This is a genomic window from Nocardia sp. NPDC101769 (assembly GCF_044766925.1).
Classification (GTDB): Bacteria; Actinomycetota; Actinomycetes; order Mycobacteriales; family Mycobacteriaceae; genus Nocardia.
The window spans coordinates 1-57,671 of record NZ_JBIWMX010000035.1 but is presented as its reverse complement, the minus strand read 5'-3'; the positions used below and the strand labels follow the sequence as shown (position 1 = coordinate 57,671).

At 66.7% G+C, this 57,671-nt stretch carries 47 protein-coding genes (1 of these 47 running past the window's edge); 6 read left to right on the top strand and 41 right to left on the bottom strand.

All coding sequences use genetic code 11. From position 1 onward, the window contains the following. The 12 genes from eccE to eccA all read right to left on the bottom strand — a co-directional run. Positions 1–911 carry the 5' portion of a type VII secretion protein EccE gene (gene eccE, locus ACIRRA_RS37610; protein ID WP_402778446.1) on the bottom strand. The gene continues 802 nt to the left of window position 1, outside the view, so only the first 911 of its 1,713 coding nucleotides appear in the window; it begins with the start codon at positions 909–911; its stop codon lies beyond the left edge, outside the window. After that, positions 908–2,242, bottom strand: a complete 1,335-nt coding sequence (mycP, locus tag ACIRRA_RS37605; protein ID WP_402778443.1) for a type VII secretion-associated serine protease mycosin — start codon at positions 2,240–2,242, stop codon at positions 908–910. Before mycP ends, eccE begins: the two co-directional genes overlap by 4 nt. 23 nt (positions 2,243–2,265) lie before the next feature. Next, positions 2,266–3,789: a type VII secretion integral membrane protein EccD gene (gene eccD / locus ACIRRA_RS37600; RefSeq protein ID WP_402778439.1), complete on the bottom strand. Its 1,524-nt coding sequence runs from the start codon at positions 3,787–3,789 to the stop codon at positions 2,266–2,268. Then, complete coding sequence (locus ACIRRA_RS37595; protein WP_402778437.1) at positions 3,786–4,958, bottom strand: MinD/ParA family protein; 1,173 nt, start codon at positions 4,956–4,958, stop codon at positions 3,786–3,788. The genes eccD and ACIRRA_RS37595 overlap by 4 nt, the downstream gene beginning before the upstream one ends. A 704-nt stretch (positions 4,959–5,662) precedes the next feature. Continuing rightward, positions 5,663–6,490, bottom strand: coding sequence for an ESX secretion-associated protein EspG (locus tag ACIRRA_RS37590; protein WP_402778434.1), 828 nt, complete (start codon positions 6,488–6,490; stop codon positions 5,663–5,665). Between the two features lie 53 nt (positions 6,491–6,543). After that, positions 6,544–6,837 (bottom strand): WXG100 family type VII secretion target, encoded by a 294-nt coding sequence (locus ACIRRA_RS37585; protein WP_402778431.1) that lies wholly within the window; start codon positions 6,835–6,837, stop codon positions 6,544–6,546. 20 nt (positions 6,838–6,857) lie between these two features. Beyond that, positions 6,858–7,196, bottom strand: a complete 339-nt coding sequence (locus ACIRRA_RS37580) for a WXG100 family type VII secretion target (RefSeq protein WP_402778429.1) — start codon at positions 7,194–7,196, stop codon at positions 6,858–6,860. 72 nt (positions 7,197–7,268) lie between these two features. Next, positions 7,269–8,654, bottom strand: coding sequence for a PPE domain-containing protein (locus ACIRRA_RS37575; RefSeq protein WP_402778426.1), 1,386 nt, complete (start codon positions 8,652–8,654; stop codon positions 7,269–7,271). Positions 8,655–8,698: 44 nt separating this feature from the next. Next, positions 8,699–9,013: a hypothetical protein gene (locus ACIRRA_RS37570; RefSeq protein ID WP_402778423.1), complete on the bottom strand. Its 315-nt coding sequence runs from the start codon at positions 9,011–9,013 to the stop codon at positions 8,699–8,701. A 125-nt stretch (positions 9,014–9,138) separates the two neighbouring features. After that, positions 9,139–13,134, bottom strand: coding sequence for a type VII secretion protein EccCa (gene eccCa / locus ACIRRA_RS37565; RefSeq protein WP_402778420.1), 3,996 nt, complete (start codon positions 13,132–13,134; stop codon positions 9,139–9,141). Continuing rightward, on the bottom strand, positions 13,131–14,687 hold the full coding sequence (gene eccB, locus ACIRRA_RS37560; protein ID WP_402778418.1) for a type VII secretion protein EccB: 1,557 nt from the start codon (positions 14,685–14,687) through the stop codon (positions 13,131–13,133). Before eccB ends, eccCa begins: the two co-directional genes overlap by 4 nt. A gap of 26 nt (positions 14,688–14,713) precedes the next feature. Further along, positions 14,714–16,474, bottom strand: coding sequence for a type VII secretion AAA-ATPase EccA (gene eccA, locus ACIRRA_RS37555; protein WP_402778415.1), 1,761 nt, complete (start codon positions 16,472–16,474; stop codon positions 14,714–14,716). A 151-nt stretch (positions 16,475–16,625) separates the two neighbouring features. On the opposite strand from eccA, the gene ACIRRA_RS37550 reads away from it, so the two are divergent. Next, positions 16,626–17,114 (top strand): hypothetical protein, encoded by a 489-nt coding sequence (locus ACIRRA_RS37550; RefSeq protein WP_402778412.1) that lies wholly within the window; start codon positions 16,626–16,628, stop codon positions 17,112–17,114. Between the two features lie 218 nt (positions 17,115–17,332). Here ACIRRA_RS37550 and ACIRRA_RS37545 read toward each other — a convergent pair whose 3' ends face one another. Further along, a complete protein-coding gene (locus ACIRRA_RS37545) occupies positions 17,333–17,878 on the bottom strand; it encodes a hypothetical protein (RefSeq protein ID WP_402778409.1) in 546 nt (181 codons plus the stop codon). A gap of 391 nt (positions 17,879–18,269) precedes the next feature. On the opposite strand from ACIRRA_RS37545, the gene ACIRRA_RS37540 reads away from it, so the two are divergent. Beyond that, a complete protein-coding gene (locus tag ACIRRA_RS37540; protein WP_402778406.1) occupies positions 18,270–18,596 on the top strand; it encodes a hypothetical protein in 327 nt (108 codons plus the stop codon). Here the strand turns inward: ACIRRA_RS37540 and ACIRRA_RS37535 are convergent. Next, positions 18,575–18,835 (bottom strand): hypothetical protein, encoded by a 261-nt coding sequence (locus tag ACIRRA_RS37535; RefSeq protein ID WP_402778403.1) that lies wholly within the window; start codon positions 18,833–18,835, stop codon positions 18,575–18,577. The genes ACIRRA_RS37540 and ACIRRA_RS37535 overlap by 22 nt on opposite strands. Before the next feature lie 171 nt (positions 18,836–19,006). Then, positions 19,007–19,930, bottom strand: coding sequence for a C40 family peptidase (locus tag ACIRRA_RS37530; protein WP_402778400.1), 924 nt, complete (start codon positions 19,928–19,930; stop codon positions 19,007–19,009). Between the two features lie 277 nt (positions 19,931–20,207). Between ACIRRA_RS37530 and ACIRRA_RS37525 the strand changes: the two genes are divergently transcribed. Continuing rightward, positions 20,208–21,032, top strand: a complete 825-nt coding sequence (locus tag ACIRRA_RS37525) for a hypothetical protein (protein ID WP_402778398.1) — start codon at positions 20,208–20,210, stop codon at positions 21,030–21,032. A 219-nt stretch (positions 21,033–21,251) separates the two neighbouring features. Here the strand turns inward: ACIRRA_RS37525 and ACIRRA_RS37520 are convergent, their stop codons facing one another. From ACIRRA_RS37520 to ACIRRA_RS37470, 11 genes are all read right to left on the bottom strand, one after another. After that, a complete protein-coding gene (locus tag ACIRRA_RS37520; RefSeq protein ID WP_402778395.1) occupies positions 21,252–23,141 on the bottom strand; it encodes a type VII secretion target in 1,890 nt (629 codons plus the stop codon). A gap of 134 nt (positions 23,142–23,275) precedes the next feature. Further along, positions 23,276–25,885, bottom strand: a complete 2,610-nt coding sequence (locus ACIRRA_RS37515; RefSeq protein WP_402778392.1) for a hypothetical protein — start codon at positions 25,883–25,885, stop codon at positions 23,276–23,278. Then, positions 25,875–26,216 (bottom strand): hypothetical protein, encoded by a 342-nt coding sequence (locus ACIRRA_RS37510; protein WP_402778389.1) that lies wholly within the window; start codon positions 26,214–26,216, stop codon positions 25,875–25,877. The genes ACIRRA_RS37515 and ACIRRA_RS37510 overlap by 11 nt, the downstream gene beginning before the upstream one ends. Positions 26,217–26,232: 16 nt before the next feature. Continuing rightward, positions 26,233–26,574 carry a hypothetical protein gene (locus ACIRRA_RS37505; RefSeq protein ID WP_402778386.1) on the bottom strand — a complete coding sequence of 114 codons (342 nt, stop codon included), beginning with the start codon at positions 26,572–26,574 and terminating at the stop codon, positions 26,233–26,235. A 13-nt stretch (positions 26,575–26,587) separates the two neighbouring features. Next, on the bottom strand, positions 26,588–27,301 hold the full coding sequence (locus ACIRRA_RS37500; protein WP_402778384.1) for a hypothetical protein: 714 nt from the start codon (positions 27,299–27,301) through the stop codon (positions 26,588–26,590). Next, on the bottom strand, positions 27,298–27,639 hold the full coding sequence (locus ACIRRA_RS37495; RefSeq protein ID WP_402778381.1) for a hypothetical protein: 342 nt from the start codon (positions 27,637–27,639) through the stop codon (positions 27,298–27,300). Before ACIRRA_RS37495 ends, ACIRRA_RS37500 begins: the two co-directional genes overlap by 4 nt. Next, on the bottom strand, positions 27,636–29,165 hold the full coding sequence (locus ACIRRA_RS37490; protein WP_402778379.1) for a hypothetical protein: 1,530 nt from the start codon (positions 29,163–29,165) through the stop codon (positions 27,636–27,638). Before ACIRRA_RS37490 ends, ACIRRA_RS37495 begins: the two co-directional genes overlap by 4 nt. Before the next feature lie 25 nt (positions 29,166–29,190). Beyond that, on the bottom strand, positions 29,191–30,867 hold the full coding sequence (locus ACIRRA_RS37485) for a hypothetical protein (RefSeq protein ID WP_402778376.1): 1,677 nt from the start codon (positions 30,865–30,867) through the stop codon (positions 29,191–29,193). Positions 30,868–31,571: 704 nt separating this feature from the next. Further along, positions 31,572–33,323: an HEXXH motif domain-containing protein gene (locus tag ACIRRA_RS37480; protein ID WP_402778373.1), complete on the bottom strand. Its 1,752-nt coding sequence runs from the start codon at positions 33,321–33,323 to the stop codon at positions 31,572–31,574. Between the two features lie 38 nt (positions 33,324–33,361). Further along, positions 33,362–34,588 carry an FxsB family cyclophane-forming radical SAM/SPASM peptide maturase gene (locus tag ACIRRA_RS37475; RefSeq protein ID WP_402778370.1) on the bottom strand — a complete coding sequence of 409 codons (1,227 nt, stop codon included), beginning with the start codon at positions 34,586–34,588 and terminating at the stop codon, positions 33,362–33,364. Positions 34,589–34,841: 253 nt separating this feature from the next. Next, a complete protein-coding gene (locus tag ACIRRA_RS37470; RefSeq protein WP_402778368.1) occupies positions 34,842–35,624 on the bottom strand; it encodes an NlpC/P60 family protein in 783 nt (260 codons plus the stop codon). Between ACIRRA_RS37470 and ACIRRA_RS37465 the strand changes: the two genes are divergently transcribed. Next, complete coding sequence (locus ACIRRA_RS37465) at positions 35,611–36,375, top strand: hypothetical protein (RefSeq protein WP_402778366.1); 765 nt, start codon at positions 35,611–35,613, stop codon at positions 36,373–36,375. The genes ACIRRA_RS37470 and ACIRRA_RS37465 overlap by 14 nt on opposite strands. Here the strand turns inward: ACIRRA_RS37465 and ACIRRA_RS37460 are convergent. The 9 genes from ACIRRA_RS37460 to ACIRRA_RS37420 all read right to left on the bottom strand — a co-directional run bounded on the left by ACIRRA_RS37460 (position 36,347) and on the right by ACIRRA_RS37420 (position 46,830). After that, positions 36,347–37,228 (bottom strand): hypothetical protein, encoded by an 882-nt coding sequence (locus ACIRRA_RS37460; protein WP_402778364.1) that lies wholly within the window; start codon positions 37,226–37,228, stop codon positions 36,347–36,349. The two genes, ACIRRA_RS37465 and ACIRRA_RS37460, sit on opposite strands and share 29 nt — an antisense overlap. 46 nt (positions 37,229–37,274) lie before the next feature. Next, positions 37,275–39,743: a hypothetical protein gene (locus ACIRRA_RS37455; RefSeq protein WP_402778362.1), complete on the bottom strand. Its 2,469-nt coding sequence runs from the start codon at positions 39,741–39,743 to the stop codon at positions 37,275–37,277. Between the two features lie 2 nt (positions 39,744–39,745). Next, positions 39,746–42,268, bottom strand: coding sequence for an ATP-binding protein (locus ACIRRA_RS37450; protein WP_402778360.1), 2,523 nt, complete (start codon positions 42,266–42,268; stop codon positions 39,746–39,748). Beyond that, positions 42,268–42,708 carry a hypothetical protein gene (locus ACIRRA_RS37445; protein WP_402778357.1) on the bottom strand — a complete coding sequence of 147 codons (441 nt, stop codon included), beginning with the start codon at positions 42,706–42,708 and terminating at the stop codon, positions 42,268–42,270. The genes ACIRRA_RS37450 and ACIRRA_RS37445 overlap by 1 nt, the downstream gene beginning before the upstream one ends. A 47-nt stretch (positions 42,709–42,755) precedes the next feature. Next, positions 42,756–43,022 (bottom strand): hypothetical protein, encoded by a 267-nt coding sequence (locus tag ACIRRA_RS37440; RefSeq protein ID WP_402778355.1) that lies wholly within the window; start codon positions 43,020–43,022, stop codon positions 42,756–42,758. A gap of 18 nt (positions 43,023–43,040) precedes the next feature. Next, positions 43,041–43,991, bottom strand: coding sequence for a conjugal transfer protein (locus ACIRRA_RS37435; RefSeq protein ID WP_402778352.1), 951 nt, complete (start codon positions 43,989–43,991; stop codon positions 43,041–43,043). 119 nt (positions 43,992–44,110) lie between these two features. Further along, positions 44,111–45,247: a GAF domain-containing protein gene (locus tag ACIRRA_RS37430; protein ID WP_402778349.1), complete on the bottom strand. Its 1,137-nt coding sequence runs from the start codon at positions 45,245–45,247 to the stop codon at positions 44,111–44,113. 185 nt (positions 45,248–45,432) lie between these two features. After that, a complete protein-coding gene (locus ACIRRA_RS37425) occupies positions 45,433–46,326 on the bottom strand; it encodes an ROK family protein (RefSeq protein ID WP_402778346.1) in 894 nt (297 codons plus the stop codon). A gap of 51 nt (positions 46,327–46,377) precedes the next feature. Then, a complete protein-coding gene (locus ACIRRA_RS37420) occupies positions 46,378–46,830 on the bottom strand; it encodes a hypothetical protein (RefSeq protein ID WP_402778343.1) in 453 nt (150 codons plus the stop codon). Positions 46,831–47,028: 198 nt separating this feature from the next. Between ACIRRA_RS37420 and ACIRRA_RS37415 the strand changes: the two genes are divergently transcribed. Together ACIRRA_RS37415 and ACIRRA_RS37410 are read left to right on the top strand one after the other, a co-directional pair. Next, positions 47,029–47,796: a MerR family transcriptional regulator gene (locus ACIRRA_RS37415; protein ID WP_402778341.1), complete on the top strand. Its 768-nt coding sequence runs from the start codon at positions 47,029–47,031 to the stop codon at positions 47,794–47,796. A gap of 112 nt (positions 47,797–47,908) precedes the next feature. Continuing rightward, on the top strand, positions 47,909–49,063 hold the full coding sequence (locus tag ACIRRA_RS37410) for an FAD-dependent oxidoreductase (protein ID WP_402778338.1): 1,155 nt from the start codon (positions 47,909–47,911) through the stop codon (positions 49,061–49,063). Between the two features lie 7 nt (positions 49,064–49,070). Here ACIRRA_RS37410 and ACIRRA_RS37405 read toward each other — a convergent pair whose 3' ends face one another. The 6 genes from ACIRRA_RS37405 to ACIRRA_RS37380 all read right to left on the bottom strand — a co-directional run bounded on the left by ACIRRA_RS37405 (position 49,071) and on the right by ACIRRA_RS37380 (position 57,441). Continuing rightward, complete coding sequence (locus ACIRRA_RS37405) at positions 49,071–50,048, bottom strand: replication protein RepA (protein WP_402778335.1); 978 nt, start codon at positions 50,046–50,048, stop codon at positions 49,071–49,073. 51 nt (positions 50,049–50,099) lie between these two features. Further along, the gene (locus ACIRRA_RS37400; RefSeq protein ID WP_402778332.1) at positions 50,100–51,014 is read right to left on the bottom strand and encodes a replication protein RepA; all 915 of its coding nucleotides are present in this window, start codon (positions 51,012–51,014) and stop codon (positions 50,100–50,102) included. A 1,388-nt stretch (positions 51,015–52,402) separates the two neighbouring features. Continuing rightward, on the bottom strand, positions 52,403–53,080 hold the full coding sequence (locus ACIRRA_RS37395; protein ID WP_402778329.1) for a hypothetical protein: 678 nt from the start codon (positions 53,078–53,080) through the stop codon (positions 52,403–52,405). Further along, a complete protein-coding gene (locus ACIRRA_RS37390) occupies positions 53,081–53,968 on the bottom strand; it encodes a ParA family protein (protein WP_402778559.1) in 888 nt (295 codons plus the stop codon). A gap of 248 nt (positions 53,969–54,216) precedes the next feature. After that, positions 54,217–55,179 (bottom strand): hypothetical protein, encoded by a 963-nt coding sequence (locus tag ACIRRA_RS37385; protein ID WP_402778326.1) that lies wholly within the window; start codon positions 55,177–55,179, stop codon positions 54,217–54,219. 2,088 nt (positions 55,180–57,267) lie between these two features. Then, positions 57,268–57,441 (bottom strand): hypothetical protein, encoded by a 174-nt coding sequence (locus tag ACIRRA_RS37380; RefSeq protein WP_402778323.1) that lies wholly within the window; start codon positions 57,439–57,441, stop codon positions 57,268–57,270. Positions 57,442–57,671 lie beyond the last annotated feature (230 nt).

Sequence of the window (57,671 nt, the reverse complement as noted above, 5' to 3'; positions counted from 1 at the left end):
GACAAGGAGATCACCACGGTCGTCCGGCCTCGATCCCAGCTCCAGCAGTCGTCGAGTCCGCCGGCGCCCAGTCGGCTCCAATCGACGGCGAAACTACTGACACCGCGACCGGGATTGGTCGATTCGAGTCGAGTCCAGGTTTCCCGCAGATCCGACAATTCGACTCCGGCGTGCAGCATCCGCAGGGCGTCGCGCATCGCGGCGGCGGGCAGCACGTGGGCGGCGACACCGTATGCCCGCAGCCGGGTGGCGATCCGGTACGCCGCGGCGGCCAGGGCGCGTGGGGCCGCTGCCGCACAGCTCCCGCGCCGGGTCAGCCGAGCCAGATTGTGTTCCTGGTCCATTCGCACGACGAGCCAGGTCAACCTGTCCCCCACGACCGGTTGGGAGCCGATGAGCTGGTCGTAGAGCATGCTGTAGCCGCTGGACGCGCGGGCCCGCCGGCCGGTGGTGACGATGTCGATGTCGAATTCGATGCCGTACTGCTCGAGCATCGGCAGCAGCGCGTTCACCGCGACCTTGTCTTCGGTGTACACCGTCCGATCGGCAATGACGGTGGGCAGGTCCAGATCCGGGGCGAGCTGGATCATCGCGACCAGGATCGGATCGCCGAATTGGATGCCACAGATTCCGTTGGTGGTTTCGAAGTCACGGATGTCGGTGGGCGCGTTGAGTTCCCGGGCTCGGGACCCCCTGCCCACGCGGTATCGACCCCAGTCGAGGCACCATCGCACCGGCGTTCGCTCACCGACCCGCACGACCACCATCGCGACCGAGAACGACGCGGTCAACGCGATACCCCACCAGGGAATCCGCCCGAGCATCACGGCCGCGAGCGGAGCACCGCCCAGCACCAGAACCGCGAACGGTCCACGATCGATGCCGCCGAGCCGGATCTGCGGCCCGCTCACCGTTTCCTCCGAATCACGTGGTGCCCAAAGATAATTCCCGATCCGATCAGCGTGGATATCAGCAGGACGGCCGCCGCGGCAGCACCCGGTTTCCCATCCGCGGGGCGCGGCGGTGCGGGCAGCGCCAGGGGTATCGCACCGTAGGGGCCGGTCGGTGACTGTGGGGGTGTACGAAAGCTCAAGGCCGCCAACGGATCCACCAGGCCGGTGCCGACGATATTGTTCACACCGCGTGCGGGCGCGTGAGCGGAGGCCTGCAAGCGTGCGGCGATCTGGGCCGGTGACTCGTTGGGGAATCGGGAACGCAACAGCGCGGCGGTCCCGCTGACATACGCGGCCGCGAACGACGCGCCGCCGACGGGGACCAGTTTGTCGGACGCTCCGACCCCGTTGACGAGACCTCCACCGCCCGGGCCCACCGATTCGATGCCCGTGCCCGGCGCGGCGATCGACACCCACGGCCCGGCCAGGGATTCACTCATCGGATCCCCGGCGACGGTGGTGAAGCCGACCGTCAGCACATCGTTGGCGAAGCATCCCGGCGCGGCGAGCGTCTTGACCCCGTCCCAGTTGCGTGGGTCGTTGGGCCGCCCGGGGTCGATGTCGGGGTTCTGGTCGCATCCCGCTCCCGAGGAGGCGCCGGCACCGGCGACGATGAGCGCGCCCTTGACGTGAACGGCATAGCCGATCGCCGCCGCCAACGGCGACTGATCGACACCGAGACCGACCGGCAGGCACAGGGGCAGCGCCACCGTGATCACGTCGGCGCCGAGGTTGGCGGCGTGCGTGATAGCGCGCGCGAGTCTTCTGAGGTCGACGGCGGCCTGCGCCGCGGCATCGAGGTTCAACACGCCGTCGGCGCTGAAAGCCCCGGATCGGTAACGGACGGAGATGATCCGCGCGTCGGGCGCGACGCCCAGGAATCCGTCGCCGGTAGCGGCGGTCGCACCGATGATTCCCGCGATCAACGTCCCGTGCGCATCACAATCGGACAAGCCGTCACCACCCGATTGCAGATAGTCACCGCCACCGACCAGATTCGGCAGCCGCGAATTGGGGCTGACACCGGTATCGAGCACCGCGACCGTGACGCCCGCGCCGCGGGTGAGCGCGCGCGCTCTCGGCAGGTCCAGGGCGTGGTCGGCCGGCGGGCTCTGGGAGACGTCGGTGTCGGGCAGGACACCGACGCCGAGGCAGCCCTTGTCCTGCTTCATCGGAAACTCGGGCCCGGGCGCGTCGTCCGGCGGCGGCGCACCGACCACCGCGACCGGGGGCTGCACGGCCGCGGCCGGACCCCCCGCCAGCACGGCCGCGAGGATGGCCGTCAGCATTGCCACACCGTGGCGGGCACCCATCAGATCCCCCGGACCGCGGTGTAGATGCCCATGATCCAGCAGGCGAGAACCGGTACCGCGAGGATGAGCGCGTATTCGATCAGGTCGATGATCCTGCGCACCACCGGAGACAGCCGCACTCCGGGCAGCCGGGTGCCGGCGAAACATCCGGCCACCGCGACCCCGGTGCCGAGCAGCACGACGACCGCTCGCGCCGGGGCGGTGGCGTAGGCGGCGGTCAGCACGAACCCGACGCCGATCTGGACGACGACCGCGCCGACGACCAGCATGATCGCCTGAACTCGATCGGGGTACCAGCGTGGCCGCATCAGCAGCAGGCCGGAAACCGCTGCGGCCAGCACGATTTCGCGTACCCCGCCTGGGCTCGCGGAGGTGGCGGCGATGATCGAGCAGGCCAGGACGACCACGGTCGCGATGATCAGCCCGCGCAAGGTGGTCACCGCGAGACGGGCGCGCGCTTCGATGCCGGTGCGGTAACGGCGGCGTTGGGCTTCCTCGTCCTCGGATTCGTCGTTGCCGGCCGATTCGGCGTCGAAGATGTCGGTCAGGGTGGCCTGTTCGACCGCACGCCCGGGATCGGGCAGGTCCGGCGGACGGATACGGGCGGCCACGACGGCCAGCCGCGGCGCCGCGGACAGCAGGATCAGCCCGATGAGAACGCCGCCACCCGCCGCCTGACGTACGGAGAGGTCGAAATAGGTCATCGCGCCGGCGGTGACCGCGCAGACCAGGCTCGAGACCGCAGCCGCGACCAGGACGGTCGTCCCGCCCCGGATCGAGCGCAGTAACGAGCCGGCCGCGACGGCGGTGAGCGCGGAGCCGGCGGCGATGTTCGCGGGCGTGAAGAATCCGGGTTCGCCGTACGGCCGCGGAACGATCATCGCGGCCGCGGCGAATATCAGGGGCAGCGCGGACAGGGCCAGCCCGACACAGGTTGGGGCCGAACAGTTTCGGCGAGGCGCGAGGATGGCCGCGAGCCAGCTGCTCGCCGCGAGGACGAGCGCGGGCGCGGTGCACCACACCGGCGACGCGGTGCGGGTCCACGACCACACCAGCATCGCCGCGATGGCCGTGGTGGCGCCGCCGAACGCGGCCAGACTCGTCAATGTCGCGGTCCGCGCATCGAATTCCGTGAATTCCCGCTCGTTGGTCAGCGCGAGCGCGTCGGTGATGTCCTCGACGACCGGTTCGAACAGCTCCGAGGATTCGACGGTGGTGAGCATGAGCAGCGCGCCGTCGGTGATCTCGTGGTCGGCGAGGGTGCGCCAGCGCGGGATCGGGGTCTGACCCGGGCGCGCCAGCGTCCACTGCCCCGTCCGCGGCGTGAAATCGACCGTCTCGTCGTCGATCACGCCGGCCAGCACGGCGAGCAGATCCTCGATGAAGGTCTCGATACTGAATTTCGTCGGCACCACGACATCCACCTGGTAGGTGGCGATCATGATCGCGACCCGGGCAAGCGCGACCTCCGCCGAGGGCCCGGCCCCGGCGGCGCTCGGCGCCGGGGCGAATGCTGTGCTCACGGCCGACCACCTCGATCGGCGTGGGCGATGCCACCGGTCATGTGACTCGGAAAGCAATCGGCGAGCGTGGCGGCGAGTTCCTCGAAGGCCAAGACGGTCTCCTTCTCGAGCAGGCGAAGATCGATCTCGCCGCCCTCGGCGAGATGGTCGTCGTACGGGATCACCACGGAAGGACGGTGCGCGGCGGCGAAGAGTTCCTCGATCCGTTCGATCGCGACCGTCGGTTTCATCGGGTACTGGTGGGTGATGGCGATGATCGACTCGGCCGCCAGGCGGTGCATACCGTGCGAATCGAGCCACTCGAGGGTGGCCACGGCACCGGTGACGCCCCGGACCGTGGCCGGAGTCGCCAGCACGATCGCGTGGCTGGTCTGCAGGACGCCTGCGGTGGCGGAGTCGAGAAGGCCGGTGCCGCAGTCGATCAGCATCAGGTTGAAGTGCCGCCGCAGTACATCCGCGGCGGCGAGATACTCACGCCCCGACAGCGACTCGATGGCAGTCGAGGACCACGGCGACGCCACCACCGCCAGGTCCGCATTATTGATCGTGGTGAAGGATTGGACCGCGGCGAACGAGTCGAGACCGCGGGCTTGGACCAGATCGCGCAACGTCAGACCGTACTGATGCCGCCCGGTACGACCGGACAGGTCACCGAAATCCGGGTTCGCGTCCACCGCGGCGACCCGATCCGGGCGGAAGGCCGCGAAGATCGAACCCAGCCCGGCGACGGTGGTCGTGCGGCCCACGCCGCCCTTCACATTGACCACCGCGATCTGATAGGCGCTCGTGAGCTGACGGCGGATCCGGGCACGCCGTTGCTCGGTCCGCTGTTCGTCCGGCGACAGACCGAGATTGAACCCCACCTTGTTCAGGGCTCCGCGCATGCCGGTGGTCGAACGCAGATGCGCCGAACGATTCGGGGTGAGCTGGCCGAGCAGTTCGGCCGGGGTCAGCGCGATCGACAGGCCCGCCGCGTGATCCGGGACGGCCGGAGCCAGGTCGCCCGACGTGGGGGCGGCCGGGCCGGATTGTTGATTCGGTTGCCGGACAATGAGATCGGTGCGGGCCCCCGGTACGGGCGGCGGCCCGTATCCGGCCTGCGGCCGCGGGCGCGGCGGGAGGTAGACATTGGCCGGTCCTGCCGGATCGGCCCCGGGGTAGGCGGCCACCGGCCGAGCCTGGTGTCCGAGCGCCGCGGGGCCGGGCGGAGCGGGCGGAGCGGGCGTGACCGACGGTGCGATCGAGTTCTCCTGCCGCCCAACGGGTGCCGTGAACGACGGAGCAGGCGAAGGAGCGGGCGGCGGAGCGGGATTGTCCTGCCGCACAGGTGGAGACATGAACGGTGAGGCGGGCTGCGGTACCGGGTTCTCCGGCCGCCCGACATGACCCGCGGACGGCGCGACGGGACCTTCCGGCGAACCGAACGGACCCGCGAACAGCGGGGCGGAGGCAGCCGGGCGAGGCTGCGGGGCAGGCGACGGATCCGGGCTCTGCGCGCGGCCGGGCGGCACTCGGTCCGCGAGAGGGCCTGGTGTAGGCGGGGTTTCGGGCTCCGGCGGCGACACTTGTTCCGACGGAGCGGGAGGTTGCGGCGACGGAGGCGCGGACTCCGGGGACTTCGGCGGCGGCGCGGACTCCGGCGGCTTCGGCGGCGCGGCGGGCTCTTCGACCGGCGCCGGCTCCGGCGGCGGCCGGTGGGCGCGACCGGTCACGGTATCGCGCCAGCTCCTGGCGGAGGCGTCGCTCTCGGCCGAGGGTTCGACGAAGAACACGTCGTAGCCGCCTCGTGGCCGCACCGACCCGGCCGTATCACCGTTGGTGCTCGGTGCTCGGTTCATCTCCCTCATCCTTCTCGAAAATCCGTGAGGCGCACTCACTCCCGGCTGTGGTCGAACCAGCTGCCGCCGGGCAGCAGATCGACCAGGGCGCGGACCGCCGCGGTGAGGTTGGCCGTGTCACCGGGCAGCACGCTCAACCGGGCCTGTCCGTCGAGCGCCCGCTGTGGCACCACGACGATGCGCCCGGACTGGGTGTCCAGCACCCGCACGTACAGCTCCGGCAGCGGGACATCGCCGTGGTGGTGTTCGAGCATGTACACCTCGGCGCGCCGCACCACGGTGCCGAACGCCGCGCCGAGCACGCCCGCGCTGCGCGGCGACGCACCCAATTCGATCAGGGCCGAACGTCTTTCGACCGGATCGACCGGGACTGTGTCGAACCGATCCGCGTCCACCCGCAACGGGTCGAAACGCGCCCCGGGCAGCGATCCCAGGACGGTGAGCAGTGCATCCGTCACGGCATCCAGCCGTTTGTCCTGGGGAAAGATCGGCTGGATGACGACGTGGTCGTCGTAGCGCAGCGCGAGCACGTGGGTCGCGCCGCTGCGGACGAGGGAGAAGCGCAGCATGCCCCGGGGGGCGCTGTGCAACTCCGTCTCCGCGACGTATGCCACCAGTTCCACGTCCGGCCGGTACAGGCACCGCAACCAGTGCTCGACCGCCGGGTGGACCAGGCCGTCCTCGATGATGCCCGCCCGGGTGAGCTGTTCGAAGACCACCGCGCGGACACGGTCGAGGTCCTCGGGGCGGAACACGTTGGGCATCAGAGCGAGTACGTCGGGGTAGGAGTCGATGCCGGCCATATCCTGCAGGAGTAGCGCGGCATCGACGTTCAAGTCGATCGCGGTGGGATCGTTGTTCAATATTTCACCGGATAGTTGCCGCTACAGCCTCGTCAAATTTCGACCGAAAACGACTAGAACGTAGCAGCCGACGCGGCGTCCTGGTGGAGTAGGGCTTTTGCCGCATTGTCGATGGTGTTGTTCAAAGTGGCCAGTTCACCCTGAAGGTTGGTCGAGTCGGTATCGAATTTATTCATTCGGGTGGTGTATCCCGACGAAGTATCGCCTTCGAATCCGGAGCCCAAGAGTTTATTCTTGAGATCTTGCAGCGCGGTGGAGGTGTGCTGCATACGCCCAACAACCGCATGGACCTCACCGACTGCTGCCTCTAGTTTGCCTTTATCTACAAAGATATGCTTGCCGGACATTTCCATATTCCTTTCTGAATTCAGATCGCGGAGAGGTCGACCTTGGAAGGCGCCAGTTTGTCGACGCCGCCGTGGCGCCTGAGTTCATCCAGGCCCGTCTGATCGACCGCACCGATCTTGTAACCGGCCTGGTCCAGGTGATCGATGATCTGCTCGAGATCCTTGGCTGTGTTTTTCGCGGTTTCGATGGTCTGCGCCAACGCCTGGACGGCGGCGTCACCCGCTTCTCCCTGGAAACTTGACATGAAGTCGGTCTGCGCCGTTTCGAGCTGACTGATCTCGGCAATCAGCGCCGTGTGATCCTCACCCGAACTCTTGGCGATAGCCCTCATTTGTTCGGGTGTAGCCAACAAAGCCATCTGCGAATCCTTTCCTATCGAGTCGACAGTTTCGTCCCGGCCGATTCTCCGGGTACGTATTCATCAGACCTGTCATTCGGTCGTCGAATGCAGGTCCTGGTCCAGCAGGCCGAACGCGAGCACTTTCTCCGATTCGGATATGGGTTCGGCGTCGGCGGCCTCGTATTCGATGAGATACGGGAGGTCGGCCGCGGGCGCCTCGATACCGTCGCCGGCCACGAAGGTCGCCGAGCGCTTCCGCTGGTCCTTACGCTCGCGCCGACGCTGCGCTTCGGGCGCGCTCGCCCCTCGCGGCGGCTGCCGCGGCGAGACCGGTTGCGGGGCAGGGCTTTCCGTCGCGGCGCCGAAAGTCTGTGCGGTGGCGGGTCGCCACGCAGTGGGCAGCCGGACCCCGGACGAAACCACGGATCCGGTACCCCCGGTCATGGCGGGAGTCACGGTGCTGCCGGGACCGACGCCCAGCAGACCGGCCAGGGTCGGCGAGTACGGGGAGGCGCCGTAGAGGCCCTGATCGTCCGGCCCGGCGGTGCCGTCGCCGAAGTTCGGGAGCGAGTCGGAAGGCGAATCCGGGGCCTGCCACTCCGAACTCGGCTGCTGAGGATCGGGCAGCCCGGATCCCGGATCCACGCCGCCAGGTTGGCCACCTCCGGGCTGACCACCGCCGGGCTGACCGCCGCCAGGTTGGCCACCTCCGGGCTGACCACCGCCGGGCTGACCGCCGCCAGGTTGGCCACCTCCGGGCTGACCACCACCGGGCTGACCGCCACTCGGCTGTCCGGAGATCGGAGAGGAACCACCGGGACCGGACACCGGACTGCCACCGGTACCGACGGGGCTGGTGCCGCCACCGCGGCTGCGGTGGCCACCTGTGCCCGGCAACCCGAGCGGATCACCGAATCCGATCGGCGAAACCCCGGCTTCCATAAGGGCGGTAGGTGTCTTGGCGATGAGCGGCGGCACGGTGGAGACCGGCAGCGTGTTCAACGCCAGGCCCGCGGCCCCTGCGTAAGTGGTCATCACCCCTGCCGCTTCGGCCCACAGAGCTTTGTGCGCCGCCTCGCCAGCGCCAATCGACATCGTGCCCGTGGCCTCGGCCATCCTGATCAGGCCGGCTGCCAACATCACTTGCGCCATGGCCATCTCCGCGGCCGCGGCCGCGGCCTGCACCTGCCCGATCACCGTCGCGGTGCGCATGGCGTTATCGGCCTGACCGTGCAGCCAGTCCGAAAAAAGGCTGAGCGCCTGGCACGCGGCATCTCCGGCGGGTCCGTTCCAGCACACCCTCGTCGAGGCGGTGTTGGCATAGGACGCCGTGGCTGCGGTGTAGAGCCCGGTCGCGAACACGGTGTATGCCCCGGCAGAGACTCCCAGTAAGTCCGAGGTCCGTGCCTGGAGCACCCGCCGGGCATTCTCCTCCGGCGGCAGCGAGGTGAAGGAGGCAAAGAAAAGAGGCCACATGGGCGTAACTCCGACCGCTCGGACGGCGAAACCGAATCAGGGAATCAGACGTTGACGCCCGCCGCCTGGACCGCGGCCGCACCGGTGGAATCGGTCATTTCGTAGCTGCGGCTCGCGACGATCATTGCTTCCGAGCCCTGACCCCAGTTCGTGTGCGCCGTCTCGGTGTGACCGAAGATGGTGTCGCCCTGAATTTTCAGCATCGTACATATGGTCTGGTGGACGAGGTCGCCGCCCACGACGTGCACCGGGGCGGCGGGCGCCTTTGTCGCGGCGGTAATCTGCCACAGTGCGTTCTGGTAGTTGGCCTGCTGGGCGCTCAGAAACCTGAGTTGGTCGGGAACGACACGGAAAGACATGGATCGTCTCCTCACGACGTATTTGTCGGCTCGATTCGAGCGACGTTGCGCGTAACGCTATTTCATTCCCAATAATGGGAAGGCTCGAGTGGTTTCGACTCCCCGGGGACCGGGTAGGACGGACGTCATTGCTGGTCCGGGCCCACCGATGCTTGCACCAGATCACGCCTGGAATGCAGTGGCTCGACCAGATATCCGCGCCCCACCGGCTGTTTCGTGGCCTTCATGTCGCCGATGAGGGTGCCGTCCAATCTGGAGCCGTCCATGATGAACCCGGGTGAGTTCACGTTCTTGATCTGGCCCAGCACATTGTCGTAGAGCGCCGTGTCGGCTTGCGCGATATTGCGGGCGGCGATGATGTGCAGGCCGGTGTCGCGGGCATCGACGATGAGGCTCTTGAGCGGATCCAACGGATTGCCTTGCCCACGTTGCGCGACCATGTGGTAGTCGTCGATGACCACGAAGATCTCCGGGCCGTTCCACCAGGAGCGCTCCCGCAGCTGCTGGGTCGTCACCTGGTCGGGCGCGCGCCGGGTGCTCATGGTCTGCGCGAATGCGGGCAGTTCCGCGAGCAGGTCCCGCTCACTGGTCAGGTATCCCAGCAGCAATTCCGCGGGCAGCGCGTCCATGTGCTGGCGGCGGTAGTCGATGAGCAGCACGCGGGCCTGGGCGGGTGTGAAGCGCCGCCGGATGGATTCCAGCAGGCCCCCGATGACCGTGGACTTTCCGCATCCGGAGGAGCCCAGCACGATCAGATGGTTCGAGACGCCGAAATCGACGGTGGCGGGAGCCAGATCGGACTCGCGGATACCGAACGGCAGCACCAGGCGTTCGGCGAGGGTGGCCGGTGGCCGCCCCAGCGCGGCCACCTCGTCGTGGGTGACCCGGGCGGGCAGCAGCCGCACCGCGGGCGCCTGCCGGCCCGCATATCGACCGCGCAACGCCTCGATCGCGGCATTCGTCCCGGCCGCAACCGATTCGGCGTCGCCCACGCCGTCGATGCGCGGCAGCGCGGTCAGCATGTGCAGGGCTTCGGCCGACATACAGCGGCCGGGTCGGTTGGGGGGGATGGCGGCGACCATCTGCCGGTGTCCGGAGAACACCGTGTCGGTGAGGTCACCGAGGCGCATCTCGAGGCGGGTCTGGATCTGGTCCTTGATCGCGGGCCGCACGGCCATCCAGCGCGAACTGCTGATGATCAGGTGGATGCCATAGCCGAGGCCCTGCAGCGCAAGGGCTTCCACGGTCGGATGGTAGTCGTCGTAGTAGGGGCCGCTCGTGGCGAATCCGATGTCCCAACCGTCGACCACCAGGAAGACGTCGCCATGGCGGTCTCCGTGCGCGTCGAGCTGGGCGGATTCATGGGGCACCGAACGGCGGCGACGGAACTCCCGCATCGAGTCGATCCCCAGTTCGGCGAACATCGCCTGACGCCGGGCCAGCAGGGCGTTGAGCAGGGCGAAGGTGCGTCGGACCCGATCAACGTCGCGGGCGGCCGCGACCGAGCCGACGTGCGGCAGGGTTCGCAATCCGGACAGACCGCCGGCGAAGTCGAGGCAATAGAACTGCGCCTGCTCCGGCGTATGGGTCAGCGCCGTCGCCATGACCAGGGTCTGCAGCGCCGTCGACTTGCCCGACTGCGGACCGCCGACGATGGCCATGTGCCCGCCCGCACCCGCCAGATCCACCGACCACACGTCCTGGCGTTGCAGGCGCGGCTGGTCGATGACCGCCATCGGGATGCGCAGGGTGCCCGGTTGCACCGCACGCACCAGCACGTCGAGGGTCTGTGGAACATTCAAGGGCGGCAACCACATTCGATGGGCCTGCCGACCGTGACCGGCCAGCTGCTGCAGCACGGTCTCCATGATCGTCACCGGTTCGGTCTCGGGCGTGACGGGCGCGGCGATCTCCGGTTCGGGCGCGGGGCGTCGTTGATCCTGGATGGCGGCCGCAGTGAATGCCCGCGGCGGCCGATAGCCGCCGCCGCGTCGGGCGCGTTGCGCGCCGGCGGCGCCGGCCTGGGCCGGTGCGGCGTAGTTCGCGCCGACGTAGGCGGCCTGGAATCGTTGCAGGTCTCCGGCGCCGACCCGCAGGTAGCCCGCGCCGGGCTTCTTGGGCAGGTGGTAGGCGTCGGCGGTGCCGATGGCATCGCGGGAATCGCTGGTCTGGTTGGTGCGCAAGGCGATTCGATACGACAGGTGCGCCTCGAGCTCGCCCATGCGGCTGGCGGGCACCTTCTGCGAGGCCAGCAGCAGGTGGATGCGCAGCGAGCGGCCCAGGCGGCCGATGGCGGCGAACAGTTTCGCGAAATTGGGATGCTGTTCGAGCAGTTCGGCGAATTCGTCGAGGATGACCAGCAGGGTGGGCAGCGGGTCGAGCTGGGCGCCCTGCTCCCGGGCTCGCTCGTAATCGGCGACGCTGGCGAAGTTTCCCGCGTCACGCAGAACCCTCTGGCGGCGTGTCATTTCGCCGTTGATCACGTCCTCCATACGGGTGACGAGATCGGCTTCCTCCTCCATATTGGTGACGACGGCGGTGACGTGGGAGAGGCGGTCGAAGCCGAGGAAGGTCGCGCCACCCTTGAAGTCGACGAGCAGCAGGTTCAGCACGTCCGGTGAGTGCGTTGTCACCGCCGAGAGGACCAGGGTGCGAAGGAATTCCGACTTGCCCGAACCGGTGGCGCCGATGCACATGCCGTGCGGGCCCATACCGTCCTCGGCGGATTCCTTGATGTCGAGGTGCACGACCGCACCGACCGGGTCGTAGCCGAAGGGAATATTGAGCCGGGAGCGGTCGACGTCACGCCTGGCGACCCAGGTGCGGGCGGTGCGGATGTCGCCGGGATCGGTGATACCGACCAGGTCCTCCCACGAGGTGCCACCCGCCTGTTCGGCGGCGACCACCTCGACGACGGTCGAGAGCCGGTAGGGCGAGATCGCGCGCGCCAGGGCGGTCATGCTGGGTACGGGCAGGGCATCGGCGTCGCCCACCTGGCGCTTGCCGCGCGCGGTCAGTTCGTACAGCGAACGGTCGGCGCCGACCGTGAACCGCAGGGCGCGCGCCAGCGGCGCTTCGGTGGCGCCCAGCCGCAGCCAGGTGCAGCCGTCGATGCCGGAGATGTCACGGTCGTTGACCGGGCCGCCGACGGCGACGATCAGCAGGAAATGCTTGCGGTCCATCGAGGGTTGGCTATTGGCCGAGAACGGGCCCCGGTTCAGTCCCGCCAGGACCTTCATCCGGAGCTCGGCGACACTGCGATACACCATTCGGCTCGAGCCGATCGCGTCGGTCTCGGAGGGGTGCTGCGCGTGGGGCAGCCATTTCAGCCACCCCCATTCGGGAGCATCGGGATCGGGCAGGACCGCGGCCACGCCGACCTGGTCCGGGCCGTGTAGCACAACGACTTCCGCGACCATGGCCCGCGCCAAGGCGGCGACGGCGGCGGTGTCGCCGTCCAATCCGACCTCGGGGGTGGAGAGCAGATTGATCGCGACGGGCATGCCGCCGACCGTCGAGTAGGCCTTGGCGAAGCGGGTCACCTCGACCACGCCGACCGGGTCGAGGTCGGCCAGCGGCGCCGCCTCCGGGACGATCACCCGCACCTGGTTGGCGATCCGGCCCAGACCCACCCGCACCCGCAGGAACTGCTGGCTGGCGACCTGTACCTCCCACATGCGCGGACCGCCGACCAATCGCGCGATCCCGGCCGGTCCGGGATGGGTGTACTGCAGGTAGCCATGCAGCTCAGCCTCGGAGGTGAGGACCGCTCTGCGATGCTCGGCGATGCTGCGCAGGTAGTCCTTGCGTTCCTCGTTGAGTGCGGCGGCACCGCCCTGCCCGCCGCCGAGTGTGCCACCGGCCAGGCCGAACACCGAGACGAGCATCATCAGGGGGAAGAACAGCGAGGTCGGTGAGAGGTTGCCGCCACCGCGGAAGGTCATGACCATCATGCCGACCATCCCGGCCACCATGACGACCGGCATGATCATCCGGATCCGGGACGGCGGAACAGGTTTGGGCAGCTCGGTCGGCGGCTGCAGCCGTAGCTCGGTGACCGCCGGCGCCTTCGGGCCCCGAATCGTTCTGGCGGGCCGCACGAACCGGCGGGTACTGGTCACGGTTGTCCTCCCGGCATCGCCGCGGCCGCCTTGTCCGAGGCGATGCCGTCGTGCTGGATTCGCGCGTCCTTTTGCGACAGGGTGGGTCCGACCGCGAAGAGCGAGACGATGCTCCACGGCGCGGTGATCGGATCGTGCAGCGCCAGCGCGGTCAAGGTGGGGTCCATCCTGTTGCCGTTGAGTTCTGCGTCGATGCCGTAGCGGATGCCACTGTCGGATATCCAGAACAGGGCCTCACGCAGGGGCGAGGCCGGTTCGGATCCGGTCACCCGGATGAAACGGCCGGTGTCCCGCGGCATGTACGCGGCATCGGCGGTGGTTCCGTGCGATCCGGCGGCTGTGACCAATGGAACGGAGCGGTTGAGTTCCTCGGTGGTGAGCGGCAATTGGCGTCCGATGAGTAGTTCGGTGGCCGCGGTCGAGTCGGTCTCGGCGCGGGACCAGTGATAGCAGGTGACCGAATCCCGTTGTGGGTCGAGGAGACGCACTTCCGCGGTCGGATAGTCCGCGGTACCGGGCCAGCCGCCGGCCCGCAGATTGGCCGCGATGACATCGGGTCCGACCGGGGTCGTCGAGATCGCGCCGTGCGAGTTCGCGTTGCGGAACATCGCCGCCAGGACCGGGGTGATCTGCACGAAGCCGGACTGCGACACCAGGTAGTACAGCGTGCTGCGGTCGACAGCCGTTGTGGTCAGGACCGCACCGACCGGAACAGTCGAACCCGAAGCGAGAGTGATTGTTTGGCCGGATCCCGGTACATCGGGTACGCGCAGCGGCGGCGCTTCGGGGATCGCGCCGAGCAGCCCCTTGGACGCGGGTGCCACCGGAGCGGTCGCATCGATGCCGAGGGCGAGAGCGACGGCCGAGTCGGCGAGATCGATGGCCGACCGCACGACGGTGTGGTCGTGGCCGGTGTACACGAGCCAGGTGGTGATTCCCTCACGGAACAGCCGGGCCTCACCGACGGCCAGCAGCCGCGTGGTGTCGCCATCGGAACTCAGCGGGCTCCCGATGACGATCGTCCGCACCGGTGACCGGCTGATCGTCGGCAGTCCGGTGGCCGGGTCGACCGTGGCCCCCGCACCCACGCTGGTGCTGTCGCAGACCGCCCAGCTCGAGGAGCGATTTCCGGTTTCGGCGATGCTCCCGGGCGCGCCCGGGATGCCGACGATCGGGCCCCGCGGGTACTTGGCGAGCTCGCTCCCGGAAACTTGCACCGGGTTCTCGGCCGCACCGACGATCAAGCGGGCCGAGGTCAGGTTCAAGGCCGGATACAGCCGGTCACCCACATGCACGAAGAGCGCGCCGCTCTCGCGATCGGCGATGACGTGGGCATTGCCGACCTGCCGGGCCGGCTTGAAGAAGGCCAGGACAGCCGACCCCGCGACGACCACGCAGGCCAGCGCGATGCCGACCGACAGCGCGGTGACCCGGCCGCGCTGGGGGTCGTCGATCATCGACACGTCGCGCCGGACCAAAGCGTGTTCGATGCGGCGAAACAGAAAGCGCCAGCCGGAGATCTGGTACTTGGTCACCACGCGGAAGCGCGCCACCGTGTTCGTTCCTTCCGTGGCGGGCGTCAGACCGTCGCGGTCGGCGCCAATCCTTCGAGGGCCGCGGTGATGTCGTCCACGGAGATGGTCATCAGTTCTTCATCGGACATGAGCGCGACATCGACGTGCTCCCGGGTGAACCGGTAGTCGCGTTCGGATTCCGCGGATTCGACCACATTGCGCACGAAACGGCCGTTACCCGCCAGGTCGATGAGGCTGCGACCGTTGCGCGTCGCCTGCGACAGGTGCTCGCATCGGTGCCGCAGGGCCTCCCGCGCTTCCGGCGCAAGGATCGAATCCTTGTTGTGCGCAATATGATCGGCGATCTGCACCAGTTCGTCGGGGTCATAGCTCGAGAACCGGATGCGTTTGGTGAATCGCGAGGCAAGACCGTCATTGGAGGCCAGGAAGCGGTCGATCTGGTCCTCGTATCCGGCGATGACGACGACGAGCTTGTCGCGGTCGTTCTCCATGCGGGCGAGCAGGGTGTCGACGGCCTCCTTGCCGAAGGCATCGCCGCCGGACAGGCCCTCCTGGATGAGGGTGTACGCCTCATCGATGAACAGCACACCACCGAGCGCGGAATCGATCAGCGCGTTCGTCTTGGGTGCGGTGTGGCCCAGATGTGTGCCGACCATGTCGTTGCGGGACGCCTCGATCACCTCGGCATTCTCGACAACTCCCAGACCGGCGAAGATTTTCGCGATGACCCGCGCGACGGTGGTCTTACCGGTGCCGGGCGGGCCGGAGAAGATCAGGTGGTGGGAGCGGGAGTCGACGGTGAGCCCGCGCTCGACGCGGACCTGGTCCATGAGCACACCGGATTTGAGCCGGTCGACCTGCTCCTTGACCGAGTCCATCCCGATCTGCGCCCGCAGCAGATCCGAGGCCTCGGACACCAGCGTCTCGCGTTCGGAACGGGCCGCGGTCGCCGCCAGCTCGGCCGGGTCGTCGCCGGACTTGGGATCCCAGCGATCGGTGCGGGTTTCGATCATCGCGGCACTGGTGATCTGGAGGCGGTAGGCCTTGTCCGCGACGGCTCGCTGCCACTGCGGGCGCTGCGACCACAGCGAGGAACCCTGCAGTCCCTTCAGGATTCGATCGGCCGCATCGTGATCGCCGTTGTGGCGCAACACCATCCCGAGCAGAAAATGTGCGTCGGCCCAGATGAACGACAGGCTCCCGGAGGTGCTGTCCTCCACGATGCGCTGGGCGCGCGGCAGCGCCTCACCGAACCGGCCGAGCTGCGCCATCGCCTGCGCGGTCATGAGTTCGGCCGCGATGTCGAGCAGTCCGTCCTCGATCAGCGGGTTCGCCGCGCGGGCCGCGATGACGTCGAGCCATCGCTGGGTTCTGAAGTATATGGACAGACTGGTGAACTGCGCGACGCTGTCATGCGGGAGCTGGTCGAGGATGATCATGGCCTCGTCCCATTCGCCACCGTCGGCGTATTGGCACGCCTGGGCGATGGCGATCTGATCGCGGTCGGCCAAGGCGATCCGCAGGCCGTAGACGCCGATCTCGATCTGGCACCACAGAGATCGGTCGGACAGACCCGCGCGCTGCTGGTCCCGGTAGAGATTGTGGACGGATCGATATGCGCCGTAGATGACTTCACCGGTGACTTCACCGGCCATGGCCCGCCCCAGCCAAGCATCACATGCGTCGGGGTCGAGGTCGGTTGCCGCCCGGAACGCGGCCAGCGCATGTCCGTCGTTGCGTGCACCGCCTCCGACGATTCCGAGACTTTGAACTCCGGTGTAGAACGCGTCCTCGGCCGCTGACAACTCGGGCTTTCCTTCCGCCGATCCGGTCTGCACGAAGGTTAGACACGTCAGCGGCAAGCAACCTTCCCACGAGCGGGAAGAATCTTCGCCACATACGCAGGTTGAATGCCTCAGGCCACCACTCCATCACCGAATCCGGACGGCGAAAAGCATGGCGATTCCATCGCAGATCGAGCGCTTTCACGCGACCACGACCGCGCTCTCCTCGATTGCCGGGCCACTGACCACCGAATCGATCGAGTTCGCGTGTTCGGTCCGGCTGCGCGAGGTCGGCTGCCTCACTCCGGGCACGCGAGAGTTCCAGGGCTATCCGCAGGAGGGGCCGTTTTCCATTGTGTCGCTGCGGATTCCGCACGGAGACCTCGACAGGGCACCGTCGCTGATCCTGACTCCGCGCGCGAGTGTGCGCATCTATCAGTCGGATCTGGAGCAAGGCACCCGATTCTCCCGCGAGTTGATCGAGATCGATCCGCGGATGCCGCCCGAGGGCACCGTGTCGTTTCGCGAGCGACGCGGTGACTGGACGCTCGTCCATGAATTCACCGCGCAGTCGAGGCTGCTGCGGAAACTGATCATGCGAGGCGAAGGCCGGACCGGCGCGGTCAGGCAGTCTCCCACGGTTGGGAACAGCTCGCGCTGAGCGCGACGGAATTATTTGCCATTATCTAACGAGCCGTTATATAGCGGCCAATACGGTGGAAGGCACGGCTCCCTCATCCCGTGTCTTCGATCGTGTGGTCGGATCCCTGAGCTCCGGATCCGGCCACATCCGGAGTTCGCCTCGACCACACTTATTACGGCGGCTTCGACAGCGGTCGGCGGCTAGGGACAGCCGCCGACCGCACTCCGGTTCGGCGATTACGCTCCGACTGGCGCCGAGGTCGGCGATCCCTCCCAAAATCGCTGCGCCGCGGGTACATCCAACACCGCGACGATCCGTCCCGCGACCATCGGATCACCACCTGCGAGTTGAATCGATCGCTGGCCGAACGCGCCGCTCAACACGTCGGCCCGGGCGCGGATATGCCATCCGAACGGCATCACGTGGACATCGTCGTTACCGCGCGAGAGCTGAGCATTGATATCGGTGAGCAGATCGAGGGCATCGGCGAGATCGGTGAGTAGGTCGGCGTCCTGGGATTCGCGTTCACTCAGGGAGGGTGGGCGCAGGTAGCCGTCGATGACGATCATCGCGGCGTCGCTATGGGTCGCGATGCGCCGAATCGCTCTCGCCACCGCGCTTCCCAGCACCCGATCACCGTGCTCCATCTCGATCGTCGCGACGAGACAGTCGGAGAAGCGATAGGTCGACCCGAGCTGGACGGCGCCCAGGCCGACGGCGCACGGACTCGGCCTGGTGACGGTGTAATCGAAGCTGCGGCAACGGCTGGTGGTGATCCGCATGAAAGTCGAACTTCCTTCCGAATATTGACTCATCCCGAACTCGACGTGCGGCAATCCTGCCGGTTTGTCGTCGTGCTGTCAGGTGGGCCCGATTCTCCGAGCCGTCCATCCCGACCTCGTCATCCGACGATGCACACTCACGCGGGGCTCTGCCGCGATGAGCATTCCAGTGAGGCTAGGGGATGGCGCCAGCAAATTCTGCTGCAAATTGGCGCCAACAAGCTGCAAATTGGTGCCAATAAGAGGACAGTTGACGACACCCGGTGGCGTCCGCGCGCCAATGGGGTCAGCGCTGGCTGGAGCAACTATTCCGCCAACTCAGCTTCCCAAAGATGGGGATTCCTGATCGTCGCCACGCCCTCGCGGACGCTTCAATGGACGCGAGGAGAGAGTGAGCGCGGAAATGGGACCGACAACCGTAACGCCGACCCTGGTCGCGGTCTATGAGCTCGATGGCCGCGACGCGTGGCAGCGGGTGGCCGAGTTCCGGCTGTCGGAAACCGGGACGGTCGAATTGACTGTGACCGAAGACCCCGGATGCCCGTTGGCCCTGCACTGGTACCGGGAAGGGATAGAGACCCCGGCGGTATTACCTCCCGTCACGATTTCGGATGGCCCCGCGTTCATGCGCGCACTTTTACGCCCCTACCGAATGAACTATTGCCGCCTGGTGGACGAGAGCGCCGCGGAGACACCTCACCACAGCGCGAACGCGTAGAGCGTGAGCACGACAGCGACGCTGCCGAGCGTCCCGCCGATGGCCTCGATCGCGAGGTAGCGGCCCGAGTACGCCCCTTGCAGCCACAGTGCCCAGATCGGGGCGAAAGTCCGCAATACAGTGAACAGCAAGGCCAGCAAGAACGCACCGAGCAGGCCGTCGAGTGGCAGGAGCGGATGAATCCACGCGAACCCGATGGTTATCGCATAGATCTCGATCTGGGTACCGAGGAGCTTCATCCCGAGACCTCGGCGACCACCGTCGGACAGCTTCCCATCGCTCCCGCTCGGGGTTCCGCGATTCCTCGAGACCCAAGGGATCCCGTACAAGATGGCCACTGCGACGGTGTGGACGATTCCCGCGGCAGCGCCCCCCACCACGATCGGTACGACCATCATGATCATGCTCGATCACAGCACCCGCACGACGACGGCGTTGCGCGGCATGCGCGACCATTTGACCGTCGAACCCGAGTTGGGTGCTTCGATGACCATGCCGTTGCCGGCGGCCAGCTGCACGTGTTCGGGACCGTGCCTGCCGAACGAGCTGGCCGGAAAGACCAGGTCGCCAGGGCGCACGTCGTGCACGGGAACCCGTGAGCCGCTGTAGATCTGCTCGTAGGTGGTGCGCGGCAATACCACCCGGCCGTCGGAGGCCTGCGCGATCGCGTACTGGGTCAGCCCTGAACAGTCGAATCCACCGCTGCTGGGCCCACCGATTCCGCCGCCGCCCCAGACGTACGGTGTGCCGAGCCACCCGGTGGCGGCCCGCACGGCATTGCCGCCCGAGGTCGCGTCCGACAGCACCGTGGGGCGGCGGCGTGACCGGAGGCGAGAGCGGGGGCGCCGCGCCGCGGTTCGTGAGGTCATGATCATCTTCGGCAGCGACGGGGGAGCTATTCGTGCCGCCAGCGCGCGGGCGGCGACGGTGTCCGCGTCGACCTGCTTGGCGGCGTTCGTTATTGCGATCTGCGCCGCGTCGAGTAACGCCGGGCCGCCGAAGCGAGTGTCGCCCACCGCGGCGATCGCTTGTACCCGAGACTGCAGATCGGCGATCTGATTGGTCAGCCGGTTGCGCCCCTCGAGCGTATTGTCACCGGACTGGGTGACGGCCTGCTGGACGATTTCCTCGCGTCTGGCATGGGTGTCGGCGATCAGCAACGGGATCGCGTGGGCGTCGGTGTATCCGACCGACGTAGCTCCCGTGAATGCACCCGAGTCGGCGATGGTTTTCGACGCAGGAATCGACTGCGAGCCCTCCGGCCGGCCCGATCCGTAGAGGCCGAGTAGCGCACCGAGCACGTCGTGTAGATCTCCGGTGAGAGCGGTCGTCATTCGCACCACCCGTTGTCGAACATCGTTGATCGCCTCCAAGAGCAGCAGTTGCTTTGTGGCTCAGCCAATGTGGAACCCCCCTGCATCGCCGGCCGGCTGCGCTCGCTTCGACTATGCCCGAAGATCCCCGGTGTGGCTTCCCAGCTGCGGGAACCTCGGACAATGAAGCTCAATCGAGTAGGAGGCGGTACCGGCAGACATGGCGAATCACCAGAACCAACCTGTTCGGCCGCCCGGAAACCAGATTCCGGAATTGCCGTGCCCCAGTGGGGCATCGGTGGGGTTGAAGACATTTATCTCGACGGCGGCCGTCGAGATACAGACGGCGGTGGATTTACTCGGCATCGGTACGACCGAACCGCCGCCGACCGTCGATTCACCCTCGACCGATATGATCATCGCCGATTTCGGTGAAGGTGAGACGAGCGCGGATTATCAACAGGTCCTCAAGTTGCTGCAAGATCGCCAGGCGGCGCTGACCCAACTGGATGACACCGTGTTGCAAGTGTCGAATACCGTAGCGGCGGCGAATAATCAAACATTTGCGACGATCATGCGGAGCGTTGGCCGGCTGGCCGACAACCTGAAAACAGCGTGCGCCACATTGGGTTCACAAACGTTGAAGCCCGCGCAGGAAAGCCCCCTCATACTCGAGGTCTCCGATACCGTCGACGCCGTGTACGCGCAGGTCGCTCAGGCCGCCGAGCAGAACCGGCAGATGGCCGGTGGCGGGCAGGGCGGCGGATCGACCGGTACCGGTTCCAGCGGTGGCTCCGGAACCGGGGCGAACTCGGGGTCGGGCGGCGACGGAATGATGAGCGGCCTGATGCAGATGCTGACAATGCTGCCGATGATGGGCATCTCGATGCTGCCGTCGCTGCTCGAAATGCTGAGACAAAACCAGCAGAACACGGACAACCAGAACGCCAAGAATCCGAACGGCCAGCCCCCCACACCGGCGCCCACGCCCCAACCCGACCCGAACACTCCCGCGGCCACCGCACCCAATCCCGCCGGACCCGCACCCGCGAGCACCGATCCGAACGCGCCCCAGCCGAACAGCCCCCAGCCGAACAGCCCGCAGGCGAACGTCCCCGCTTGACGATCACGGCCCGGCAGCCGAAACATGCTGTGGCGCACGGGGTCCGGTCCGTCACCGGGATCCCCGTCCCACACCTGCGCTGTCGGCCGCCGGGTGCGCATCGCCGGGCTCCGGCGCGGATTCCGCCGGAGTTGGCATCGGCGGTCAACGACTTGTCGGTCCCTCGATGGCGTGGGATCGTCCACGATCCCACGCCATCGTCTCTTTACCCCCGGTCGTTCACTGTCCATCCGTCGGTACGGGCGCTGCCGGTGCATCGGACGGGCCGACGATGGCACCGCGGGGCGGGCCGGTGGGGGTGGGCGGGGTCGTCGCGCCGTCGGTGTGAACGACTGCCCGCTCGGCCGGAGTCCGGACGGAACTGGTCGGAATAGCGAGGTAGCGGGGGTGGGACATGATCTGTTCACTGGCGTACAACGCGTCTCGCAGCGTTTGCCGGGTCGGTTCGTCTGCCAGCAGCAGTGCGAGTTCGGTGCAGCGACGCTCGAACACCATGGTGCGCAGTACTTCCGCCTCGTCGTCGATGCGCAGCCTGCCGAGTTCGACCCGCCCGGCGTCGACGCGCCTGGACAGCATAGCGGCGGCCAGCAGGTCGTCGGCGTCGCGGAGGTCTTGCCACAGTTGCGCGGGCACCGGGTGCCCGGCCTCGATGGCGTCGAGCACCCGGCCGCGCAGGGTGCGGGCGCTCAGGGCCTCGGGCGGCGTGGCGAGGGCCCGGCCGACACCGGCGTGTGCGGCGGTCGCCAGCTCGACGCGGCGTCGGCGGATCGCCGAATCGGGCACGGCGGCACTGTCTTCCAGGGCGGTGGCCGATCCGGAGAGGGCGAGTCGGTCGAGGGTGTCGGGCGTCGGGTTGCGCAGGTCGACGTCGTAGACGGGTGCCACCATGTCCTCGACGACCACATCGGGGAACGCGCCGCGCAGGCTCGCGTCGATGGGTGCGGACGAGACGAGCGCCGACAGCCCGGTGTCGGACTTCGACCCCCACGCGAGCGCGAATTCGGCGAGGATCCGGGCGGGGTCGGCGACGCCCTCCCACGGGGATCCACCGTCGGCGGCGAGCATGTCGTCCCAGGCCCACGGTGTCGACACCTCGCGCGGAAGGTAGATGCCCGCGGGCAGCCAGCCGCGGCCCTCGTTGGAGGTGATGAACACCCGGGTCCCGGCCGGCCCGCGCATGACCGACACCGCCCAGGCCAGTCCGACGGCGGGCGAATCCGCGGCGGCCAGTACCGCCCCCAGCAGTGTGCGGGCCAGGACCAGGTCCTCGTTGGTCGTTTCGTTCACGACGAAGGCGGGCGCGGCGGCCTTGTCCTTGGCCGCGGCGACGGCCGCGGCGAACGGAGTGAGCAGCGGGGCGGATGCCGCGTCGTCACCGTCGGCCGTCGGAGCATCCGCGGACTGGTTCGACGAGGGATCGCCTGCCGAAGGCAGGACCGGTCCCATCGTGGACGGGTCGGAGGACGCGTCGACCGGGCCGGCGAACGGCGCGCCGGTCACAGTGCTGCCGCCGACGGGTGAGCCGGAGCCGGGCTCGGACCCCTGTTCCATCGATGCGGCTGAGAGGTCGGGCGTGACGGCCGACGTCGAGGATCCGGGTCCGTGGCCTCCGGCGGGTGCTCCGGAGTCGGAAGGCGCGGTGGGGTGTGAGCCGACCGGGTGCTGGGCATCGACGGGTGCGGTGGGGTGTGAGCCGACCGGGGGTTGTCCCTCGACCGGGGTAACGGGACCCGAGACAGGCCCGGCCGGGAGGGAGGGGCCGCCCGTCGGGATGGGGACGTGGGTCGGTGAGCCGTTGCCGGACCCGACCCCTCGGATCGCCGCCGCGCCGGCGCCGCTGACGTCATCCAATTTTTTCGCGGCAGTGCGCAGGTTGTCGGCCAGTTTCTGATGATGGTCCGCGAGCGCTTGCCCGGCCGTGTAACGGGCGTCGTAGTAATTGTGCAGGGAATCGTGGACCTTGTAGGCGATGTTGCCGTACGTGGCGAGGAACGTGTCGAGCCAGTCGTGCGGCTTCTGCGACCAGTCGGAGATCTCTTTCTTACGCGCTTCGTGGTGCAGCGCGAGCTGCTCCATCGCAGCGAGGTCATAGCTGACGTTGTCTGCCATGCGGTCCTCGATCTCCTTCCATCACCAACTGGTCGATTGTCGCGGCATCGGGTGCCGGTGAGCTCAGCCGAATTCCCACCGGCGGGAAGCATGTGCCCGCGACGACGGTCACAGTCGTTCCGCCGCCTCGAATATCAGGTCCCGGGCGGTGCGGTGGTCACCCGGCGCCGATCGGGCCCGTCCTCGCCCGCGGTGGGACCCGATCGGTCGAAGAAGGGGTGGTCGGCGAGATGCGCGTGGACGTAGACCGCGTCTCGCAGGCACGAACGATCGGGCGCCCGCGCGAGCAGGAGCACCAGCTCGTTGCCGAGCCGTTGAAAAGACAAGGCGCGCAGCGCGGTCAGCTCATCGATCCGATCGTTGCGCAGTCCGCCCAGGGGAATACGAGCGACGTCGACGCGCTGCGCCACGACCGTGGCCGCGAGGAGGTCGTCGATATCGCGGAGTTGGGTCCACAGATCGTCGGGCACCGCTCGGCGACTTCGTACGGCGGTCAGGATGCGGTCCCGAAGTGCGCTGGCCCCCATGGGGTCACCGGCCGCGGCCGTCACACCCGCCAGGCGGCCCTGCACGTCGTGGGCGAGGTCGAGACATCGATCGCCGATCTCGGCCGTGTCGATCCCGGCGACCCGCTCCAGCAGCCGCCGGGAGGCGGTCGTCTCCAGCCGATCGATCAAACCCGGCCCGGGCGCGGACAGGACCAGTTCGGGTGCGGCGCCGACCTGCCCCTCGCACGAAACGTCGCCCAGCGCGGCGCGCAATCGCGGGTCGATCGGGGACGAGGAAGCGATCGCCGAGAGTCGCGTGCCCGATGTCGATCCCCAGGCGAGCCCGAATTCGGCCAGGGTGCGCGCGGGATCGGAAAAACCCTCCCAGGGGGCTTCGCGCGAGATCTTCCAGCTCCACGGTGTGGAGAGCTCGCGGGGTAGAAAGAGCCCGGACGGGAGCCAGCCGCGGCCCTCGTTCGAGGTGAGGAAGACACTGACCCCGGCGGGTTGCCGCATGACCGAGACCGCCCATGCGGGCGCGATCGGCGACAGATCGACCGCCGCCAGGATGCTGCGCAGCAAGGTCCGCGCGAGTACCAGATCGCCGTCCACCGGCTCCCCGAGAACGAAGCGGGGGCCGGCGGCGGCCGCGATCGCGGTTCCGACGGCATCGCGCACCGATTCCGCCGCGCCGTCATCGGTTTCGTCGGGGGTAGCGGCCGCGGTGTGGGTGCCGCGCGGTTGATTGCGCTGCTCGGTGTGCGGGGCCGGCAGCGTCGAGCCGATACCGCCGCCGGCCGAACCGGACTGACCGGTCTGCGCAGTCGATGCGGTGACCCGGGGAATCGTCCCCGGACCCCGCGCATCGGTCGATGACGGCGACGGCGACTGCGCGGCCGGAATTGATTGCGACGCAACGACTTGTGCACCTGCGGGCGCCGCCGCGGCGGCGGTCTGCGGGAGCGCTGCCTGCGAGAGCGGGGAGAACGCCGGCATGAACGCGCTCACGTCACCGATCGGGCCGGCGCCCGGCTCGGCGGTCCCCGCGGGGGCCGGATCGGATGCGGCCGTGAGCGGGTCGGCAGTCCGCGCGGACTCGCGGGCCGGAGTCGGGGCCGGCGCCGATTGGCTGCCGGCCGCGGGATCGCCGGTGGCCGTCGATTCGCTGTGGGAGGGATCCGGCCGCACCGGGTCCGGCGCGCCGTCGGTTCGCTGATAGCCGGGGCTGTTCGACTGTGCCGCAACGGTACTCGGCGCGGTCAGCGACTGTTGTGCAGTGACGGCGGCGGCGCCGCGCGGTGCGGTCGCCGCCGGGGAGTGGTCGGCGGAATCGGGCGAGTGGCCGGTGGAATGGTCTGCCGCGTCGCCCGCGAATCCGGGGCCGGTGCCATGGACGGTGTTCGGATCGATCGACGGACCCCGTCCGGTGAACTGGTCGGGGCCGAGGGCAGCGATGCCCGGAGTCCTCGTATCCGGCAGCGTGCCGAACGGGCCGGCGGGTGACTCCGGCCCTGGCGTGGGTGTGGTGCCGAGGGCCGGGGAGCCGACGCCATTCGGCCCAGGGGTTGCCGGTGTCGCGGGTCCGAGGACCGGAACGACCGGAGCTGCCGGAGCGACCGGTGCTGTCGGAGCGGTCGCCGGGCTGGATCCAGGTGAATCGCCCTGGCCGGTGGGCGGGTGTCCCGGTGATCGGTGGCCGGGACCACCGCCTTCCCCGGTTCTCGTGTGCCCGAGCAGTTCGGCGATCACCGCGAAGCCCGGAATGGTCTGCGGCCCAACCAGGTCCGCGGCCTGCCTCACCAATCCGGCCACCTCGGCACGGGCCTGGCTGAGGATTTCGCCGATCTGTTGATCCCGCTGCCGGTTGTCACCGTCGGAGGTGTCCTCGGAGTGTGCCGGGGGAATCTCGTCGAGCCGCGCCTTCGCTTCGTGGACGGTGTTGATGATCTTGTGTTGGGTCCGGTGCACCAGGTCCGCGATCTGTCCGAAGGCGTCGGCTGCCGCGTCCAGCGCACCGCCGAGGTCCCGGGTTCGGCCCGCTTGGGCGCGCATGGCGTCCTTCGCCGATTGCAGTCCGGCACTCGCCCGGACCTTCTCGTCGAAATCCCGGCGAGCCTGTTCGAAGCCGGTGCTGTCCAGCGTGGCCGCCGCATCGCGGGCGGCCGCGGCCAGTGCGCCCCACTCTCGCGGTCCGTTGTCGGGCCAGTTGTCGCCGACGATCTCTTTCCAGTGCGGATCTTCCCGATCAGGTTCCATACGTCCATCGGATCGGTCGACCGGCCCGGCCGATCGCGGTGGCTCCGGTATCGTCCACGACCCGGTAGACCGGCGCGATCTCCGCTACCCGGTCGCCGGTGGCGGCCGAATCGGCGCGCAATGCCGACGCGGCCCCTTCCAGGGGGGTCGAGACGTAGGTGTGGGTCGCGGCGACGAGTGCCCGGTCCAGCGGGGACACCGGCTTGCGCGGTAGGTCGAGGCCCCGCACCGTGTCGGACACCTGCCCGGCGATGGCCGCGGCTACCGAGGCAAGGTGGTGTGCGGCCGCGACGATCTCGTCCGGGTCATCGATGTCGAACGTGTCGACCATGGTGGTTCCTGTCGTCTCACTGGCCTTGCGCGCCGAATTCGGCCGCTTCCATGGCCCGGTAGGAAGCCTCGGTCGGGAGGTCGAAGGAGTCGATGGTATGACCCCGGGTTCCGTTGTGCTCCATCTCGGTGCGCAGACCCAGCCGGGACTTCTGGTGCGCGAGCCGCGCGAGGCGCACCAGTTCGGCGGCGAGCCAGGTCTCGCCGTTGTCGCGGGCGTCGTCGGTGAGATGCAGGCCGATGATCTCGCCGTCGCGGTTGCAGGCGACACCGACGGTGTGATCGGGGTTGAACACCTCGTAACTGAGGGCGCGCCAGTCCGGTGCGGCGGGGTCGAGGTCGTCGTGATCGTCGCTCATCGATACTCCTGAATTAATGGCCGGCTCGGCCGGATACCAGCGAATCGTGTTCTTCCGCGGGCAGTTCCAGCTCAGCGGTGAGTGCCGCCCAGGTGAGGTTGTTGACGCTCAGCACGTGCTGCAGCTGCCAGAAGCGGGTGCCGAGATACAGTTCCGCTGATCCGTCGTCGGCCACGTCGAGATGGTCGGGCCCGTCGATGGCGGGGTTGAGGGTCACCGTGGTGACCGGTGGCTGCCCGTCATCGATGGTGAACAGGGTGGCACCGCCGGGAATGAAGGCGTGCCGGCAGCGCGCCCCCGCCGGGGCGTCCAGTTCGGGGCTGTTGGTGACGATGGTGATCTGCGGACCGAGCAGTAATTGCGCGACCCAGGACCGGGCGGTGGCTTCGGGCCGCTCGGCGTTGATGCCCAGCGCCGCGATGACGGCCAGGTCGAGCACCAGGACCGATTCGGTGGCGGTCACCCCGACCACGATCAGGCGTTTGGATGTCGGGCCGGGGACCGGCAGGTCGTCGGCGGGCATGGCCACCACGTCGGTGCCGGGTCCGGTGACCGCCGCGGGAAACGCGGTGATGGTCCCGGTGGCGACGTCCACGGTGTAGGCGACGATCGGGCTCATCGCGCGTTCGCCGATGCCGCTCAGCCGCGCCAATCCCTCGTCATGCAGCCAGCGCACCGTATCCGCGACCGTGACGTCGTTCTCGTCGTTCACGAGCTCGTCGCTCACGAGGCGTGTTCCGTGGTCGCCGAGGCGGGTTCGGAGTCGTGCCACGGATCGGAGTCCATCAGGGCCTGGTACTGCCGACCGGCGTCGGCGGTGCTCTCGGTGATGGCCGCCATGATCTCGGCGACGAGTTCTTCGCAGTCGAACTGCCCGGTGCTGCCCGGGGCGAGGTAGAGATCGGTCAGGCGGCCCATGGCATCGATCTCGGGCACCACCGCGCCGGTCGGTGACGGGCGGCGGGCGCGGATGGCATCGATGCGCCCGCGTATGTCGGCGATTCGATTGCGCAGATCGCGTGCGGCCTCGAGGGCGGCTTGCACGTCGGGATGCATCTCACTCATACGGAACCTCCGTTCTTCGTGGCCGCCTGATTGGCGGGAGCCGGTGTGGCTGGTGTCGGGGTGGGCGCGATCGTCGGCTTCTCGCCGATCACGGCCTCCACATGCGGGGTGTGGTCGACGAACATCTTCTGGTCGGGGTGCCAGGCGACGACCCGGGAGCGTTCGCTGCCACCGGCACCGCCGCCCATGCCCGGTGTCACCGGCATATAGGGCCCCATCGGCGAGGTGCCGACGCCGGCGGCGGCGGACCGGGCGTTCGCCGCCGTGGGCAGCGGCTCGATGACGGCCGTGGGAGTCGTGGACGGGGAAGAGACGGTGCTGGCCAGCGCGGGCGCGCCCACGACCGGCAGAGGTCCCGGGTCGGTCGACACCGTCGGCACGCTCGGTCCACCCGGGTCGCCGACGGGGAAGCCGGGACCACCGCCGCCACCGAAGTCGGACAACGTCGGAACGGACGGCAATGGGGTGTCGAGGTAGGGGGACGGGTCCAGCGACGGTTGGTTGGACAGATTGTTTTGCGACAGTTGGCTGTTCGCGCCAGACATCGCGCTGCTCAGCAACGCCGGCAGCACCTCGGCCATCATGCTGTTCTGGTTGCCGTTGTTGCCGTTGGACGTGCCGGTGCCGCTCGGGACGGGCTGACCGCCGCTCGTCGTGGGTTTCGACGGGTCACCGCCGGTGTCACCCGGGTTCGCCGAGGTTCCCGCCTTGGCGGTGTACTCGGTGAACGTCTGAACCGATCGCGCGTTGTGCTCGTTGAATTCGGCGAGCGCCTGCGCGACGGCGACGGGGTCCTGCGGCCGCGTTTTCATCGCGGCGAGCAGCTTCTTGCGGGTGGACTGGATCTCCTGGGGCGTCGGATGCCGGTTCTTGGCGGTATCGAACGCGTCGGCGTAATTGTCGAGCGCCGAGGCGTGCCCGTCGAGCGCGTCGCCGAGGTCGCTCAGCTGTTGCTGAACAGTCCCCAGATGGGCCGCGATGGCCGTCCCCACCGGTGTCCAGTCGGCGATCACCGGGAGCAGCCCCTGGAGTTCGTCGAGCCCGGAACTGTAAGGGCCGGAACGATACTGGCGAAGCGAGTTCGCGAGGTCGCGGGTCGGCCCGGTGCCCGGACCCGCGTGCAGTTGCTGGGCGAAGATGAGTGGATCGACCGCCGTAGCGGTAGGCGGCGTCGGCACGGGTGCCGAGTGCGGGGCATAGGTGGTCGGTGGCTCGATCGGATTCGGGCGTCCTTCTCCCCCACTGCCGCCGATCGACCACGCGCCGTCTCCATCGGTCTGAGTCAGGTCGGCCATCGCAGCGCCCATCAGATGGGGATGGCGTGCCAGCTCGTTGAAATGTGCGATGGCCTGGTTTCGCGAATCCTGTATTCCCGCATTGATGCCGGTGGTCACGGCGTGCGAGTTCACGTCATGCCCCGCGGGCTGCGCCCAGGTCGAGGGCAGCCCGGCGTGCAGGCGGCGGTGCAGTTCGTCCAGCGCCTGCGCCGCCCGCAACTGCTCATCGGGGTTGACGCTCAGGTCCACAGTCGATTCCTCCGGCGGTAGGTGGTCAGATCGTCGTCGGCAGCGCCGCGGCGTTCAGCGCCGCCGACGGGTCGTCGGTGGGCAGACCGGTGGGGGTGGACGAGTCGGAATCGGCGGTCTTCCCGGGCTCGGTGATGCCGCGCGGGCGCGCGAAGCCACCGAATCCCTTGAAACTGCCGGTGCTGTCGGACATCTCCTCGGCGTAGGTCTGCACGCGCTTGTCGACGATGACCTCGATCTGATCGTCGTCGCCGGCCCCGCCGAGTCGCCGCACGATGGCGGTCTTCGGCGGGTCCTGCCAGACGACGACATCTCCGGTGATCAGTTCGTACGGGTCCTTCGGATCACCGATGTGCTTGTCATCCGACCAACTCGACGAGGTCTTGTCGTAGGCCTGACGCGCGTCGAGCACCGTCGGGTTGTGGAACGCGGCATCGAGCGCCTTCCACACGGTGACACAGACCCGTTGCGACTTCCCGTCGGGATAGGTGTAGAGCACACCCCCGTCGGCGTCCGGCGCCGGCATGACCGAGGCCGCCGACGGCGGTGTCCCCGGATTGTGGCCGTCCGGTGACACCGACTGCGGAGCCAACGACGCGGCGATCGGCGCGGTGGGGGTGGTGCCCGGTTGCGGAGTCAACGGCGCGGCAGGCAAGGGCGACTGCGGCATCCGGTACGCGGCGTTCAGGGCCGGGTCGGGCCCGAAGCCCTGGTTCATGGAACTCAGCAAATTCGGGATCGTCGAGAGCATCTCCAGCGACGCCAGGTCCGGCATCGACGATGCGTTGTACCCGTCCTGGGTCGAGCCCACCTGAGTAGGAATATTGCCCGTACCGCCGGTCGAATCACCAATCGGATCATTCGGTCCGCCATTGCCCGTTGTTCCCGAGCTATTACCGGTGGTATCCGAGCCATTACCGAGGGTGCTCGAATTTCCATCATTGCCGTTCGGCGAGTTCGAGCCACCGATTTTCCCGGAGTCCGAACCTCCGGGCTGACTCAACCCCAGATCCTTGAGCAGATCCGCTGCACTGTTACCGACCGAACCGTTCCCCGTATTTCCGTTCCCCGCTCCGCCCCCGGCACCCAGTAGCGATTTGAGCGCGGCGGTATCACTCGCTTCCTGCAGTTTCCCCGCCGTTATTTGATCCGCCAGAGCGCTCACCTGGTTCGTCAGCGCCTGCGTCCCGTTCGCGTTGTCCGACAGATCCGTGCGTGCTTGGTCCATGGCCGTTGAAAGGTCACCGGTTGCCATGCCGACGAACGTCATAACCCAGGTATTTTCATCCTGATCCGCAGACTGCGGAGTCATTGTTGCATTCGCACTCATCGTGTTGATGATATGGTTTATCGACTGTCGTGCATTCTGCGCAATTTCTGCCGTAGCGGCAGTAATGGGCGGGATCTTCTTCTCGAGCGCGGTGAGTTCGGTCTGGAGACTATTCAGTTTCGTCGCAAACGCTTGATATCCCGCCAATGCCTGACCTGCCATGCCGGCAGCTGTCGCTGACGCATCGGAGGTAGAGAGATTCGGGGGCGTCGGAGGCGGCATCGTATTACCGCTACCGAGAGAGTTGTACGCAGGTATGAACACCTGGTCAGGTAAATTCAGATAACGCTTGACCAGATTCGGGTCCAGAATAAACCTCTTTTCCCCCTTCGCCTTGAGGTAATTCGGTTCGGGCATCATGATACGTGCCATACTGGAATCAGACATAGGTGTACTGACCATGCAGATCTGTAATATCTACCGGCACGACATCGCCCGACTGAACATATGGAGCCGGACCACCAGGCGATACGGTGCCAGGCGGTAGGGGCGGTACAGGCGGAGGGTCGTCCGCCTGGTTGTGATGACGCCCAGGTATGAAGTTTGTCAGGAAATCTCCAAGCTTCGGGAGGCCGAACGCCGTGCCCACGCCGGTCAACCCCTTAGCTATCGTAACGGCGTCGCCGGCTGACGCGATCCCGATTCCCCCCCTACCACCCACGCCGACGGCCACTCCGTCGATGGCGGCAGTTGCAATGACATTCCAGGGACTTCCGCCGTCTTCTATAGCAGCTCCCGCACCGATTACGGCACCCAAGCCGCCTGTGACGACAGCGAGTGGTGGCCAGACTTTCGACGCCATTCCTATCACTCCCAGCGTTGGGAGTGCCCACCCTTTGATCGAATTGAAGAAACCCATCGTGCCTCACCCAGTCACAGATCGATGCAGGAGCATGGTGGCCCGTCGCTCCGCTCCGGACGATCACCACAGTCGTCCGAAAGGAGAGAAGCCCGAGGCTACTGCGTTCATTTTCGGCGATTCCCACTCTTGGGAAGTCGGTGCGAACAAGACCGCGTCCGGGCTATGACCGGAAACCTGAAGAGCGCAACCTTTCCGATATGTCAGCCGCCACGGTTCATGCCAGCCAGCGCAGTAGGGCCGCGATGTCGGTGTCCGGGCCCGTGGCGTCGTACAGGTGGGCCGCGACCTCGGGCCGCAGACCGAGAATCGTGCCGTGCCGGGTGCCGTCGATCTTCGGCACGATCAAAGCCAATCCGGCCCACACTTGCGGGCGCAGTGGATCGGTGCGCAGTTCGCGGGTGTAGAGGGCGAGCGCTTCGCTGCGGTATCCGGCCAGGTAGGCGCTATCGCCGTCCGGTTGTCCGGGCAGGCGGCCGGGGGTGGCCGCGCGGTCCGTCGTTTTCAGTTGGGCGGCGAGCGGAAGCCGCCGGTGGTGTTCGGGGATCGATCGCTGGTCGAGGTAGGTCACGGCGGGGACCTCGGCGCTGGGCGGGCGGCCCGCGGCCCAGCGGGCGGCCAGGTCGGTGATCCAGGCCGGGTCCGGGGCGAGATTGCGGACGCGCCAGAAGGTCCGGTGCGCGGTCATCGCCTCCGCGACGGCGTGTTTCGCGGCCGGCGGCAGCGTCTCCTCGGCCCACGGGCGCATGGCGTCGGCGAGGGCGTCGACGAATCGGTGTCCCTGCGCGGTCAGCAGTCCCGAGGTCTGCGCCTGGGCGGTGGCCGTACTCACCTGCCGGCGCCACAGTTCGAAGTCGGCGTGGGCCTGCTGTGAGCCGTGGCAGTCCGAATGCCGGTGCACCCGCCAGAAGTCGGTGACGCCGAAGAAGGCGTAGATACCGTGCAGCAGACCGAGGATCGGGCGCGGGTCGTCACGCCAGGGAGCGTAGAACCGGCAGGCGGGGTCGGCGTCGAACAGCTGCACCTGGTCGATCAGTAGATTGAACTTGGAGTGCTGGATTTCGTGGATCAGGGTCAGTGCCAGCTGACAGCCGTCGGCGGGCGCGGTGGTGTAGACGCAGCCGGGGCCCTCGGCGGCGGTGTGACTGGTGCTGGCCACCAAGGGATTCGCGCTGAGCGGGACCAGACTGCGCAGGGTCTCGCGCATGGGCGGCACGCAGTTCTCCAGATTGTCGCGCAGCAGTCGCCAGGCGTCGGCGAAGTCGCGCTGCCAATGCCGGGCCTGTTCGGTGTCCAGCCTCGGCGGCTCGGCCGAGGTCGCCGCCAGCTGCCGGAACGGGTCGAGGTCGTCGAGCCACACCTTCGTTTCGCCGTCGGCCGCGCGCACCCAGCGCAGCGGCGACCAATTCGGATGCGATTCGCTTGTCACCGTATCGATTTCGACGCTGCCCGCCTCCCAGGTGAAGGTCAGTGCACCGCTGGCGGTCCACCGTAGTTCACAGTGCCCGTGGTAGTCCGGGGATTCGAGCCGGGCCAGCCCGAGCATGGGAAGCATGACCACCCCGTTACGGACCACCAGCCGCACGGCGCCTTCGAGCCGGCAGCTAAGGCCGGCGGCTGCCGCGAGCCATCCGAGATAGCCGCAGTCGGCCCACAGCGGAATCTGCGAGTCGCCCGGATCGGCGATGCGGGCGAGCGTGTGGCTCAGCCACGGGCCGGTGTGCGGATAACACAGCAGGGCCGCGACTGTTTCCGGGTGTTCGGATTGCAGTTCCGCGAGCGTGCGGTATGCCGCGGGGATTCCGGCCTCGGCGGCCGTCTCCGCGTCGAGGCCGCCGATCAGGGTGCGCAGCAATATCATTCGTATGTCGAGCATGCCGCTGTTGAGCGCCGCGACGCTGTCCTCGGAGCCGTACCCGGAGCTCAGGTCCATGACGATGTCGCCGAGGTCGTGCGCCGTTGCGGGCATGGTGCGTCTCCTGTGTCTTCGGGGTTGCGAGCGGCACGTCATGTCGTGGTCCGGTCGAGGGCAGTGCCGAGGTCCTCGCGCACCCGGGTTTCGATGTGGGTGATCAGGGCGATCAGGTCGGGGCAGTACACCGAGGGATTGCGGAAGCCCACGCCTTCGCGGTAGCGGTGTACGTAATGCCCGCCGCCGCACACGGTGTGCAGCGTGCAGGCGCGGCAGGTGTCGCCGAGCGCGGCGACACCTATCTGGCGGGCCGCCATCGCCGGCTCCCACAGTGCCGCGTCGAGCGGGTTGCCGTCGCCGCGAATCGCCAGTGTGGCGGCGCCTTCGAAGGCCGACTTCAGCTCGTCGACCTGTTCCAGGGAGCCATCGGTTTCGAACACGGCGACCCGGATGGGTTCCAGGCCGATGGCTTCCGAACCGGCCCGGCGCCCGAACAGCCGTTGAATGATGGTGTCGAACAGGCGCACCCGGGTTTCCAGCTCCGGCGCGCCGTACCAGCGGTCGAAGATCGGGATCAGCCAGTCGGCGTAGGGCGTCGCGGTGGAGTCCGGTACACGGCCGGGCGGTGGTGTGGTCCAGTTTCCGTGCGGCAGTAGGAAATCGACGGTGGGCGGATCATGCCGAATCAGCGCCTCATAGGTCCGCACCGGATCGTTGGCGAGGTCGATGGTGCACAACAGCCCGGAGTACAGGTGGCGGTACGCGGGTGCCAGCAATCGGTCCAGTCCGGCCACGACCTTGTCGTGGCTGCCGCGGCCCGCGTGGTCGAGCCTGTGCCGGTCGTGGTCGTGCTCACCGCCGTCGAGGCTGACTCCGACGCGGATGTTCCACCGCTCGCAGACGCGCAGGACGTTGTCGTCGATCAGCACGCCGTTGGTTTGAATTCCCAAGCGCACCTTGCTGTTCGAACCGATGATCGTGGTCGCGGTGCGCGCGAAGTATTCCAGCTCGGTCGGCCCGACCAGCAGGGGTTCACCACCGTGGAAGACGAGCCCGATCGTGGGCAGGGCGTGCCGAGCGGCATGATCGGCGATCATCCGGCAGGACTCGGCGAAGATCTCCCGGCTCATGACCTTGGGCTTGGAACGCCAACTCTGGTCGGCCATTTCGTAGATGTAGCAGTAGTCGCACGCCAGGTTGCAACGGCCGTGGACCTTCACGATGAACTCGTGGAATCCCAGTGGCCGCCAGCCCCCGCGGCGCACCTCGGCGAAGTCCAGTCCCCAAGTGGGCCACGGCAATTCGCTGGCCAGCTGCTCCATCGATCCGGTCCTCTCGCCGTCGGAGTCGAGCGGCGACGAGTTCGAGACCGCTGCCCACCCGCCGCCCTGAATCTATTGACGGGTGAACAGACGGTGCGCACGACCATACCGATCAGCGGCAGCGGTCGCAGCGACCGCTCCCCACGCGTGAGAATTCGCTGGTGACGAGATTTCCCGAGCCGCGAGTGGTCCCGCGCACCACACGAATGACGCAGCGGCACAGGCGATTACCGGTCGTACGGCCGCGGCGTCACTAGGGCAGTCGCCGGGCGTCGAAGCTGGCGGGCAACGGAGTCAGCCTGACATTCGCGCCGGTGTGCGGAGCCTCGACACACAGCCCGTTACCGAGGTACATCATGACGTGGTTGGGACCGTCGGCCTTGAACTCGAGGAAGATCAGATCCCCGGGGCGGATGTCGGCCGGGTTCACCGGGGGCAGCTGCGCGTATTGCTCCTGGGAGGTGCGCGGGATCGAGATCCCGGCGGTCGCCGCGGCGTACTGCATCAATCCGGAACAGTCGAAGGAATCGGGCCCGGTGGCGCCCCAGACATACGGTTTTCCCAGTTCCGACAGCGCTACCGAGATCGTCTGTTGGACGGCGGCGGGTGTGCTCGACTGTGTGTATGCGGCTTGCCGCAGTGCGGCGGCGGGCGCGTTGGGAAGCGTGACTCCGCCGTGCTGCTTTCCGGCGATGTTGTCGAGGAACAGGGCGGTGAGTTGATCGATGGCCCCGGCGATGTCACCCGCGGTCGCGTGCCCGCCGGTGACGATATTGTCTCCCGCGACGAGCGCGAGGGTCACGATGTCGTGAACACGTTTCTGACCGGCGGGGGTGTACGCCGACGGGCCGAGGGCGGTGAGCGCGGCATTGAGGTCGCCGAGCAGACCTTTCACCGCGGCGACATCCAGATCGTGATATCCGGCGAGCGCATCCAGGTACACGGCCAGCTGACTGTCGATGTTGTAGTAGGAGGTCGCGGTATTGCGCTGATAGAGCTGCGCGGCCGACACCGCCGCCGCGGTGGCTCCCGTCATGGCGCCGGTCCGCTGCGCGCTGCCAGGCGTCTGGGCACTGCCGGACGTTGAATTCGTAGGTGTCGGCGGCGTGGTCTGCCGGGTGCCGTATGTCTGCTGCGCCGCCTGGAGCGCGGTCTGTGCTCGCGGGCCGAGTGTGCCACTCGGCACCTTGGCGGTCGTGGGTGACGGCGCAGGTGTCGCTCTCGATCTCGCGGAGTCGGCCAGGGCCGATGCCAGCAGCGGGGCGAGCATGTTCGACAGGGAATGTCCGGATGTGGCCGGTTGGGCCGTGTCCAGCGGCGGAGGTCCCCCGATACCGGTGCCCCGGGGGATCCTCGCCGAGATCGGTGCGGAGGCCGGATTCCGCGGTTGGACAGCAGCATTCGCTGACGGTGGCACTGTGGCCGCCGGCGCTGCCGGTGCCGGAGGGGCCGCTGCGGACGGGGACGCCGAGGTGCCGGTGACCGCGGTCGGCCCGGTCGGCGTGGCCGAAACGGTTGTCGCGGCCGGCCGCGACACACCAGGAGGAGCGTCGGCCGACACGGCGGATGTCGCTTCGCTGGAAGGAGATCGTGCGGGCGCCGCCGGCTGGACCGGCGACGGGACGCTCGTCCGGACGGTCCACGGGGTCGAGTGCGGGATTCGGGTCTTCCGGCCGGTCTCGGTGGTCGCTGCGGTGTCGGCCACCGCTTCGGTGTCGAATTCGGCGACCCCGATCTCACCCGCGGGTTCGAGACTCGTCATGGCAGGCCTCCGAGTACCCGTTTGATGAGAACATCACGCCCCGTGGGCATCTCCGACTCCTGGGCCTGTCCGGAGACCGGATCGCTGCTCACGATGAGGTTCGGCCCGATCCAGACACCGACGCGACCGGGTACATGACCGCGGTGCGCGTAGTCCCAGAACACCAGATCCCCGAGGGAGACCGCTGAAGGCTCGACCCGTTGCCCGCAGAATCCCTGGACGCCGAGGGTTTCCGGCAAGACGATGACGGCCCGGGTGGCCGGATCCTGACATCGAGCCGTCGCCGAATCATCCTGCGCCACCGGGCTTTCGCCGACTCCGGATTGTCGCGAGTCTGTGTCGGCGGTGGTCGCCGGCCGGCAGACGCCGCTCAGCGCACCGAGCGAAGCGGTACGGATCACCGCCGCGGTCATCACCGCCTGATCGACGACCCGCGAGTTCGCTTTCGTGTCACGGTTCAGCTGTGCGAGCGCGGCCTGCCGGGCGCACTCGGCGGCGAAGCCCCGGTACGGAGTCCGCAGGGGCGGCAACTGAGGCGGTGCGTACCGCATCGCGCTCGCACAGTCCCGCTCCCACTGGGACGCCGTCGTATTGTCCGGTGCGATGGTGGCCTCGGCCATGGGGTTGGCGGTCGGCGGAATCGTCGTGGTGAACTCCGTGCCACCGGTCGGAGCCGACGGCGTGACGGTGCGGGTCTCCGTGATCGCGGGGTCGGGTCCGACCGCCGATTCGCACTGATAGTGGCCTACACCGAAGGCCTCGGTGGCGCCACCGAGGACCGCGATGATCGCGGCGAGGAGCAGCAGCAAAACGACGGGTGTGATCCCCAGACCCAGACGCCGCCAGCGTATTCCACCGAGCAGTGTCCCCAGTCCCATGACCTGCCCTCCAAGCAAGTAGTCCGGTCGACTCGTGCGAAGTGACCTATCGGAAGATCGACGGCATCCCGGTGGGCGCCCACTGTTCTCCGATCATCGCGGCGTGATCAACGGCCCTCATCGCTGTGCTCAAGTCCGCGAGGGTCTGAGGGTCGGTCAAGGACTGCCCCTGGAGATTGGCGATGGCCTGATGCACGGTGTCAGCGTGCCGATAGCCGATTCCCGCCCAGATGCGTCGCGCCTCATAACTGTCGATCCCCTGGCCCTGAATCGCCGCGACCCGCGCGGCGATCGGCGCGGGCAGCCCGGTCAAGTCCGTGCCGTGGGCGAAGTGGCCCAGGGCCACCAGATCGTCTCGGGAGGGATTGGCCAGGAATTGGTCGACAAACTGCCGTTGGGCTTCGGTGCCGAGTTGGGCACCCCCGATATTGGCGTCACGGAAGGCAGACGACATCGCGTGGAGGTTGTTCAGCCCGGCCACGTAATCGTCCATGTGTGCGGGGTTTCCGGTGGCGTAGGCCCGCGCCGCCAGGCCCTGCACGTTTCTCATGGCGGCGGAGAGCGAACCTACGCCCGTACCCGGCGGGATGCCCATCCGGCCCGCCGGTCCGATGAGGCCCGGTACCGCCCAGCCGCCGCGTGGAGTAACGGGTACCTGCGGGCCGGCCGCCGGCGGGGTGGCCGGCGGGGGGGCGGGGCGCCGCCACGGCCTAGGACCGGGCGGAGCCGGGGGTACCGCTGGGTACGTAGGCGGGGCGGCGGCTGGCCGCCCGGCCCCGGGACCGGGCGGAGCCGCGGGTGCCCCCGGGTTCCCGCCACCACCGGGAGCAGGTCCACCACCGGGAGCGGGGGGGCCGCCAGCAGCGGGGGGAAGGGGGCCCGCGGGGCCGGGCATCGGGGGAACAAGTGCGGCCGCCGGGGCCGCGGGCGGGGCCCCTTGACCGCCACCATTCCCTGCTACCCCATGACCTATCCCTCGACCGATGCGCCTGAGCATCGCGAGCCCGATCAACTCGCTAGCGAGGATTGAGTTGGTGTTGCCGATCAAGCCCATGAACCCTGGCATGTGCCAGTGAGCGCCGATCGAGCCCATCCCCAGGGCGAGTCCGTTGCCTCCGTCGGCCTGCAGGCGTAGCGCGACTCGGTTTGCCACCCAGTCGTTTCCGCGATCGATGTTGTTCGACAGCCGTCTGAGCTGGCTGATCGCGACGACTTGGAGGCACGAAGCGATGAAGAAAGCTTCCATGACCTGGCCGTGAACCAAGGTGAAGATATCGCCGAGGATAAAGATGTAGACGCCGAGGAACATGGTTTCTACGCACATTCGGACGGCCGAGAAGAATCCGTCCATGATGTTTCGGACCAGGAATGTCTGGCTCTGGCCGTAGATGAATCCCCCCGCGGCGAAACCGAAGATGGCCAGCAGACCGTGGTAGACCGCATCCAGGGCCGACCGCACGATCCGCAAGGCCAAGCCCACGGCGAACGCCAGCAGCAGAATGCCGCTCAGCAGCAGGAGCAGTCCGGTTCCCAGCTGCCCGACGGAGGGATGTTCGACGTGCCAGTAGGCATTTTTGTCACAGGTCTTCAACACGTCCAGCATGGCGCCCTCATGACCCGTCAGGCCTGCGTTCGTCCACGCGTCACGGCACACCGGGTAGTTGTCGATCAGATGCCCGAAATTCCAGACTTGCAGGGGGTGGCGCGCGAAGTTGTCGGCCATGTGCGTCTGCATGGTCGTGATCAGTTGCGCCGGTGGCGTATAGCGGTCGCCGTTGAGTCCGGCGGCGACCGTGAGACCGACGTCGCGGCCGCGGCTCAGGAAGCCGTCGGGGGACAGCACGCTCGCCAGCGGGTCGGCGAGGAACACCGGTCCGATGACCGCGACCACCACCATGGTGACCACTTGCACGGCGGCCTTGGCGGGCTGACCGCGCAGCACGAACCAGGCCACGCACCCGCCGCCCACGGTGACCGCGGTGATCAACATCAACGGTGTCGCGATGGTGCCGGTGAGGGAATGGGACACGGTGCGCAGCGGGATGACGAGGATCTCGAGCCAGCGGAACGACAGCACGTAACCGATCACCCAGATGCCACCGCCCACGACCATTATCCAGCCGCTGAACTCGAAGGACAGGATCACGACGATCCCGGCGCCCTTGAGATCGAAGTTGAAGATGTCCGGCTTGAGGTCGGTGGCGAGGTCGTAGTTCGAAAGGTCCACACCCGCGGAATCTCGAATGTACATCCAGCTGAGCGCGCTGTTGGAGACCAGGGTTTCGCCGCCGGTCTCGGCCTGTGCGATCGCGCCGAGGATTCCCGGAATGACGAACAGCCCGATGACCACCGCGGTGATGATCACTGTCCGCCGGCGCAGCGTGGTGACGGTGGCCCAGGCGCGCGCCGCGCTCAGGACCGCGCTCGGCCGCCAGCGGCGCTCGTCCCAGAACCGCCCGGGGTCGAACAGGGCGGCGGTCCCCGCCGAATCATGGTGGCGTTCACTGTCGTTCATGGTCACCCCGCCGACCGCCGACCGGCCGCGCCGACCCGTGATATCCCCGGCGTACTGGTGATGGCGGCCGCCCGGTCGGGCCGTGCGGGACCCAGCACCTTGCCGCGGCCGATGCGATTGAGCGCGTCGCGCATGAACATCTCGCCGCGGCGTTCCTCGGGCACCTGCCGGCCGACACCGACCGGCGGGGAGGTTTCCTCCCGCAGCACCTGCAAGAGATACGGTGCCTCGTCGAGATCGACCCCGAGCCATTCCAAACTGTTGCGAGCCAGAGTTTCGTCACGCTGACGGAAGACGAACCGGTTCGGGATCAGATTGTGGGCGGCACCTTGGAAGTCGGTGGCCGGGTCGTGCGAGGCCAAGGCGATGGCTGCCAGGTGTTTTCGGCCGTCTCGACTGAAGTCCGACGTGACCGCCGCGCCGACCTGCGTTTGGGTGAAGTGGTGCGCCTCGTCCCCCACCAGGAGGCCGAATCGCCCGTTGTCGCTGAGAAAGGCCTCCCGCGCGGCCACCCCGACGAGTTCGTAGAGGGCGGTACCCAGCCGTTTGGTCAAGGGCAGCCGGTTGTAGAGATGCGGAGTGGTGAGTTCCTCCGCGGTCGGCAGGGCGACATTGTGGCTCCGGATGACCGTCGCGGCAGCGTCGAGTCGCAGGGGCGGCAGCTGCGGATCGAACAACACCGGAACACGATCGGCGACGGTGCCCAAACGCGCTGCCAGATCACCGTATTCGGGATTGGCGCCCGGCTCGTCGCGCAGGCGCCGCACCACATGGTAGAGATCCAGCAGCGACGCGATGCGGTGTTCGGCGATGCCGCGAGCGGTCAGCAGGGCGCTGGCCGCGGCGCCCGCGCCCGAGGTCGGCGACAGATCCAGCAGCGGCAGAATGGAATCGAGGGTTCGTTCGCCGGCCACCTGCGGTGCGAACAGGCGCAGCGGGTCCAGCGAGATCGTCGGGTTGGCCAGATCGATGACGACCGCGTCGTCGATGGCGGTGGCGAAATGCTCCCACTCCCCGACCTGACTGCGATCGATGGCCAGGAACTGGCCGCCCATATCGTTCACCAGCGCCGCAACGAGTTTCAGCAGATACGACTTGCCGGAACCGAGTTCGCCGGTGACCGCGAACGAGGCGGACAGGTCGTGCAGGGCGGCCTCCATGATGCCGAAATGAATGGGCTCGAAATGCCCCGACATCAGGTTGACTCCGATCACCGGACCGCTGTCGTCGCCGACCTGACTGCTGGTGAACGGCACGAAACCGGCCCACATGTCCGAGGGCACGATGTGGGCGAAGTCGTCGAAGGCGCGCCGCGACGGACTGCCGGGCACCAGCATCGACCAGAGATCGAGCTGCGCGCCGAGCGGTGCGGTCAGGTCGACCTGAAACCGCTTGTACCGACGTTTGAGGGTGTTGACCGCGTCCATGGTCGCTTCCCGGTCGCGGCCGCCCACGGCGATCACGGTGGTGAAGGAGACCTCCGATTCGCCGCCGTTGATCTCGAAGTGATTGTTGTACTCGCCGAGCATCTGCGCTTTCGACATCAGGGTGTTGTGCGCGAACGACACTTCCTGATCCCGCTGGTCCATCTGCTCACCGAGCCGCCGCAGATTCGTCTCGTTGTTCTTCAGCACCTGGTCGGCGGGTCTGGTCGATACCCGGATTCCCCAGTCGACGGTGACCTCGGCGGCCAGTCCCTCCAGTACGTTGAGGAATTCGCTGCCGCCGGGAAAAGCCATGCCCGAGTAGGGAAACGAGTGCGGGGTGAGCATGGCCTGATACGAGGGCGGGACTTCGCGATCGGGTTGGACAACCTTGATCACCGGGACGAACGAGGGGCGCAAGCGCCGACCGCTGTCGGCTCGCGCCCCTTCGTCGAGCGCGGCGGAGCGGAACACCGCCGCGGTCGCGTCGTCGAGCACCCCTTCCCGGGTCGGTGCGACCGGATCACCGTCGGCGCCCCGGGAAAGGTAGTGCTCCCACAGCCATTGGAACAGCGCGGCGGGCACCGGGACCGGGTCGAAGTCCCCGCCGATCCGGGACAGGATCTCGTTCGCCTTCGATTCATAGGCCTCGAGGTCCGAGCGTGCGATCGCGGCGGCATCCGCGGACGCGGTGCCGCCACGCCACAGCCGCGACAGGGACGACACCCCGGGATTCGTGGAGCCGACGGGTATGGACAGCAGGAACATACGGGTCTGGGGCCGGATGGCCCGCACCCGCTCGAACGCGGCGACCACCTCGACGGCGTAGGCCTCACATTCGTCGAGATCGACACCCTCCACCATTTTGCTCAGCACGTCCCGGGTGTTGAGGCCGGCTTGGATCCCGAGCAGCAGCGACCCGCTGGGCAAGCTGTTGATCAGTGCGTGATGGGCCGCCTTGACCTCGTACTTGTCGCTGGACTTGCGCAAGCCGTAGCCGAGCGGGCTGATGAAATACGTGGCGGTGACCAAACCCGCGTGAGTGAACTGGAGGTGGCCCCTGATTGCCGCGGTCGGTTGCAGATCACGATCGAAACCCATCAAAGCCTGCCTTCTGTCATCGGACTACGGTCTCCCACAAGCATTTCGAGCAGGGAGACCCCGGAGTGCCCGGAGGGTGGCTCGATCGCTGCGACGGAAGGCAGGATGACGACCACGGATTCTTCGATGAACAAGGTGTTGCCGGCGGAGGCCGCGTCGACCGGCATACCGGAGGCGGACACCGGCTCTCGCGACAGGATCAAGCGGCCGACCCATACAACACGTGAGGTCAGGCGAACGCCCGTATAGGGGATGAGCCCCATGGCGAAAACCGTCACCACGGTGATCACCAGTCCCGCGATGAATGTGATGGCCGGATTGATCGGTAGCGACATACAGCCTATCGACGTCACCACCAGCAGCACCGCGGCCACCGCGACCTGCGGGAGGGTATAGGGACCGAACGGCAGCTTCTGCCCGTTCTGCGCCTTCCCGATCATGGTCGGGACACGCTTCACCGGGGTGAAGACCTTGATGGTTACTTGACTCATCGCCCGTATTGCCCGATTTGGCGGTCCGGGACGATCCTGCCGGTGTCCGACCTCGCGTAATAGATCAGGTTGGGCAGTACCCAGAACAGCAGTGCGGCAATGATCGCGGATCCGACAACGGTCAGAATTTTGCTGGGCGAGAGTTTGTTCTTCGCAGCCTCGGAGATGAGTATCGCCATGCTGGAGATGATCAGGATCAGAATACCGATGTATCGAACCGCTTGGAGTATCAGGTAGAGAATGGACTCTATATTGGTTCCCATAAGGAATTCCTTTCCCGATCAGTTCTGCGTCGGCGGCGGAATCCGCGCCGCGCTCGAGGGTGGCCGCGTCGCCGAGGCGGACGGCGGGGAGGTCTCGCGCCCCTGATCGGTGGCGACTTGGAGCGGAGACCGAAGAGCGGGAACGGGATCCATCGCCTGCACCTGCCACTGACCGGCCGCGCGGACCATGGTCAAGGGGTAGGTCAGAGCCGGTGCCGCGCCACTGTCGGTCTTGAGGTTGACGGTCGCGAGCACCCGGGCTCGATCGGTGCTGGCGCCGCACCCCGAGTCGTCGGCGCTGACCGCGGCGGTTTCCACCGTGGTGAACGGCGCGGGCCGCAGCGCGGAGATCCCGGAATCGGTGGTGACATAACGGGTTATGTCACCGGAACCGGTCAACATCGCCTGCAGGAATCCGCCCGCTACCTCCGCGAGCGGGGTGCCTTGCGTGCACGAGGTCGCGTAGTTCAGGACCAGGTCCGAGCCGTGGGCCGGCGGCTCCACCACGGCCGGCAGCGACAGCGCTCGTAGTTGACCGCCCACCACCGATACCGCCACCCGGTAGTACTGGCGGGCATCGTCGGTGGACCCGGTACGTTTGGGGATTCGCACGGAGACGGTCACGGTCCAGACATCGATGTCGCCGTTCGACACACTCCGCGTCGCGTACACGACGGCCGGGTCGATCACCTGCCGAGCGCTCGTCGGCAGCACGACCTGTCCGGTACCGCCGACGAATTCGGCGATCTTGTCCTGCTGGCCGGCGGTGGCGCTGAGGTAGACGACGATGAATTCCCGGGCGAACCATTCGGCGAGGCGTTCGCGTCCGATGAGCGAAATCGTCGAGCTGTCCGAGGGTCCGGGCGGAGGCGTGGAGAACGCGTCCAGTATGGCGTGGCCGCCGCCGAGTACCGCGAGCGATGCCAGCACGGCCACGATGATGTTCTCACGGCGGCGACGCACCGACATCCTACGGAGCAGAGCCTCACCGGATTCCGCTCGCCTGCCGCCTCTGGTATTCACTCTCGAAATGGTAGAGACCCGGCGCTTGAATCCAATTCAAGCGTGTCCCCACAGTTGGGAAAAAGTCAGTGCACGGGAGTTCGACGCATTCGTTCCGCAACTCGATGCCGTAATTGTTCGTCGTATCCGACCTGCCGCGAATAACTACTATTTCCAGTTCCGACCACAGCGAGTTCGGGCATGGATGCGACGTCGCGGATCGCGTCGAACTGGACCAGGGCCAGGGGCTGTTTGGAGTAGCCCGGATAGGGGTAGATCACCACCGAGCTCGGGCTGTAGCCTCCGGTGTAGTCGAGGGTGCGCACCGTCGCCCGGAGCGTGTGTCCGGCACGAACATGATCGGCCATCTGCGCGAGATGAACTCGTTCGTCGGGGTGGATGACATCGCCGGGCTGGAACAGATAATCCCACCGGATCCATGGCGCCGGGTCGGTGAGCCAGTGCGAGATCCCGGTGTGCTCGAGGTGAATCACCGCGAGGTGGGTACCGGCTCGGCGGTGTGACTCCCGCAGGCCGACACATTCGAGGTCCGGCCACTGATCGACCGTTTGGTTGGTGGTGACATCCTCGATGAGCAACCAGGCACCGCGACCATGCTCATCGTTGCGGGCACGGATCGTCACGCACCAGCGGCCGGTGTGGCCCGCGCCCCGCGAAACCGACCCCACGAACTGGAGTTTCGCGCCAGGGCTGGGATCAGCGAGGAGATCGAGAACCTCGATGTGGCGATCGAATCCCGAGACGTATTGAAACAGCTCGGCGATGGATATCCGCGGCGCGTATTCCGCCGGGGAGATTCCGGTGAGTTCCGCGAAACCGCTGGGCACGGCGATCGTCTGGGAATCGAGGTCCCAAATGGCGCCGATCGCCAATCCGGGTTGCGGCACAGACGCTCTGGCGGGACCCATCCACAGTCGTATGGCATGCACATCGCGGTTGGGACCGAGCACCGGCCTGATGTGCAGCGCGTGGGGTCCGGACTTGGTGGGAATCCTGAGGTCGACATCCTGGGCCAATTCGCGAGCGACCTGGACGGCGTCGGTCAGCGACGAGGTCGTCACCCCGTCGTACAGGGCCGGGGTCTTGGCCAGTTGCCGCTGCAATACTCGCTGCCATCCAGCGAAGCCGCGCGGCACGCCTCCGACCGAGGCCACCGAGACGGCGTCCGGCGTGAGGATTTCCGCCGTTACCCATGGAATCACCGCGCTACCCTGCATCGTTCCCGCCGTACCAGCCGTTCTGAGGATTCGACCCCCCACAGAGGAGGGCAAGAATTCAATGTACCGTTATTTAGCGGCTCATTCAACGGACTTTCGTGTGCCGGTCGGGAGCGATGCCTGGCAACGCCCAAGTGATCACCGAGCGATGACGGCCCCAGACCCGCGCCTCAACGCGACCCGCTCGCCACCGCGATCACGCCGGCCCCGATCAGCACGCCGTCCTCGCCCAGCGTGGAGGGAACCACTCGCAGGGTCGTCAGGTAGGACTGTTTCGCGTGCTCGGCGACCGCCTTGCCGAGCGGTCGCCACAGCGCGTTCCCGGGTAGCGCCAGGCTGCCGCCGACAATGACCAGGTCGATGTCGAGGAGGACTGCGACCGACGCGATCGCACGGCCGAGCGCGGTGCCGGCTCTGTCGGCGGCGGCGAGGGCGAGGTGGTCGCCTTGGTCGGCCGCGCGGACCAATTCGGTCGCGGAGTCTCCCCGCCAGCCTTGCGTACGAGCCCATCGGAGCAGGGCGGCACCACCGGCCACGGCGTCGAGACAGCCCCTCCCGCCGCATTCGCAGGGCTCGTCGAAGCCCGGAACCAGGGTATGACCGAGATTTCCGGCGTTGCCCGTGCGGCCCACGACGGTGTACCCACCGATCAGGAGCCCACCGCTGATGTGGGTGGATGCCGAGATCACCACCGAATCCACGACATCTCGCGAAGGTCCGAAACTCCGCTCTGCGAAGGCCAGGCACACACCGTCGAGAGCCAGGTTCACTTCCGCACTGGGGAAGGTCTTGCGCACCGCCTCCACGATCCCGAACCCGGTGCGCCATTCGGGGATCTCGCTCGGTGCCACCACTCCGGTCGCCATATCGATCGGTCCGCTGCACGCGATGCCCACCGCGCTGACGCTGGTACCCGCCGCCTTGTCCAGCAGCAGGTCCCGGCAGGCCGGCCACGCATCCCGGGTCGGCTGGGGGATCCGGCCGACCTGATCGGCGTCGGCGCCCGCCGCGATCTGGGCGGCGGCGAATTGACCGTCACCGATTGCCAGTGCCAGCAAGGTCATGAATCGCCTCTGATGAGAAGGAATTTCATCGAATCGGGTCCGTCCCCGGGCTTATCCGCCATCGGTACCGGTCGGGCGCAACTGTTGACCGAGTACCAGGTGGCGGCGTGGAGCCGACGACGCCAGTTCGTGGTGTGAGGGGCCGGGGCTGGTGCCGGTGCGGATGATCCGCATGGGCCGCTTCCGATCGAAAGGGGCGATGCGGTGCCGATCCAGGTTCTCGACGATCTTCCCGGAGTTGTCGTAGGGCACCCCCGCCCAGATCATCGAGCGGGGTGCGTCGCCGCGATCGATGAATCCCTGCGCGAGTTGCGCGCACTCGGTCAGCAGGGGGCAGCCGCGGCAGACCTCGACCGCGGCGCGCCAGGCATCTGGTGTGCCGATATCCAGGTCCCAGTCGTTCGGCCCCTCCGAGCACGGCGGTCGATTGGACCGGACCGGGCTGTTGGTCGTCTTGGTCGCACGGGTAGCCCTGTCCAGTACAGGGGCATTGGTGAAGCTCATAGCCGTCTCCGGATGATGCGAGGGCACAAAGGCTTTGGAGTGCCCCACTGATCGGACGGGCGTCAGGGCTGCTCTACAGTCCCCGGAAACCGGCTGCCATGGCCGGCAATTCGCACGTTAATGGAGACCTGCCGGACCCCGCAAGGCTTTTCCCGTTATCTAACGGGACATTGACTTGGGCGTAGTTCTGTTGCATCGTTGAACGACGGCGCGTTAGCTCCGTGTCGTCGTGAACCTGCCGACTTGATCGCGAGGACGAGCACAACAGTGGAGTACACGATCGATGAACTCGCGCGGGCAGCGGACACCACCGTGCGCAGTGTCCGCGTGTACCACGAGCGCGGGCTCCTACCGTCACCCGATGTTCGCGGACGCATAGGTTACTACGGACACAACCATCTCGACCGACTGCAGACCATCAGCCGATTGCTCAGCCGCGGGATGAAGCTCAACGGCATCCGTGAGCTGTTGGATGCCTGGGACCGCGGTGACGGACTGGCCGACATTCTGGGCGTCACCGACCAGCCCGAGGGCGGAGAACCGGTGACGCCGCAGATCTCCGAGCACTCCCCCGACCTGCCCGACTACCTGAGAAGGGCACTCGCTTCCAGCGGTGATCCACTCAATGATTACCGGCTGTCGAACCCGCGGTGTGGTGATCTGGCAACCCGGCTCGTCGATGCGGGCCTGGCCGTATCGACCGCGGTGGAACTGGTCGAGCGGCTGCGCTTCGACTGCGATCGACTTGTGGAGCGGTATGCCGAAGCGCTGTTGTATCCGCTGGCGGGCAAAGCGTATGCGGAATCCGAGCGAGGACCGAAGGACCGCACCACCTTCGAGACGAACCTGGCGATTGGCCGGCTGATGACGACCCGTGCGATTGCCGAGTTGGTCGATCAGGCGTTGTGCCGCAAGGAAGAGCCGTCGTCGCCACTGGACGGATCCCTCGGCCAGCACCTGCCGTAGTGCCGTCACGGTGTGATCGAAGCTGAAACCGACGAGCCTCATCCACATCAAGAACAACGCGTACGCTTTCTCCTACGGCCCCCTGTCCTTGAATGGATGGTAGGGCAATGAGATGGCGAGTGCATGCCCTTTGCATCGGGGGCAGGGCGACGACGAGCTCGAAAGCCTTCGGTGGCATCGATTCCGAAGATATTGGCGTTCGACCCGTCTCTCGGAAGGGCTCCAGCTGTCGGACCGACGACACTATCGGTTTCGCGGGCAGCTTCTCACCACCGCTGGCAACAGGTGTGCGGCCGTGGTCGATACGCTCGTCGCCGTGCGGGTGATTGTGATCGGTTCAGGGATTTCGGGCCTCGGCACCGCCGCGGAGCTGCTGCGCCGGCGGCATGAAGTCACCATTATCAGCGACGAATCAATCACAGCCACAACGTCTTTCCTCTCTGCGGCGGTGTGGTTCCCCACGGCTGCGGGGCCGACGGAGCGAGTGCACGCTTGGGGTGCTGAAACATTCGAGTATTTGGAGGCACTGGCCGCGCAGGAGACGCCGGGGGTGAGGATGCGGGAATCGCTGGCCCTGTACCGGGAAGACCCCGTAGTACCTACGTGGTCGAGCAGCGTCCGCGCTTTTCGGACCGCCGACCGCGGTGAGTTGCCGCTGGGCTACCACTTCGGCTTCCGGTTTGCCGTCCCGTTCGTCGAGATGCCGACATACCTTCCGTACCTTCGTGATCGGGTGGATGCCGCGGGTGGGCATCGGCTGCATCGGAAGGTGCGCCGGCTCGATGATCTCGCGGACTTGGCACCGGATGTGGTCGTCAATTGCGCGGGGTTGCGCGCGAGCGAACTGGTCGGTGATCGGCAAACCTATCCGATCCGCGGCCAGATCGTGCGTGTGACCAATCCGGGCCTGTCGGTGTCGATTCGTGACGAGGCGCACCCGCTCGGACGCGCGTACGTCCATCCCCGGGAGAACGACTGCATCCTCGGCGGATCACTGGATCGTGATCGATGGGACACCACCGCGAATCCGCAGTTGACACAGTCGATCCTCGACAGATGCCGTGATCTGGCGCCGCGGCTGGCGGAGTGCAGGGTCATCGAAACACTGGTCGGTCTGCGCCCGGGCAGAGCAGAGGTCCGTCTCGAGCTCGACACCGATTGCTGGCCGAGCGTCCCGGTGATTCACAACTACGGGCACGGGGGCTCCGGCGTCACGATCGCCTACGGCTGCGCACGCGAGGCGGCCGCATTCGTCGACGAACTCTGAACGGCTTTCAGAGGCGGGCCAGCGTCCGGAAACCCGGCACCATCGGAATGTGCGGAAGGCCCGGGCGCAGCACCACGCCGGCATCGGTGGGCTCGACATTGGCCTGCGGGTACACCGTCACGACCTGGTTGAGTGCATCGGTGAAATCGCGGCGGAACTGATAACGACGGCGGCGATCGCTGGATTCGGCGGCCGACCCGAACTGGACCATCAGCGACTCCCACGGCACCGTGGTTGCGCGGTTGACCGAGAACATGCGGTAGGTGAGCCAGGCGTAGACATCCAGTCGCAGAGCTGAACCGCCGAGGGCCTTGATCGCGTTCATGTCCAGGGGGACCGGATGGGCGGTCACCTCACGAAAGAACTCATCGCTCAGGTGCACCGTCGAGGCAGAGAGCGATGACTGTTCTTCCTCGCCACCACACCAAATGTTGTACGCGCTGGCCACATAGAGTTTCGCACCGACCTTGCGATTCGCGTCGCCCTTGTACTCGATGGTCAAGGTCGCGTTGAACAAACGATGCGACTGATTGCGCATGCGCGTGAGCGATCCGTTTTTCCCCCCGGTCGCAGCCAACCCCATGGAATTCATGAAATCTGTCAGGCTGTTGCCGAGCACAATGTCCTGGGAGCCGGTGCGCACCGCTTCGGTCGACAGGAAGGTCAGGATCAGCCGCGGCATCGTCCCGTACGGATAGCCGATCGACTGCGGCTTGTTGTTCGTGTCGGTCGTCATGCCCGGCTGCACGGTGAGCGACAGGTCTCCGTTGCGCCGTCCCCAGGCGGGTACGTCACCCGGATCCCGGTAGGGCAGCGAGGTCTGGGTGAACACCCGGGCGAGATATCCGACCTCTTGCTCGCCATCCCACACCTCGGCGGCAGCACGCACGATGTCCAGCGGGCTGCGTTTCGGTCGTGACACAGCCCTAGCTTCGCATGAGTTTCGAGACTTCCCAGCCGTTGGAATACGAGTCGAAATCGCCACTCGCCCAGCCGAGTTGACGCCGTCACCGGGAAGAACCCCGGGAGCATCGATTCAGGGGCGCGCCAGCGCGCGGAAGCCGGGAGCCATCGGGATGTGCGGCAGACCGGGCCGCAGCACCACTCCCGCATCGGTGGTGTCGACATTGGCCTGCGGATAGACAATCACGACCTGCTTGAGGGCGGCGGTGAAATCGCGGCGGAACTGGTGACGGCGGCGGCGATCGGAACTGTCGGCGGCGGAACCGAACTGCACCATCAGTGACTCCCACGGCACCGTGGTTTCCCGTTTCACCGAGAACATGCGGTAGGTCAACCAGGCATAGATGTCCAGGCGCAACGCCGATCCGCCCAGCGCCTTGATCGCGTTCATGTCCAGGGGGACCGGATGGGCGGTCACCTCGCGGAAGAACTCGTCGCTCAGCCGCACCGTCGAGGTGAACAGCGACGGTTGTTCGTCGTCGCTGCCGCACCAGATGTTGTAGGCGCTGGCCACATAGAGTTTCGCACCGATGCGCCGGTTGGCGTCGCCCTTGTACTCGATGGTCAAGGTGGCGTTGAACAGCCGGTGCGACTGGGTACGCATCCGGGTCAGCGACCCGTTCTTCCCGCCGGTCGCGGTCAGGCCCATCGAGCCCATGAACTCGGTGAGGCTGTCGCCGAGCACGATCTCCTGGGATCCGGTGCGGACCGCCTCGGTCGATAGGAAGGTCAGGATCAGGCGCGGCATCGTGCCGTAGGGGTAACCGATCGATTGCGGCTTGTTGTTCTCGTCGGTGGTCATCCCGGGCTGCACGGTGAGCGACAGGTCTCCGTTGCGCCGTCCCCAGGCGGGCACGTCACCCGGATCCCGGTACGGCAGTGAGGTCTGGGTGAACACACGAGCCAGGTAGCCGACCTCCTGCTCGCCATCCCACACCTCGGCGGCAGCGCGCACGATGTCCAAAGGAGATCTTTTGGGTCGCGGCATGGTCCCTAGCATTGCACGTACGCCGGGATTTGCCAGTTCACCCCGGCCCCGTGTGTTCGGTTCTCTCTCCCCCACACCCCCCGGTAGCAGAGCCTCTCCGCACTGCCCAACGCGCATATCTTGCGGACATCCGCTGGTGAACACGCCACCACTGTGTGGGCGGTTACGCATAACTTGCGGACACCGCCGCGGTCAGGGGCCTGGATTCCGGCCTCTGGAACAGGGGTCTGGACACGCATATCTTGCGGACACGCGCTGACCGGCGGTCGGCTGCGCATACCTTGCGGACGTCCGCCGGCCCGGTGCGTACACCTCGCCCGACCACTCCCCCGATACGCATACCTTGCGGACGCCCCACGATCGCCACGCATATCTTGCGGACGTTCGACCGCGGTGCGCGCATATCTTGCGGACGTTCGACCGCGGTGCGCGCATACCTTGCGGACATCGGGACATGGCGTGCGCATATCTCGCGGACGGTGGATAACTCGCGTCCGCGAGATATGCGTGGCCATGACGGGTCGCGCCACCGGGCTGGAACAGCTCGGTGCTGGTGGCGACCGGATTCTGCTCCGGCGCGTCCGTGTCTTATGCGTGCTCGATCACGAGTAGCTCCGCATAAGATGCGGACACCCGATCGCTGCGGTTATCCACGCATATCCTGCGGACGCGTGGGGACTCAGCCTGTGGATAACGTGGCCGAAAAGGCTTCTGTTCACGCATATCTCGCGGACAGGCCCGAGACTGTTTTCCCAGGACCACACGCATAACTTGCGGACACCGCACGCATAACTTGCGGACACCGACACGGTATTTCCGCAGGTGACACGCCATAAATCGCGGCCCCATGTAGTTCTTTTCCTAGAAGAGATTCCTGTAGTAGGGTGGCGGAGGCTGTGGATAGAGACCTCGCACGGCCACACCCCCAAATGTCCCGGCCGTCCGAGCCGTGAAACTTCTTCTCCGAGCGTCCGATCCGTCCACCCACACTTGATCGCGGTGGAATCGGTTGTCCTGCAACACTGTCCGCAACCAGGATCCGGACTCCCTCCCTTCCGGGCCAGGGCGTGATGTCCGCTCGGTCGAGACCCACCGGACACCGACCCTGTTCCCGGCTCGCTTTTTCGGACCCCGTTCGAAGATCGCACCTCATGACCAACCACTGGCGACACCCGCAGCGTTTTCGCGGCACGTCACCAGTGCAACCGCGGCCGCTGACACTTTCGCCGTGAGGCCCCTGGGCACGCACCTCCCCGCAGTCGTCTTGTCGCACAGCGAATTCTCGGGGCCAACGAGGCAGAGCCGTACCTTCGCGGCACTGTGCCGATAGTTCGGGGCGTGTACCACCGAGGGGGTACACGCCCCGAAAGCCTTGCTGTGCAGTCGGGTCAGATCGCTGCCGAGTTGTCCGCCGAGGTCTCGGAGTCCTCGGCGTCACCGGCGCGTTCAGCGATCTCCTCGGCGAGATAGAACTTCAGTGCCTGGTCCACGAGCGCGCTGCGACTGCCTGCATGCCACTCCTCGGCCAGGGTGTCCAGCGATTCGACGTCGGTGGTGATGATCCCGGCGAGCGGGATCTTCACCGGAGGTTCGGCGTGACGGCGCCGCCGCGGACGAGAGTGGTCGACGCGCTGAAACAACCGCCCCTTGGGTTGTGCGGCGGCCGCGGTGGCGAAATGGTCTCGCAGCTCGGTTTCGAACTGCTCGATGGCGTCGAGCACCACCTCGCCGTAGCTGCGGCCACGTCCACGCTGTTGCTTCTCACGGTGGGTCACCTGGCGCAGCGCCTCGGCGACCACGGCCGCGACATGGGCCTCGGGCGTGGACTGAGTGGCGCGGGCACGAACAGCGGTCTGGCGCGGCCGTTTTGGAGTCGCGGTCTCGGCGGCGGCCTTAGCCGGGACCTTGCGGGTCGACTTTGCCGCGGTCGGTGCCGCGACGGGGTCGACGCGGACAGTTTCGGGCGTAGGGACAGGCGCGACCGGCGCGGCGACGGGTGGAGGCGGCGGGAGCAGATCGTCGATGTCGTCGAGATCGTCGGCCTTGAAAGCCCCTTTGCGGCTCATTTACACAGCCTCCTTCGTGCGTTCGCCGGTAGCCAGGCGAACGAGTATTTCCTTGGTCAAGGCCTGATAGTCCGAGGCCAGCGGCTCGGTGTCACGTGACCATCGCTTGGTCGGGCCGTCCTCGCCGCCGGCGCTGTCTCCGGCCTTCGGCGGCGTGAAGTTGATCAGCTCTTCCGGGGTCAGGTGGAATGCTCGCGCGTCGAGCGCGGTCGCCTTGTCCTGGCGGATGAAGTTCCGGAAGGGCTGAATCCCGGTGCCGTCCAGCAGATCCATGATCTTGCCGAGAGTGTCCTCGTTGCGACGCACGGCACGAGGATTGCAATCGAAAAGGATCATTCCCATCAGCTCGACCAGCGCACCGTTCTTGCGGGCCCACAGATACCGGCGGGCCAGCAACTCGGCGCCGTCGATGCTGCCGTCGTCCTCCTTGGTCGGCACGACGAGCCAGCTCACCACCTGCAACAGCAGGTCGAGGACGCCACGGTCCCCCGGGCCCGAGTCGATCAGCACCAGGTCATAGCGACCCGACTCGACCAGTGCCTCCAGGGCGGTCAGCAGGTTGTGGCGAGGGTCGATCCCGTGCTGCTCAGCATTGGACACCACGGTGCCCGCCATGGCCAGAAGCTTTCCCCCGCAGACCACATCGAGGCCCTCGCGGACATCGAGCACTGGCTCGAGCGCGGACCCGTACTGGAGAGCCATGGCCAGGGAGCGGCCCTCGTCGGAACCCTTGACGCCGAGATCGCGGATGGTGCAGTTGCCCTGCTGGTCTGCGTCGACGACGAGTACTCGTTTGCCCCGTTTGGCGACAGCCACCGCGATGGCGGCGACGATCGACGACTTGCCCACTCCCCCCTTCTGATTGGCCACCAAGATGGTTCGTCTCACGGCGCGGGGAACGGGCAGCAAACGCGTACTTGTCACGCCAGCGACGCTACCCGAGTGATCACCTCACGAACAACAACCGGAAGGGGGTGTGTCGCACTCGTCAGACGGTTCTGTCACGAGGGCTATCAGATCGTCAATGCCTATCCCGGGCAACGTATCTGCCTTTCAGCACGGCGTCCGAGCAATCAACGGGAAGTTGATGCGACAGCGAAGACCATCATCCGAATGCCCGGTGTGTCACCCCCGCATCAGACCCGGCAGGACGCCTTCTTCATGCTCGCACGACATACCGGGCTGCTGGTCCGGACAGAAGCGTTCGAGATCTCCTGTCCAGCGGTTGGTTTCAGGGTCTCTGTCGAGGTAGCGCCGGCGTTCTTTGAAGCTGTCACGTCTGCTTCAGGAGTACAGGGCGGATTTCTGGGCATATCAGCGATCTTTCGCTGGTGCGCATGCGAGGTGAGAGAAGAGGCATCGTGTCTGTCGATGGGTGCTGTCATTGGAAGGTAGGTGGCACGGGCATCGTGTTCGCCAAGTTGGCATGCATATCTGGCTGCACGAGGAACCGCAGGTTTTCCGGGCATATGAACACCATGACGTATGTCATGTTCGATGAGCCTGGTGCTCGCCATGCTGACGGCTGATTCGTCGACCTTCTCAACTTTCGTATCAGCAGTATTGTCGACGTCCCGAATGAAGATCCCTGAAAACACATATGCACACTTCGTAAGTGCGGTCCAGCCAGCTACCTTCTGTAGAGGTGTTGCTGGTGTCGAACGGTCGGCCGGAGAAGTCCCATCAAATGATGCGACAGGAATAACCATTCGACCGGCGGTGGTCACGGTTGATTCTCGTGTCGACACAAGTGGCTTCTGTGCCGGATTCTTCACTGTCTGAACACACGTAGATGACGAGACCGCATACAGGGGCGTTGAATCCATCTGTGCAAACACCTGATAGGCATCCGTAAAACGACCAGGTTCGGCGATCTTTTGACCCACCCGTGTGGATGCGCCAAACCTGACTAGAAATGCGGCCATGTCAGGAGTGCTTCCAATGGAACTATCGAAGGCTAAGTTGAAGACCATTGCAGTGGTCTCAGCACCCTTCGTGCATAGGGCATATTGTGAAACGGTCCGGAAGACCTGCGACAAAGTGAATTGAGCGGCATGTCGACAGGTCTGACAATCGATCGCACAGTCGGCACAGGACATCGCACCTCCGCTGGTCCGCAAAGCGCCCGAAGACAAGGTCGCATCTAACGTCGCACACACTGTCGCATCTAACGTCGTACATTCAGTCGGTGAAGCTGTCGTACGTACGACGTTAGCTACGGTCACGCTGATGGCGCCATAGACGGTCAGACTGCGTGTATGTATATGAACTCGCAGGCAGAGGCGTTTTTCTATCGCCAGATTAGCTTGCGTGCCCGGACAGGATCGGGGGCATCTGCGGGCGCTGGAGGAGGAAGGAATCGAAGCCGATGGGAGGTGTACAGTCGCGGGCTGCTCCGTCATGACTCCTCCTCTCCGCGTTACGTATTCGGCGTGTATTTGCTGCGCCGAAGTCTAGCGCGAAACCCGAAATCAATGCCCGACCTGACAGACGGCGTCAGGAATCAGAAGTTGGGGCAGAGCTGCCCACACGGATGCCTAGCCGACCTCTATCGCCTCGTTCGTAGCGTCTAGTGAAGCAGCCCGGTCCCCGGTTCACATTGCCACGAGGAGGGCTGCGCCCTTCGTCTTCAATGGCGGGATCGATTCAGGCGAAAGCGAATCGGTACCGCGCGCGGCGCGCCTCGCTCAGGAGTGACGAAGACCTCCGATAACCGGCTGGATTCGAGCTACCCGGGCAACGGGATCCGACGACGAGGACTCGTCGGAATCGAAGCATGCTCTACATGTCGGTGCCCGGGGAGAGTGTGCGCTGACGACTGTATCTGCCGGGCGGTTCGTCGGTCTTGTACCGGCGTCGGCAACACCAATAGGTACGCGCCTTTCGGAGGGCATGGCGGACAAGCAGACTGGGGGGAGTGGACAAGGATCCGATGAGCGATCGGCAGAGCACGACCGACAGAGGCAAGCGTCCGGCGTGGCAGCTGGTTCTGACCGCAATGCGCGGACCCTCGCGCAACTACGGCGGTGTAACACCGTGCCGCAGCTGCCGGCACGATTCGAAGTCTTGTGCGCCGCACCCAGTGGATTGTCTATAGCGGCGAGATGCACCGTGCATCGTGCCGATCCGCCGGAACCTCGGGGGGAACCAAAAGGTCGAATGCGATGCCGGACGTGGGCGGCGATCGTGGCTCCGAGTACTGCTGGCAGGCAGCCGACCTGTCATCGGCTTTGCGAACTCGTGCAAGGGCTCGATTGTGTCGCCGCTTCGTCGATACCCGACAGGGTGCAGAGTCTGACGATCGAGCAATGAGCTACCCGAATTGCCCTGTGCCGCCGATCCCCGGTGCGGGAGAGGTGTGTTGGAATCCTCCGGGTCGGAGCGCAGAACCTCTCACCTCCTCGGCGTGGTCGCCACGGCGAACGGACGCCCGGCCTTGATGGGGGAGCGGTGGCCAAAGGCAGCGAGACGATGACCTCGGTGGGGATGTCGGCGAACTATGCTGTCGATTCGGGGGCCGAGACCGTGATGTCGAGTGGATCCGAACGTCCTCGGCATAGCGTCGAGCGGAGCGACATCGCGTCTACTCATCCTCCACCGGCTGCCCGAGCGCCCCGTCCCCGGGTGAGACACCCGTGGCATGGTGATTGCTGAAAGGATGCTAGCTCACGGGACAAAGCTGACGGTTTCGGCCATATTCCGGTGCCTCAGCCCCTGGCGAGAGCGGCAATGTGCCCTATTTGAGCCGTGGGGCGATCGAAGCGCCTAAATGGTGTCCATACCCGATTTCGCGTCAAAAACGGCTCCACGGGGAAATGGGGGGCAATTGCCTGCTGACCTGCGCAAATGGCGCACCAGAACCCATGGGGAAGCTCAGGTGCGCTGGCGACACGAGATGTCAGGTGCCCGACACAACGAGGCCACAACTGAAAAGGGACAACCGGATGGCACCCCTGCGTTGATCCAGTTGACCGCCGTTCGAGCACTTCCAGCCATTCGACCAGTTCCCACCGGTAGAACCCGGGCCCGCGGGTGCCGTCCCCGTAGCGAGATCCCTGCCACCACACCACGGGGTCCCGGTAGTAATCGCGCGAAATACAACGAAATTGCCTGGAACAGCGGTGATGTCGGATTTTGGGCGTTCGGTTTCACTGCTGGACAACGCTCGGGTTGGCCGCACGCGAGCGTCAGGATCGCACCGCGAACACGGCCTTGAACGAGTTGTGACCGAGCGAGGCGTGCTCGATCAGCGGGAAGACGCCAGCCGCGACAAGGGCGATGGAGCTCACAGCCCCGAGCAGGATGCGGCGTATCGAGGGAAGGTAGGTGGTTGGCGGCGCATCCACATCTCCGGCGGTCACGCGAGCACACAACGCTGGGCCATCAGAGCAGTCCCCCCGCGCAGTGCGCGGTCGGTCCTCGAATTGCTCCCGCAGCCAAGGGGGACCATCGAGCTGACCTCCTCGGACCGTCGGCGGCGCCACTGCTCATCTCGCGGGTGCGGAGGTTCTCCATCATTCGGGCGTATCGGATACCCTCGTGGTAGTCTCGTAACATCCGAGGGTAGTCTCGACCGGGTGCCCGTAAAGCT

What these genes read in the sequence shown, in the direction of transcription:
- ACIRRA_RS37515 (WP_402778392.1), bottom strand. Translation starts at nt 25,885, where the DNA reads ATGGAACCTGATCGGGAAGATCCGCACTGGAAAGAGATCGTCGGCGAC.
- ACIRRA_RS37485 (WP_402778376.1), bottom strand. Translation starts at nt 30,867, where the DNA reads ATGGCACGTATCATGATGCCCGAACCGAATTACCTCAAGGCGAAGGGG.
- ACIRRA_RS37520 (WP_402778395.1), bottom strand. Translation starts at nt 23,141, where the DNA reads ATGGCAGACAACGTCAGCTATGACCTCGCTGCGATGGAGCAGCTCGCG.
- ACIRRA_RS37450 (WP_402778360.1), bottom strand. Translation starts at nt 42,268, where the DNA reads ATGGGTTTCGATCGTGATCTGCAACCGACCGCGGCAATCAGGGGCCAC.
- ACIRRA_RS37510 (WP_402778389.1), bottom strand. Translation starts at nt 26,216, where the DNA reads ATGGTCGACACGTTCGACATCGATGACCCGGACGAGATCGTCGCGGCC.
- ACIRRA_RS37495 (WP_402778381.1), bottom strand. Translation starts at nt 27,639, where the DNA reads ATGAGTGAGATGCATCCCGACGTGCAAGCCGCCCTCGAGGCCGCACGC.
- ACIRRA_RS37535 (WP_402778403.1), bottom strand. Translation starts at nt 18,835, where the DNA reads ATGAAGCTCCTCGGTACCCAGATCGAGATCTATGCGATAACCATCGGG.
- ACIRRA_RS37550 (WP_402778412.1), top strand. Translation starts at nt 16,626, where the DNA reads ATGGCGATTCCATCGCAGATCGAGCGCTTTCACGCGACCACGACCGCG.
- mycP (WP_402778443.1), bottom strand. Translation starts at nt 2,242, where the DNA reads ATGCTGACGGCCATCCTCGCGGCCGTGCTGGCGGGGGGTCCGGCCGCG.
- ACIRRA_RS37410 (WP_402778338.1), top strand. Translation starts at nt 47,909, where the DNA reads ATGGCGAGTGCATGCCCTTTGCATCGGGGGCAGGGCGACGACGAGCTC.
- ACIRRA_RS37545 (WP_402778409.1), bottom strand. Translation starts at nt 17,878, where the DNA reads ATGCGGATCACCACCAGCCGTTGCCGCAGCTTCGATTACACCGTCACC.
- ACIRRA_RS37425 (WP_402778346.1), bottom strand. Translation starts at nt 46,326, where the DNA reads ATGACCTTGCTGGCACTGGCAATCGGTGACGGTCAATTCGCCGCCGCC.
- ACIRRA_RS37585 (WP_402778431.1), bottom strand. Translation starts at nt 6,837, where the DNA reads ATGTCCGGCAAGCATATCTTTGTAGATAAAGGCAAACTAGAGGCAGCA.
- ACIRRA_RS37385 (WP_402778326.1), bottom strand. Translation starts at nt 55,179, where the DNA reads ATGTCCTGTGCCGACTGTGCGATCGATTGTCAGACCTGTCGACATGCC.
- ACIRRA_RS37420 (WP_402778343.1), bottom strand. Translation starts at nt 46,830, where the DNA reads ATGAGCTTCACCAATGCCCCTGTACTGGACAGGGCTACCCGTGCGACC.
- ACIRRA_RS37435 (WP_402778352.1), bottom strand. Translation starts at nt 43,991, where the DNA reads ATGTCGGTGCGTCGCCGCCGTGAGAACATCATCGTGGCCGTGCTGGCA.
- ACIRRA_RS37580 (WP_402778429.1), bottom strand. Translation starts at nt 7,196, where the DNA reads ATGGCTTTGTTGGCTACACCCGAACAAATGAGGGCTATCGCCAAGAGT.
- ACIRRA_RS37575 (WP_402778426.1), bottom strand. Translation starts at nt 8,654, where the DNA reads ATGTGGCCTCTTTTCTTTGCCTCCTTCACCTCGCTGCCGCCGGAGGAG.
- ACIRRA_RS37440 (WP_402778355.1), bottom strand. Translation starts at nt 43,022, where the DNA reads ATGGGAACCAATATAGAGTCCATTCTCTACCTGATACTCCAAGCGGTT.
- ACIRRA_RS37445 (WP_402778357.1), bottom strand. Translation starts at nt 42,708, where the DNA reads ATGATCGGGAAGGCGCAGAACGGGCAGAAGCTGCCGTTCGGTCCCTAT.
- ACIRRA_RS37395 (WP_402778329.1), bottom strand. Translation starts at nt 53,080, where the DNA reads ATGAGCCGCAAAGGGGCTTTCAAGGCCGACGATCTCGACGACATCGAC.
- ACIRRA_RS37470 (WP_402778368.1), bottom strand. Translation starts at nt 35,624, where the DNA reads ATGACGGGAGCCACCGCGGCGGCGGTGTCGGCCGCGCAGCTCTATCAG.
- ACIRRA_RS37460 (WP_402778364.1), bottom strand. Translation starts at nt 37,228, where the DNA reads ATGGGACTGGGGACACTGCTCGGTGGAATACGCTGGCGGCGTCTGGGT.
- ACIRRA_RS37400 (WP_402778332.1), bottom strand. Translation starts at nt 51,014, where the DNA reads ATGCCGCGACCCAAAAGATCTCCTTTGGACATCGTGCGCGCTGCCGCC.
- ACIRRA_RS37530 (WP_402778400.1), bottom strand. Translation starts at nt 19,930, where the DNA reads ATGACGACCGCTCTCACCGGAGATCTACACGACGTGCTCGGTGCGCTA.
- ACIRRA_RS37570 (WP_402778423.1), bottom strand. Translation starts at nt 9,013, where the DNA reads ATGTCTTTCCGTGTCGTTCCCGACCAACTCAGGTTTCTGAGCGCCCAG.
- ACIRRA_RS37480 (WP_402778373.1), bottom strand. Translation starts at nt 33,323, where the DNA reads ATGCCCGCAACGGCGCACGACCTCGGCGACATCGTCATGGACCTGAGC.
- ACIRRA_RS37505 (WP_402778386.1), bottom strand. Translation starts at nt 26,574, where the DNA reads ATGAGCGACGATCACGACGACCTCGACCCCGCCGCACCGGACTGGCGC.
- ACIRRA_RS37455 (WP_402778362.1), bottom strand. Translation starts at nt 39,743, where the DNA reads ATGAACGACAGTGAACGCCACCATGATTCGGCGGGGACCGCCGCCCTG.
- ACIRRA_RS37475 (WP_402778370.1), bottom strand. Translation starts at nt 34,588, where the DNA reads ATGGAGCAGCTGGCCAGCGAATTGCCGTGGCCCACTTGGGGACTGGAC.